Origin of the sequence: Streptococcus infantis, from assembly GCF_047463275.1 — a bacterium.
Classification (GTDB): domain Bacteria; phylum Bacillota; class Bacilli; order Lactobacillales; family Streptococcaceae; genus Streptococcus; species Streptococcus infantis_AF.
In genome coordinates, this window is the sequence record NZ_JASHEE010000006.1 from 1 (window position 1) to 57,671 (window position 57,671).

Below are 57,671 nucleotides of genomic sequence, written 5' to 3' on the forward strand. Positions count from 1 at the left end.
CTCAGAGTTAAGTGACGATAGCCTAGGAGATACACCTGTACCCATGCCGAACACAGAAGTTAAGCCCTAGAACGCCGGAAGTAGTTGGGGGTTGCCCCCTGTGAGATATGGAAGTCGCTTAGCTTTTATCCGCCATAGCTCAGTTGGTAGTAGCGCATGACTGTTAATCATGATGTCGTAGGTTCGAGTCCTACTGGCGGAGTATTTAAACGTTCCTAGGAACGTTTTTTTGTTTTCTTGGGTTTATTTACTAGGATATTTCAAAGCATTTTTTCATCTATTTTAACTTCTTTTCTTTGTTTTAAGTTTGTTCAGCTTAAAATTTTTACTTTATAGAAATATTTATCTATTTAGTTAGCCTTTCTGATAAACTTTTTTTATCAATAAGAAAGGTTTTTTTATATGCTTCAAAAATATTATGATCGATCTTTGGTTTTTCTAAAGCAAATCGAAAATGAATATTCAATTTTATTTCAAAGTACTGATGAATGGGAATTACTTCATCTTAAATTTTTACTTTATTATTTAATTCGTTTTAAGATTAAGAATGAGAAGGATTTTCTCCTCTGTCATTTTAGAGTAGCATACCGGATCTATCTTAATTATTTATTAGGACAAAATTTAAATTATTCATTTTAATAAAATTTCATTTCATTTATTACGAACAATATCAAGTGATTTATAAAAAAATATTTAGATTATGCTAATTTTTTGTATTTTTTTAAATCAAAAGTAAAAGAATTCCCTAATCTTTTCTAGTGTTAATTCTTGATAAAATAGGCTTTTTTTCTTATAATAAATTGTAAGATATTATTGTGGGTGAGAGTCCCACCATGTATATGAGAAAGGACGAGCCTTTTGGCTCAGACGAAAATTTATTATGACTTCAGTTGTTGTTGTAGGTACCCAATGGGGTGATGAAGGTAAAGGGAAAATTACAGATTTTCTTTCGGCTAATGCGGAAGTGATTGCTCGTTACCAAGGCGGAGATAATGCAGGTCACACAATTGTTATTGATGGAAAGAAATTTAAATTGCACTTGATTCCTTCAGGTATTTTCTTCCCAGAAAAAATCTCTGTTATTGGTAATGGGATGGTTGTCAACCCTAAATCTCTTGTGAAAGAATTGTCTTATCTTCATGAGGAAGGTGTTACAACAGATAATCTCCGAATTTCTGATCGTGCGCATGTTATTTTGCCTTACCACATCGAGTTAGACCGTCTTCAAGAAGAAGCTAAGGGTGATAATAAGATTGGGACTACAATTAAAGGAATTGGTCCAGCCTATATGGACAAAGCAGCCCGTGTGGGTATTCGTATTGCGGATCTTTTAGATAAAGAAATCTTCCGTGAACGTTTAGAACGTAATCTTGCTGAGAAAAATCGTCAATTTGTAAAATTGTATGATAGTGAACCTATTTCATTTGATGATATTTTTGAAGAATATTATGAATACGGGCAACAAATCAAACAATATGTGACAGATACTTCTGTTATTTTGAACGACGCGCTTGATAATGGTAAACGGGTTCTCTTTGAGGGTGCACAAGGTGTCATGTTGGATATTGACCAAGGCACTTATCCATTTGTTACTTCATCAAACCCGGTGGCTGGTGGTGTGACAATTGGTTCTGGAGTAGGTCCAAGCAAGATTAACAAAGTTGTCGGTGTATGTAAGGCTTATACAAGTCGTGTAGGTGATGGTCCTTTCCCAACTGAGCTATTTGATGAAGTTGGTGATCGTATTCGTGAAGTGGGGCATGAGTATGGGACAACTACTGGGCGTCCTCGTCGTGTAGGTTGGTTCGACTCAGTTGTTATGCGTCATAGCCGTCGTGTTTCTGGTATCACAAATCTCTCTTTGAACTCTATCGATGTTTTGAGTGGCTTGGATACAGTAAAAATCTGTGTGGCTTATGATCTTGATGGTCAACGTATTGATTACTACCCAGCTAGTCTCGAACAATTGAAACGTTGTAAACCAATCTACGAAGAATTGCCTGGTTGGTCTGAAGATATCACTGGAGTACGTAATTTGGAAGAGCTTCCTGAAAATGCACGCAACTATGTTCGCCGTGTTAGCGAATTGGTGGGTGTTCGTATTTCAACATTCTCAGTAGGTCCTGGTCGTGAACAGACAAATATTTTAGAAAGTGTTTGGTCATAGGAGATTTTTTAAGATTTGTTTAAGACAGGTTGGATATACTACAGACAGTTACAAGAAGACCTCCTAACTTGTTGTAACAAATTTCCTAAACTTTTCTTTTTCATAATAATCTCCCTATAAAGTCACCGCATTCGGTGGCTTTTTTTGTCAGCTTTTAAGTCATATTTAGGTGGCTTCTTTACTTTTAAGACAAAGAAAAAAATAGTGGGACAGAAATCTTTAGACCAACCCTCGATTTGGGACACCCAGATCTGTGAGGTTTCAACATTTGGGTAAATTGGTTAAAGTTGTGAATTGAGAAAAGAAGTTTTGGTAAAAGAAGCTTTTTGAATTCTCAAATACCAACAAGTCGTTCAATTTGCCATCACATCAAAGATGCATAACTAAGAAAAAATGAGGTTGGGATTTCTGATCCCAGCCTCTTCAGTGAACTATTTTCTTGAGAATTTGTAAGTTAGACAAACTTGAATTTTATATGAATCAACTTAGTTGATAACTTGATTATCTGATTTATCACTTTGAAATTGCTTCATTTCGTGCATAAAAGCATCTGCTTTTAGTTTGTCTGTGATGATATTGACACTGACTAGCTTATTTAGTTTTTTTTCATGTCCTTCTAAAAAAATAGGATTTCTAATTTTTATGCTTAACTTTACGCAATTAAAAGGACGCTTTTTAATGGTTATTTGTTCGATATCTTGAAGTCCAAATTGATAATGTAATAGGCTGTGGCCTCTACTGCTATAGGTATAATACTGAACAATATTGTTTTTATAAATTTCTAATTTTACTCCATTTATGAAGAGATAATACCCCATAAACCATATAAGGAGGGGAGCATAAATCAGCGCTACCGCCATAACAATCTTGTCTGCAAAATCAGTATTGTAAGTCATCAGACGCTTCAGAATCCAGAGAATCATAACAGATATAGATATCATGGATGGTCCCCCTACTCTATTAAATGTATCTTTATATGGAAACATCAAGGTAAGTTTTGGTTCATCCTGTAAAAATTCTAATTGCATTAGTTACCCTTTCATTTTGTTTATTATTTAAATCTCAGGATAATCATCTCTTGGAGACTTATGGTTAAAAATCTTCCGACAGATTTGGATATTTTGTATCAGTTGTCTCCATTACTCTCAGTTCATGATTTCTAATGTTTCTCTCAATTTTGCTACTATTATACTCTTTTTGTAACATTATTTCTACAAACCAGAGATTGAATACTATCTAAAGTTGGTTTCTGCAAGTATTATAGAGGTCTTTTTTTGTCTAGGAAAACATGCTATAATGATAGAATTGATAGGCGAGAAAAGAGAGATGTTATGGATTATACAGTTGAAGAAAAAGAAGTTTTTATGAGAGAGGCCTTAAAAGAGGCAGAGATTGCTTTAGATCATGATGAAATCCCGATTGGTTGTGTGATTGTAAAGGATGGAGAAATCATTGGTCGGGGGCACAATGCACGTGAGGAGTTGCAACGGGCGGTCATGCATGCGGAAATTATGGCCATTGAGAATGCTAATTTGAGCGAAGAGAGTTGGCGTTTGCTCGACTGTACGCTTTTTGTGACCATTGAGCCTTGTGTTATGTGTAGTGGGGCAATTGGTCTCGCACGGATTCCAAACGTGGTCTACGGGGCTAAAAACCAGAAATTTGGCGCCGCTGGGAGCTTGTACGATATTTTAACAGATGAGAGGCTCAATCACCGTGTGGACGTTGAAACAGGCGTTTTAGAGAATGAGTGCGCAGAGATTATGCAAGACTTTTTCCGAAATCGACGTAAAAAATAATTTCTCTTTAAAAATAAAGGGGAATGTGGTATAATAACTAGTGGAGCAACAGTTCTGCGTGAAGCGGGTCAGGGGAGGAATCCAGCAGCCCTAAGCGAGTGTGAATTGTGTGCTCTTTTTTCGTGCTTTTTTCGAATAAATAAGATAAAATAACCTAGAATAAAAGATTAAAAAGAGGAATAATATGAAAATTCGTGGTTTTGAATTGGTTTCGAGTTTTACAGATGAGAGTTTGCTACCGAAGCGTGAGACAGTGCATGCAGCTGGCTACGACTTAAAGGTTGCGGTGCGTACGGTTATCGCTCCAGGAGAGATTGTTCTCGTCCCAACGGGTGTTAAGGCTTATATGCAGCCGACTGAAGTGCTCTATCTTTATGACCGTTCATCAAATCCTCGTAAAAAAGGTTTGGTCTTGATTAACTCTGTGGGTGTCATTGACGGAGACTATTATGGTAATCCAGGGAATGAGGGACATATCTTTGCGCAGATGAAGAATATCACAGATCAAGAAGTTGTTCTTGAAGTTGGAGAACGTGTAGTTCAGGCTGTCTTTGCACCATTTTTAATCGCTGATGGAGATGAGGCAGACGGAGTTCGTACTGGTGGGTTTGGATCGACAGGGCATTAAGATGAAGATTATCTTTGTCCGTCATGGGGAGCCAGATTATAGTATGCTTGATAAACTTGAAAATCCGCAACTCTATAGTGGTTTTGGTCGTGATTTAGCACCATTGACAGGAAAAGGTCGCAGTCTGGCAAAAGAAGTTGCTAAAACTGCATGTTTTGGAAAGGCAGAGATTATTATTTCATCGTCTGTGACGAGGGCTTTAGAAACAGCACATTATATAGCAGTTGAAACAGGATTGGACTTGTTTGTGGAGCCGTTTTTTCATGAGTGGCGTCCAGACATAGATGGTACTAACTCTGATTTAACTAGTGTATTGGTAGCTCATGAATATTATCTAAAACATCAAGGAGCTTTATCTGAAGATTCTCCTTATCGCTATGAAACTGATCTAGAGATGCGTCATCGTTTTTTAAGAGCTTTGGAAAAATATAAAAATTATAAAACTATTATCATTGTAACTCACGGAATGCTCATGCGCCAGTTTGTACCAAATGAGAAGATTGATTTTTGCCAAGTGATTGAATGTGAGATAGAGATATAGAAAGAGGTACAATGAAATGAGCTATAAGGATTTTCAAGCTTTTACCGCCGAGAATTGTCGAGGGTATAAGAAGATTTTTGAGATTAGTATTGGAGGATTTCTTTACCTAGCATTTCTCCCTGATGCCTATCATAAAATTCTGTGTATTTCTTCAGACTACATGTCAATCATTGATAGCGAAAATGGGCAAGTAACACCGATAGACGGAGATTACGATGAGGTAGAGTTAGTAGCCATGTGTGAGGGATATGATTCACCTATCCCTATCGCTGGACAATATGGTGGAAGCCTTCCTTTGTATAATGACAAAGACATCAGAGTGACAATGGATAAAGACCAATTTGAAGATTATCCGATTTTAACTATTTATTGGGAAAAAGATAAGGAAGATAGAAGTCAAATCTATAAAGGTTATTTACCCTATATTTTTGGATTTAGCCCTGATGGTCAGTATTATGTCCATGCGGATGATGGCGGGCTCACTGTTTTGAAAAGAAATAGTCATTAATATAAAAATTAATAAGAGATTTTAAAATGAGAGGATTAGAATTATAGCGAAGAAAAAAGCGACATTTGTGTGTCAAAATTGTGAATATAATTCACCAAAGTATTTAGGACGCTGTCCAAACTGTGGGGCCTGGTCTTCTTTTGTAGAAGAAGTTGAGGTCGCAGAAGTCAAAAATGCGCGTGTGTCCTTGACAGGTGAGAAAACCAAGCCTATGAAATTGGCTGAGGTTACTTCTATCAATGTCAATCGAACTAAGACTGAGATGGAGGAATTTAACCGAGTGCTTGGTGGCGGTGTGGTGCCAGGAAGTCTTGTCCTCATTGGTGGAGATCCAGGGATTGGAAAATCAACCCTTCTCTTACAAGTATCAACCCAGTTATCTCAAGTAGGAACAGTTCTCTATGTTAGTGGGGAGGAGTCTGCTCAACAGATCAAACTCCGTGCAGAGCGCTTGGGTGATATTGATAGTGAGTTTTATCTTTATGCAGAGACCAATATGCAGAGTGTTCGCGCAGAGGTGGAGCGTATTCAGCCTGACTTCCTCATTATTGACTCTATCCAGACCATTATGTCTCCTGAGATTTCAGGAGTGCAGGGGTCAGTTTCTCAGGTGCGTGAGGTAACGGCTGAACTCATGCAGTTAGCTAAGACCAACAATATTGCGATTTTTATCGTAGGGCATGTGACAAAGGAAGGAACCTTGGCTGGGCCTCGTATGTTGGAGCATATGGTGGATACGGTGCTTTACTTTGAAGGGGAACGCCACCATACCTTCCGAATCCTGAGAGCGGTTAAAAACCGTTTTGGCTCCACTAATGAGATTGGGATTTTTGAGATGCAGTCGGGCGGATTGGTTGAGGTTCTCAATCCGAGTCAAGTTTTCCTAGAAGAGCGTTTGGATGGAGCGACTGGCTCGTCAATCGTTGTGACCATGGAAGGGACGCGTCCAATTCTTGCGGAGGTTCAGGCCTTGGTAACACCGACTATGTTTGGAAATGCCAAGCGTACGACGACAGGACTTGACTTTAATCGTGCTAGTCTGATTATGGCTGTTTTGGAAAAACGTGCAGGGCTTCTCTTGCAAAATCAGGACGCCTATCTCAAATCAGCTGGTGGTGTCAAATTGGATGAGCCGGCGATTGACCTGGCAGTTGCAGTTGCTATTGCTTCGAGTTATAAGGACAAGCCAACCAATCCTCAGGAATGTTTTGTGGGAGAGTTGGGCTTGACGGGAGAAATCAGACGTGTGAATCGTATCGAGCAACGGATCAATGAAGCTGCTAAACTAGGCTTTACAAAAATCTATGTACCAAAAAATTCTTTAACTGGAATCAAGCCACCTAAGGAAATTCAGGTGATTGGAGTGACGACTATTCAGGAAGTCTTGAAAAAAGTATTTTCTTAATCGTTCTACTCAGTTTTTGATTACAAATTATTTTATTGCTAACATTTATTAAAACAAGGAGGAATTTCTGATGAAATTTTCTATGGATAGTCATATGCAATTTCCTTTGGTAGAGTTGTCGCTCAATCAGGGAGAAACGGTCTTTATTCAGCGCGGTAGCATGGTTTACCACACGCCGAATATAAGCCTTAATACCCAACTTAATGCGAGTGGTTCTGGTTTGGGACGTTTTGTCAAAGCTGTAGGGCGTTCAATGGTTTCTGGTGAAAGCACCTTTATCACTCAAGCTGTTGCAGAGTCTGACAACGGAAACCTTGCTTTAGCACCAGATACTCCTGGTCAAGTGATTGCTCTTGAGCTAGGTGAAAAGCAGTATCGACTGAATGATGGAGCCTTTCTAGCTCTTGATGGTACAGCTTTCTATACAATGGAGCGCCAGTCTATTGGGAAAGCTCTGTTCGGAGGGCAAGGCGGTTTCTTTGTGATGACCACTCAAGGCCAGGGTACTCTTTTGGCCAATGCCTTTGGCTCTATCAAGAAAATTGAACTACAAAACCAAGAAATAACCATCGACAATGCCCATGTGGTAGCTTGGAGTCAATCTTTGGACTATAATATCCACTTAGAAAATGGTTTCTGGCAGTCTATTGGTACAGGCGAAGGAGTGGTGAACACCTTCCGAGGTACTGGTGAGGTCTACGTACAAAGTCTCAATCTTCAAAGCTTTGCAGGTTCTCTCAATAAGTATATCCAAAAAGGTTCATAATAATAAAAAAACTAGGACAGAAACTCAAGTTAGCTGTTGGATGTTTCTGTTCTAGTTTTTTATAGGAAAGTTGAAAACTGACAAGACAAAGAAAAGATGGTAAGATAGGAGATAAATAATTTGGTGTTCAAATTATCTGGCAAGTAAGAAAGTGAGTTGTCATGTCCTATTTTGAAAATTTTTTAAAGGCTAATCAAGCCTATGTAGAACTACATGGAGACCTCCATTTATCCATTAAACCCAAGACCAAGGTTGCAATCGTAACTTGTATGGATTCGCGTCTACACGTTGCACCTGCTCTGGGGTTAGCTCTGGGAGATGCCCATATTTTACGGAATGCGGGTGGTCGAGTGACAGAGGATATGATTCGTTCACTTGTAATTTCCCAACAACAAATGGGGACAAGAGAAATTGTGGTTCTTCATCATACAGACTGCGGGGCTCAAACCTTCAATAACGAGGATTTTCAAGAGCACCTAAAATGTGAATTGGGAGTTGATGTATCTGGGCAGGACTTTTTACCGTTTCAAGACATCGATGAGAGTGTTCGAGAGGATATGAAATTGCTGCGAGAATGCCCCTTAATTCCAGATGATGTTATTATTTCAGGAGCTGTTTATGATGTAGATACAGGTAGTATGAGGGAAATATACTAACTTTCTAATTAAAAGCTTCTGGAGTAGCATGAAGTAGGATGAGAAGGTTGACAAGTTTTAGCTTTGATATTACTAATATAAAATAGTATAAGATAAGAGTATAAAAGTCTACTCTTGTCTTATTTTTTATTGAAAAATCGAGAAAAAAGCGCTACAATGGTAGATGGAAAAATGTTGTGAAAAACACAAGTGATACATAAATACCGGAGGAAATCATGTCTTTTTCTGATTTAAAGCTGTTTGCCCTTTCTTCAAATAGAGAATTGGCAGAGCGTGTGGCGCAAGAGATTGGGATAGAGTTGGGAAAATCGACTGTTCGTCAATTTTCAGACGGAGAAATTCAAGTTAATATCGAAGAATCTATCCGTGGAAAACACGTCTTTATTCTACAATCAACTAGCTCACCAGTAAATGATAATCTACTTGAGATTTTGATTATGGTAGACGCTTTGAAGCGCGCCAGTGCAGAATCTGTCAACGTTGTTATGCCTTATTATGGTTACGCACGTCAGGATAGAAAGGCTAGAGCGCGTGAACCAATCACTGCAAAACTCGTTGCAAATATGCTTGAAGTGGCTGGAGTTGATCGTTTGTTGACGATTGATTTGCACGCTGCGCAGATTCAAGGTTTCTTTGATATTCCGGTGGATCACTTGATGGGCGCTCCATTGATTGCGGATTATTTTGAGCGTCGTGGCATGGTTGGTTCCGACTATGTCGTTGTCAGCCCAGACCACGGTGGGGTGACTCGTGCTCGTAAATTAGCAGAATTTTTGAAAACTCCAATTGCCATTATCGACAAGCGTCGTAGTGTAGACAAGATGAATACTAGTGAAGTTATGAATATCATTGGTAAGGTAGAAGGTAAGACTTGTATCTTGATTGACGATATGATTGATACAGCTGGAACCATTTGTCATGCGGCTGATGCTCTAGCAGAAGCAGGAGCTGTTGAAGTTTACGCAAGTTGTACGCACCCAGTTCTTTCTGGTCCAGCAATGGAGAATATCCAGAAATCAGCCATTAAAAAATTGGTTGTTTTGGACACTATCTATCTTCCAGAAGAACGTTTAATTGATAAGATTGAACAAATTTCTATCGCTCATCTCCTAGGTGATGCTATTGTACGTATCCATGAAAAACGTCCTCTTTCTCCATTATTTAGTATCGAGAAAAAAATCTAAACTTTCACTTGAATAAACGAATTTCCTAGCATACTTTTCTCTTGCTAGGAAATTTTTTTGTAGCCAATAACTGCAAGCCTTTTCAAAATGTGCTATACTGATGAAAAGGAGGATTTCTATGACTCAAGAATTTATCAATCCAAGTGATGGAGTGGTCCGTCAGTATCTAGCAACCAGTAAAACTCTAGCTGTAGTAGGCTTATCCGATCGTGAGGAAACAACTAGCAATCGAGTGACTAAAGAAATGCAGGCTCGTGGCTATAAAATTATTCCAGTAAACCCTAAAGCTGCAGGTGGAGAGATTTTGGGAGAAAAGGTTTATGCCAGTCTAGCTGAAATTCCTTTCCCTGTAGATATCGTCAATGTATATCGTCGCAGTGAATTTTTACCTGATGTAGCACGAGACTTTCTCAAGGCGGATGCCAAGATTTTCTGGGCACAACTAGGACTTGAAAGTTTGGAAGCAGAAGAAATCTTGCGTGCTGGGGGATGCGATGACATCGTGATGAACCGTTGTATTAAGAGAGAACATACACGTTTAATTCTTGAACAATAAAAAGGTAGCTGATGGGCTACCTTTTGTGTTGTACTCAATGAAAATCAAAGAGCAAACTAGGAAACTAGCCGCAGGCTGTACTTGAGTACGGCAAGACGACGTTGACGTGGTTTGAAGAGATTTTCGAAGTGTATTAGAAAATGCCGATGAGTGTTTGCATACCAAGACTAGTCAGGATGATAGCAATCCAGCAAAGGGCTCCAAGAAGAATGGATTTTCCACTGGATTTGATCATTGCGATGAGGTTTGTTTTGAGACCAATAGCACTCATAGCCATGATGATGAGAAATTTGGAGAGTTGTTTGAGAGGTGAAAAGAAGCTATTGCTGACACCGAATGATGTGAGAAGAGTAGTTAGCAGAGAAGCTAGGATAAAGTAGAGAATAAAAACGGGGAAGATTTTTTTAAGCTTCACTCCTTGGTTGTTACCTTGTTGACGGCTCTGCCAGTAGGAGAGGAAGAGAGTAATAGGGATAATAGCCAGGGTGCGTGTCAGTTTGACAATAGTAGCAGATTCGAGGGTATTGCTTTGGTAAAGACTATCCCAGGCGCTAGCTGTGGCTGTTACAGAGGATGTATCGTTGACTGCAGTACCCGCAAAGAGAGCAAAACCTTCGTTGGAGAGATGGAGCCAAGAACCTAGAGTTGGAAAGATAAGAGCTGCCAATACATTGAAGAAAAAGATAACAGAAATGGCTTGGGCCACTTCTTTTTCCTTGGCGTGAATAACAGGAGCAGTCGCTGCAATGGCAGAACCGCCACAGATAGAAGATCCAACTCCAATCAAGGTAGCTAGCTTTGTATCAAGGTCAAAAAAGCGCTGGAAGAGATAGGCAACAACCAAGGCGATAGAAATGGTTGAAAGGATGACAGGAAGGGAAGATTTTCCAACTGCGAAAACTTGAGAGATATTGAGTCCAAATCCAAGCAAGATAACAGCATACTGAAGCAATTTTTTGGAGCTATAAGTCAAGCCGGCATCCAGTTGTGTATAGGAAGTGATAAAAGGATGGAGAATCATTCCGATAAAAATGGCAAAAACTGGTGCTCCTACAACAGGCAAGAAGCTTCCTAACGCCCAAGAAATGATAGATATAATAAGACAGGCTAACAGTCCTGCCCAATTTTTTGATAGAAATGACATAAAAACCTCCGAAAATAAGCACTTCTTATTATAAGCTTGTCTATCAGAAAAGTAAAATAGAAAGTAGGAATAAGGTTGTAAATTAACGGAATTTTGCGGTCAGAGAGCTTTTGTAGTATAATAGATATATGTTCTTTGATCAAGGAGGATATATATGGACTTAACCAAACGCTTTAATAAACAATTAGATAAGATACAAGTTTCCTTGATTCGTCAATTTGACCAGGCTATTTCAGAGATTCCTGGAGTCCTGCGATTGACCTTGGGAGAACCAGATTTTACAACACCAGATCATGTCAAGGAAGCTGCAAAGCGAGCCATTGACCAAGATCAATCCTACTATACAGGGATGAGTGGTTTGTTGACCTTGCGTCAGGCGGCGAGTGATTTTGTAAAAGAGAAATATCAGCTAGACTACAATCCAGAGAATGAAATCTTGGTCACAATTGGTGCGACAGAGGCTCTATCAGCTACTCTGACAGCTATTTTGGAGGAAGGAGACAAGGTTCTCTTGCCAGCTCCTGCCTATCCTGGCTATGAGCCAATAGTTAATCTAGTTGGTGCAGAGATTGTCGAGATTGATACGACTGATAACGGTTTTGTCTTAACTCCAGAAATGCTAGAAAAAGCGATTTTAGAGCAAGGTGACAAGCTCAAGGCAGTTATCCTCAACTATCCAGCCAATCCGACAGGAATTACTTATAGTCGCGAGCAATTAGAAGCCTTGGCAGCTGTTTTACGTAAGTATGAGATTTTCGTAGTCTGTGATGAAGTCTACTCAGAATTGACCTATACAGGGGAAAATCATGTATCTTTGGGAACTATGTTGAGAGATCAGGCAATTATTATTAACGGTCTTTCTAAATCCCATGCCATGACAGGTTGGCGTTTAGGTTTTATCTTTGCACCAGCAAACTTCACAGCTCAACTCATCAAGAGTCATCAGTATTTGGTAACTGCTGCAAACACCATGGCGCAACATGCTGCGGTGGAAGCATTGACAGCTGGTAAGAACGATGCAGAACCCATGAAGAAGGAATATATCCAGCGTCGGGACTACATTATCGACAAGATGACTGACCTTGGCTTTGAAATCATCAAGCCGGACGGTGCTTTTTATATCTTTGCTAAGATTCCAGCAGGCTATAATCAAGATTCTTTTGCTTTTCTGAAGGATTTTGCCCAGAAGAAGGCTGTTGCCTTTATTCCTGGTGCTGCATTTGGACAGTATGGAGAAGGCTATGTTCGCCTATCTTATGCAGCTAGCATGGGAACCATCAGAGAAGCTATGAAACGACTTGAGGAGTACATGAGAGAGGCATGATTCAATCGATTACGAGTCAGGGTTTAGTACTTTACAATCGAAATTTTCGAGAGGATGATAAGCTTGTTAAAATCTTTACAGAACAGGCAGGCAAGCGCATGTTTTTTGTCAAACACGCCGGCCAATCCAAACTAGATCCTGTCATTCAACCTTTAGTCTTAGCCCATTTTCTCCTAAAAGTCAATGACGATGGACTTAGTTACATAGAAGATTATCATGAGGTGAAGACTTTTCCGAAAATCAATAGTGACCTCTTTGTTATGGCTTATGCGACTTACGTTGCAGCCTTGGCAGATGCGAGTTTGCAGGATAACCAAGAAGATGGTCCCTTATTTGCTTTTTTGCAAAAGACTTTAGAGCTGATGGAAGAGGGCTTAGATTATCAAGTTTTGACAAATATTTTTGAAATTCAAATATTGACACGTTTTGGAATTAGTCTCAACTTTAATGAGTGTACCTTTTGTCATCGTGTGGGGCAAGCCTTTGACTTCTCCTTCAAATACGGGGGTTGTCTTTGTCCCGATCATTACCATGAAGATGAGAAACGATGTCATTTAAATCCCAATATTCCTTATCTGCTCAATCAATTTCAAGCCATTGATTTTGAGACCTTGGAGACTATCTCACTTAAGGCCGAAATCAAGCAGGACTTGCGCAAGTTTATGGACCAAATCTACGAGGAATATGTCGGCATTCATCTGAAATCAAAGAAATTTATTGATTCCCTAGCCGACTGGGGACAACTACTGAAAGAGGAAGACAAATGAAAAAAATCGCAGTTGATGCAATGGGTGGCGATTACGCACCACAAGCTATTGTAGAGGGAGTTAATCAAGCCCTTGCTGACTTTTCAGATATTGAGATTCAACTTTACGGAGACGAAAGTAAAATCAACCAATATCTAACAGCTACGGAGCGCGTCAGCATTATCCATACAGATGAGAAAATAAATTCTGATGATGAGCCTACAAAAGCTATCCGCAAGAAGAAAAATGCCAGCATGGTATTGGCAGCTAAGGCTGTTAAGGATGGAGAGGCAGATGCAGTTCTTTCTGCAGGAAATACAGGTGCCTTGTTAGCAGCAGGATTTTTCATCGTTGGTCGTATCAAAAATATCGATCGACCAGGTCTTATGTCAACCTTGCCAACTATTGATGGAAAAGGTTTTGACATGCTTGACCTTGGTGCCAATGCAGAAAATACCGCCCATCACCTGCATCAATACGCTATCTTAGGTTCCTTCTATGCTAGAAATGTTCGTGGTATTGAAAACCCTCGTGTAGGTTTGCTTAATAACGGGACAGAGAGTAGCAAGGGAGATCCACTCCGCAAGGAAGCCTATGACCTATTAGTGGCTGACGAGAGTTTGAATTTCGTCGGGAACGTGGAAGCGCGTGATTTGATGGATGGTGTTGCTGATGTAGTCGTAACAGATGGTTTCACGGGAAACGCTGTGCTCAAAGCTATTGAAGGGACTGCTATGGGTATCATGGGCTTGCTTAAAAATGCTATTGTAGGTGGCGGTCTTAGAGCCAAGCTAGGGGCTTTCCTTCTTAAGGATAACCTCAGAGGTTTGAAAAAACAGCTCAACTATTCAGATGTTGGAGGCGCAGTTCTGTTTGGTGTTAAGGCACCAGTAGTTAAGACTCATGGCTCAAGTGATGCCAAGGCTGTCTATAGCACAATACGCCAAATTCGTACCATGCTTGAGACAGATGTAGTTGCCCAAACTGCGCGTGAATTTTCAGAGGAATAAGGAGAACAATATGACAGAACAACAAATTTTTGACCGTATCGTAACCATCATTCAAGAACGTCAAGGAGAGGACTTTGTAGTTACTGAAAACTTGAGTTTAAAGGATGATTTAGATGCTGATTCAGTAGATTTGATGGAATTTATTCTAACAGTTGAGGATGAATTTGGAATCGAAATTAGTGATGAAGAAATCGATCATCTCCAAAGCGTCGCAGATGTATTGGAAATTATCAAAAATAGAATGTAAGAAAAAGCGACATGCAGGGCATGTTGCTTTTTTTGTCGTATGGAATATTTATTTTAACGAATTTTAAAATCCATATGCTTGCTTAAACTTTTAAAAGTGCTATTTGGGTGTAGATACTGCTTTTTTAGAAAGAGTTATCAATTTCTTATTTTGTTTGGCTAAAATAATCTTACAGAGTTTTTAATTAGGTTGTTAAGAAAAGGATAAGAATATGAAATTTAGAAAAAAACACTATCGCTCACAGATGGATCAAAAGGACTGCGGAGTGGCTTCGTTGGCCATGGTGTTTAGCTGTTTTGGAAGCCATTATTCATTAGCACATCTGCGTGAATTAGCCAAAACGACTATAAATGGGACGACAGCTTTGGGTCTGGTGAAGGCTGCGGAAACATTAGGTTTTGAGCCACAAGCCATTCAAGCAGACATGACTTTGTTTGATTCTCCAAATTTAATCTTTCCTTTTGTGGTTCACGTGCTGAAGGACAAAGAATTATTTCATTATTATGTAGTGACAGGGATGGATAAGCAGAATATCCATATAGCTGATCCAGATCCAGAGGTTAGATTGACCAAACTATCGCGTGAAAGATTTGAAGAAGAATGGACAGGAACAACGATCTTTGTGGCTCCCTCCCCAAATTATCAGCCACATAAGGACAAGAATCAGAGTTTGACTTCTTTTCTACTTATTTTGATAAATCAGAAAGGTTTGATCACCAATATCATATTAGCGACCGTTCTAGTAACCTTGATTAACATCGTTGGTTCATACTATCTACAATCTATTATTGATACCTATGTACCGAATCAAACATCTTCGACCCTTAGTATTATTTCTATATGCCTTGTTATCGTTTATGCTCTCCAGCAGATTTTGTCTTTTGCTCAAGATTACCTTTTAATTGTCCTTGGACAACGTCTATCGATTGATGTTATTTTATCTTATATCAAACATATTTTTAATCTACCTATGTCCTTTTTTGCAACACGTCGGACGGGGGAAATCGTGTCACGATTTACAGATGCTAATAGTATCATAGATGCCTTGGCTTCAACCACTATTTCAATTTTTTTGGATATATCTATGATGTTGATTATTTCTATAATTTTGTTTTTGCAAAATAGTAATCTCTTTTTCATAAGCTTATTAGGTCTTCCCATTTATGCTCTAATTATTATTGCTTTTATGAAACCTTTTGAAAAGATGAACCGGGATACTATGGAAGCAAATGCAACCTTATCATCTTCCGTTATAGAGGATATTAATGGAATTGAAACGATTAAATCCCTGGTTAGCGAAAAAACATGCTACCAAAAGCTTGATAGGGAATTTGTGGACTATCTGAAAAGATCCTTTACTTATAGCAGAGCAGAAAGTCAGCAAAAAGCTCTTAAAAAATTTGCTCAACTGTTGCTAAATGTCTGCGTTTTATGGATGGGTGCTAATTTCGTTATGGATGGAAAGATGAGTTTAGGCCAGTTGATTACGTATAATACGCTTCTTTATTATTTCACCAATCCTCTAGAAAACATCATCAACCTTCAGACTAAGCTCCAAACAGCTCAAGTTGCGAATAGTCGTCTCAACGAGGTATATCGGGTCAAATCTGAGTTTGAAGGACAGAAAATGGTAGAGGATTTGAGTATGGTTCAAGGAGATATGACTTTTAAGGGAATTCACTACAAGTATGATTATGGTCAAGATATCTTATCGGATATAAATTTGATAATCAAACATGGCTCTAAAATAGCTCTTGTAGGGGTTTCAGGATCAGGGAAGTCGACCTTGGCTAAGATGATGGTTAATTTTTTTAACCCAAGTCAGGGAGAAATCAGACTGGGGGATATGAATTTAAATCAGATTGATAAAAAGTCTCTGCGCCAACATATCAACTATTTACCTCAGCAACCTTATGTATTCAATGGAACAATTTTAGAAAATCTTCTCCTTGGAGCCAAGGAGGGTACGACTCAGGAGGATATACTACGTGCAGTTGAGCTAGCAGAAATTCGTGAAGATATTGAGCGTATGCCCTTGAATTACCAGACAGAATTGACTTCTGATGGGACAGGGATTTCTGGTGGTCAACGCCAGAGGATTGCATTGGCGCGTGCTCTCTTGACAGATGCTCCTATCTTGATTTTGGATGAGGCGACGAGCAGTCTAGATATCTTAACAGAGAAACGGATAGTAGACAATCTCATGAATCTAGATAAGACCTTGATTTTCATTGCTCACCGCTTGACTATTGCTGAACGGGTGGAGAAAGTTATTGTTTTGGATCGGGGTAAGATTGTAGAAGAGGGGAATCATGATGACTTGCTTGCTCGAAATAGTTTTTATGCTCATTTAGTTAACTGTTAGAAAGGATAAAGAATGTACCTTGAATTTTTAGAAAGTACGGAATTTTATAATCGACGTTATCATAATTTTTCCAGTCGAGTGATTTTTCCTATGTCACTTTTGGTAGTGTTTATGTTTGGATTTGCAATGTTTGCAGAAAAGGAAATAAGTTTATCTTCGAAAGCTACAGTTGAACCTAGTCGTATCATTGCTAATATCCAGTTAACTAGTAATCGGCGTATGGTAGTTAATTATCTGGAAGGGAACAAACAGGTGCAACAAGGAGATTTACTTGTTCAGTATCAGGAATTAGGTGATGTACTTCAGGATGAAGTCAATGCTAGTCAGTTGGATAACTTTAGAGACCATCAAAGTAAAACAAGTAATCTTAAGAATAGTGCTACACGTCAAAATATAGGTCTCTCTTCTCAGAATTCTTCGATTGTACAAGAGCAGATAGATTTAGAAGCAGAAATAGGAGAAAAAAGCCAAACTAGCTTACTCGAAGGAGGAACAATAAGAGCCAAGGAGGACGGAGTTCTTTATCTCAATCCTGAAAGGAATCAATCTGCGGTAGTCACAGAAGGAAAATTACTGGCTAAATTATATCCACTATTGGATAGAGAAGGAACAGCAAAATTGACGGCTTATCTTAGTTCAAAAGATATTGTGGGAATCAAGATTGGAGATTTTGTGCGCTTTACCACGACTAATGCCACCAATGATCAAGTGAGACTTGTTTCTACTATCACTAGTATTGATACAATTGCAACCAAAACTGACCAAGGAAATTTCTTTAAAATAGAAGCGGAAACAAAAATAACTCAAGAACAAGCTGAAAAGCTTAGATATGGATTAGAAGGCCGCTTACAAATAATCACAGGCAAGAAAAGTTATTTACGCTATTATTTGGATGATTTTTTGAATAGGGAATAATGTTCACTTTTTAAAATAATATTTTAAAACTGTAATCCTAAAATGATTTACAGTTTTTATAAAACTCAAAGGGCGAATACGTTATTGTTCGCAAAATATTTGATTTCTGCCTGTTTTTGTGTTAGAATGAGGCCAAGTAATACGAAAGGCGAATAATAAAATGTCCAGTAAACTTATTTATACGGGAAAAGCTAAAGATATCTATACTACTGAAGACGAAAATGTGATTAAGTCCGTTTATAAGGACCAGGCTACCATGCTGAATGGTGCTCGCAAAGAGACTATCAAAGGCAAAGGTGTACTGAATAATCAGATTTCGTCTCTTATTTTTGAAAAATTGAATGCTGCGGGTGTGGCTACTCACTTTATCGAACGTATTTCTGATACAGAACAACTTAACAAGAAGGTTTCAATCATTCCTTTGGAGGTTGTGCTTCGTAACGTGACTGCGGGTTCTTTCTCCAAACGGTTTGGCGTTGAAGAAGGTTTGGATTTGGAAACTCCAATCGTTGAATTTTACTATAAGAACGATGATTTGGATGATCCATTCATCAATGATGAGCATGTGAAGTTCTTGGATATTGCCAATGATGAACAAATTGCTTATATCAAGGAAGAAACGCGTCGTATCAATGAATTGCTGAAAGATTGGTTTGCACAAATTGGTCTTCGTTTGATTGACTTTAAATTGGAATTTGGTTTTGATAAGGATGGCAAAATCATCTTGGCAGACGAATTTTCACCAGATAACTGTCGCCTTTGGGATGCTGAGGGGCACCATATGGACAAGGATGTTTTCCGTAGAGATTTGGGCAGTCTAACGGATGTTTATAAGGTCGTGTTAGAAAAATTGCAGGGATTGAAGTAAAGTTATACTTGGTCGTCATTACAATCTTTAAGTAGAAATAGATAAAGGAACTAAAATGGATAAACGTATTTTCGTTGAGAAAAAAGCTGATTTTCGTGTCAAATCTGACTCTTTAGTAAAAGAATTACAGCATAATCTTCAGTTGAAAACCTTGAAGGATCTTCGGATTGTTCAGGTTTATGATGTTTTTGGTTTGGCAGAGGATTTGTTTGCGCGTGCGGAAAAACACATCTTCTCTGAGCAAGTGACCGATACTGTTTTGGATGAAGCTGCGGTTCAGGCTGATCTTGAGAAGGTTGCTTTCTTTGCTATCGAAAGTTTGCCTGGTCAATTTGACCAACGTGCAGCATCTTCACAGGAAGCTTTGCTTTTGCTTGGTAGCTCAAGTGATGTAACGGTGAATACAGCACAACTCTACTTGGTCAATAAGGATATTGATGCGAATGAATTGGAAGCTGTCAAAAACTACCTCTTGAACCCAGTGGATTCTCGTTTCAAAGATATCACTGTTGGTATTGCGAAACAGGATTTCTCTGAGTCTGACAAGACCATTCCAAATTTGGATTTCTTTGAAACATATACAGCAGAAGATTTTGCACAGTATAAGGCAGAACAAGGATTGGCCATGGAAGTGGATGACCTTCTCTTCATTCAAGACTATTACAAGTCAATTGGACGTGTGCCAACTGAGACTGAGTTGAAGGTGTTGGATACTTACTGGTCTGACCACTGTCGTCACACCACTTTCGAGACTGAGTTGAAAAACATCGACTTCTCAGCTTCTAAATTCCAAAAACAATTGCAAGCGACTTATGACAAGTATATCGCCATGCGTGATGAGTTGGGACGTACGGAAAAACCTCAAACTTTGATGGATATGGCGACTATTTTTGGTCGTTATGAGCGTGCTAATGGTCGTTTGGACGACATGGAAGTGTCTGATGAAATCAATGCCTGCTCTGTTGAAATTGAAGTGGATGTTAATGGTGTCAAAGAACCATGGCTTCTCATGTTCAAGAACGAAACCCACAACCACCCAACGGAGATTGAACCATTTGGTGGAGCGGCTACTTGTATCGGTGGGGCCATTCGTGACCCATTGTCAGGTCGTTCATATGTTTACCAAGCCATGCGTATCTCAGGTGCTGGTGATATTACAACACCAATTGCTGAAACTCGTGTTGGTAAATTGCCACAACAAGTAATTTCTAAAACAGCGGCTCACGGTTATTCTTCATATGGTAACCAAATTGGTCTTGCAACAACTTATGTTCGTGAATACTTCCACCCTGGTTTCGTTGCGAAACGTATGGAGCTAGGTGCCGTTGTCGGTGCGGCTCCCAAGGGAAATGTTGTTCGTGAAAAACCTGAAGCAGGTGATGTGATTATCTTGCTCGGTGGTAAGACTGGACGTGATGGTGTCGGTGGTGCGACAGGTTCTTCTAAAGTTCAAACAGTTGAATCTGTTGAGACAGCTGGTGCTGAGGTTCAAAAAGGGAATGCTATCGAAGAACGTAAGATCCAACGTCTTTTCCGTAATGGGGAAGTGACACGTCTTATCAAGAAATCAAATGACTTTGGTGCTGGTGGTGTCTGTGTGGCTATCGGTGAATTGGCTGATGGTCTTGAAATTGATCTAGACAAAGTGCCATTGAAATACCAAGGTTTGAACGGTACAGAAATTGCCATCTCTGAATCTCAAGAACGGATGGCTGTAGTGGTTCGTCCAGATGATGTAGATGCCTTCATTGCAGCATGTAATAAAGAAAATATTGATGCTGTTGTCGTTGCGACAGTGACTGAAAAACCAAATCTTGTTATGCACTGGAATGGCGAAACCATCGTTGATTTGGAACGTCGTTTCCTTGATACAAACGGTGTACGTGTAGTTGTGGATGCTAAGGTGGTTGACAAGGATGTCAAGCTTCCAGAAGAACGCCAAACATCTACCGAAACCCTTGAAGCAGATACTCTTGAAGTCTTGGCAGATCTTAACCATGTTAGCCAAAAAGGGTTACAAACCATCTTTGATAGCTCAGTTGGTCGTTCAACAGTCAATCACCCACTTGGTGGTCGCTACCAAATCACACCAACGGAAGCTTCTGTACAGAAATTGCCAGTCCAACATGGTGTGACAACAACTGCTTCTGTTATGGCGCAAGGGTTCAACCCTTATGTAGCAGAATGGTCTCCATATCATGGTGCTGCTTATGCGGTCATCGAAGCAACCGCTCGTTTGGTTGCTGCCGGTGCAAACTGGTCTAAGGCTCGTTTCTCTTATCAAGAATACTTCGAGCGTATGGATAAACAAGCAGAGCGTTTTGGTCAACCAGTAGCTGCTCTTCTAGGCTCTATTGAAGCTCAGATTCAACTTGGTTTGCCATCTATCGGTGGGAAAGACTCTATGTCTGGTACCTTTGAAGAATTGACAGTACCACCAACCTTGGTTGCTTTTGGTGTCACAACTGCAGATAGCCGTAAGGTCCTTTCTCCAGAATTTAAAGCTACTGGTGAAAATATCTATTACATCCCAGGTCAAGCTTTGGGACAAGAAATTGACTTTGATCTTATCAAGTCTAACTTTGCTCAGTTTGAAGCTATACAAGCTGATCACAAAGTGACAGCAGCATCAGCTGTCAAATATGGTGGTGTCCTTGAAGCTCTTGTCCTTGCAACATTTGGTAACCATATTGGTGCCACTGTAACCCTTGAAAATCTTGAGACTGCCTTGACAGCTCAATTGGGTGGATTCGTCTTCACATCTCCGGAAGAGATTTCAGGTGTTGCCAAGATTGGACAAACAGCAGCTGACTTTACACTTACTGTCAATGGTGTAAGGCTTGATGGACACAAACTTGACAGTGCCTTCCAAGGTAAATTGGAAGAGGTTTACCCAACGGAATTTGTACAAGCAACTGAGTTGGAAGAAGTACCTGCTGTGGCATCAGATGCTGTGATCAAAGCCAAAGAAACAGTTGAGACACCAGTGGTTTACATCCCGGTGTTCCCAGGGACCAACTCGGAGTATGACTCCGCTAAGGCCTTTGAAAAAGAAGGGGCCAAAGTCAACTTGGTACCATTTGTCACACTGAATGAAGAAGCGATTGTCAAGTCTGTTGACACCATGGTTGACAACATTGAAAAAGCAAACATTATCTTCTTTGCCGGTGGCTTCTCAGCCGCCGATGAACCAGATGGATCAGCTAAATTCATCGTTAATATCTTGCTCAATGAAAAAGTACGTTCAGCCATTGATAGCTTCATCGAAGGCGGTGGTTTGATCATCGGTATCTGTAACGGATTCCAAGCTCTTGTCAAATCAGGTCTTCTTCCATACGGTAACTTTGAAGATGCAAGTAGCACGAGTCCAACCCTCTTCTACAATGATGCCAACCAACACGTGGCTAAGATGGTTGAAACACGTATTGCCAACACCAACTCACCATGGCTTGCTGGCGTGAAAGTTGGTGACATCCATGCCATCCCAGTATCACATGGTGAAGGTAAGTTTGTCGTGACAGCTGAGGAATTTGCAGAACTTCGTGACAATGGTCAAATCTTTAGCCAATATGTTGACTTCGAAGGCAAACCAAGCATGGATTCTAAATACAATCCTAACGGTTCTGTCAATGCGATTGAAGGTATCACAAGCAAGAACGGTCAAATCATTGGTAAGATGGGACACTCAGAACGTTTCGAAGACGGTCTCTTCCAAAATATTCCAGGAAATAAAGACCAACACCTCTTTGCATCAGCGGTTAAATACTTTACTGGGAAATAGGCTTTGCAGATTTTCTAATAGATAACCATCAGTAAATGTAAAATCAAGTAGATCTAACTTGCGATAATTGCAAATGATTTGTTGTTGCGAGTGAAACGAGCTTCTGCCGTATCATTCCGCTCTAGTATCGTTAAGAAATGATACACAAATAAAAATTAGGTATATAAAATGACATACGAAGTAAAATCTCTTAATGAAGAATGTGGTGTTTTTGGTATCTGGGGTCACCCAGACGCTGCCAAATTGACCTATTTTGGACTCCATAGTCTTCAGCACCGTGGTCAGGAGGGGGCAGGAATCCTCTCCAATGACCAAGGGAAATTGAAGCGTCATCGTGATATGGGGCTTTTATCAGAAGTCTTCAAAAATCCTGCGAATTTGGATAAATTGACAGGAACTGGAGCTATTGGACACGTGCGTTATGCGACTGCGGGAGAAGCTTCTGTAGACAATATCCAACCTTTCCTTTTCCGCTTTCATGATATGCAGTTTGGTTTGGCTCATAATGGGAATCTGACCAATGCAGAATCGCTCAAGCAAGAATTGGAACAAAGAGGAGCGATTTTCAGCTCAACCTCTGACTCTGAAATCTTGGCTCACCTTATTCGCCGTAGCCACAATCCAAACCTGATGGGTAAAATTAAGGAAGCACTCAGTCTTGTCAAAGGTGGTTTTGCTTATCTCTTGATGTTTGAAGATAAGTTAATTGCAGCGCTTGATCCAAATGGGTTCCGTCCTCTGTCAATCGGGAAAATGGCTAATGGAGCAGTAGTGGTTTCATCTGAAACCTGTGCCTTTGAAGTAATCGGTGCTGAGTGGATTCGCGACGTAAAACCAGGCGAGATTGTCATTATTGATGATAGTGGTATCCAGTATGACAACTATACAAACGATACTCAGTTGGCTATCTGTTCCATGGAGTATATCTACTTCGCACGTCCTGACTCCAATATCCACGGAGTCAATGTCCATACGGCCCGTAAGAGAATGGGAGCTCAACTGGCACGTGAGTTCAAGTATGAAGCCGATATCGTAGTCGGGGTGCCAAACTCCTCTCTTAGCGCAGCTATGGGATTTGCGGAAGAATCAGGTCTGCCAAATGAAATGGGGCTCATCAAGAACCAATATACCCAACGAACCTTCATCCAGCCGACCCAAGAATTGCGCGAGCAAGGGGTTCGGATGAAGTTATCTGCTGTTTCTGGTGTGGTTAAAGGAAAACGTGTGGTCATGATTGATGACTCGATTGTACGAGGCACGACATCTCGTCGTATCGTAAAATTGCTGAAAGAAGCAGGTGCTACAGAAGTTCATGTGGCGATTGCTAGCCCAGCTCTGGCTTATCCATGTTTCTATGGAATTGATATTCAGAGTCGTGAGGAATTGATTGCGGCCAATCATACCGTTGAGGAAACTTGCCAAATCATTGGTGCGGATAGTTTGACCTATCTTTCGATTGATGGCTTGATTGATTCTATCGGCATCGAAACAGATGCGCCAAATGGCGGCCTCTGTGTGGCTTACTTTGATGGGAAATATCCAACTCCTCTCTACGACTATGAAGAAGAATATCGTAGAAGTTTGGAAGAAAAAACGAGTTTTTACAAATAAAATTCCCCATTGAAGGAAAGGAAAAGGAAAAAACAAATGACAAATAAAAATGCATACGCGCAGTCTGGTGTAGATGTTGAAGCGGGTTATGAAGTTGTTGAACGAATTAAAAAACACGTGGCACGTACAGAGCGTGCAGGTGTGATGGGCGCTCTTGGTGGTTTTGGTGGTATGTTTGACCTTTCAAAAACAGGTGTCAAAGAGCCTGTTTTGATCTCAGGGACGGACGGTGTTGGAACCAAGCTCATGCTTGCTATCAAGTATGACAAGCACGATACCATAGGTCAAGACTGTGTAGCCATGTGCGTCAATGACATCATCGCTGCAGGTGCTGAGCCCCTTTACTTCCTTGACTACGTAGCAACTGGTAAAAATGAACCAGCTAAGCTAGAACAAGTGGTTGCTGGTGTGGCTGAAGGTTGTGTACAAGCAGGTGCGGCCCTCATCGGTGGGGAAACTGCTGAAATGCCTGGTATGTATGGCGAAGACGACTATGACTTGGCTGGATTTGCTGTTGGTGTTGCAGAAAAATCTCAAATCATCGACGGTTCAAAAGTAGCAGAGGGAGACGTCCTTCTCGGACTTGCTTCAAGCGGAATCCACTCAAATGGTTACTCGCTCGTCCGTCGTGTCTTTGCCGATTATACAGGTGAAGAAGTATTGCCTGAGTTGGAAGGTAAGAAACTGAAAGACGTTCTTTTGGAGCCAACTCGCATCTATGTCAAGGCTGTCTTGCCACTGATCAAAGAAGAATTGGTCAATGGAATTGCCCACATCACAGGTGGTGGTTTCATCGAAAATGTACCTCGTATGTTCGCGGATGATTTGGCGGCTGAAATTGACGAAAGCAAAGTCCCAGTTCTTCCAATTTTCAAAGCCCTTGAAAAATATGGACAAATTAAACACGAAGAAATGTTTGAAATCTTCAACATGGGTATTGGTCTCATGCTTGCGGTTAAACCAGAACATGTGGAACGTGTCAAGGAACTTCTTGACGAACCTGTTTATGAAATCGGTCGGATTGTCAAGAAGACAGATGCAAGTGTGGTGATTAAATAATGGCTAAAAAGATTGCTGTTTTTGCCTCTGGCAACGGCTCAAACTTTCAGGTGATTGCAGAACAATTTCCAGTAGAATTTGTCTTTTCAGATCACCGGGATGCCTATGTCTTAGAACGTGCCGAAAAGCTAGGGGTTTTATCTTATGCCTTTGAACTTAAAGAGTTTGAGAACAAGGCAGACTACGAAGGAGCCATCGTCGAACTTTTGGATGAACACAAGATTGACTTGGTTTGTCTCGCAGGCTATATGAAAATCGTCGGCCCAACCTTGCTAGCAGCTTATGAAGGCCGTATCATCAATATTCACCCAGCTTTTCTCCCTGAATTTCCAGGCGCTCATGGTATTGAGGATGCTTGGAATGCTGGCGTTACTGAGAGCGGCGTTACTATTCACTGGGTGGACTCTGGTGTTGATACCGGTAAGGTCATCAAACAAGTCCGTGTGCCACGGTTAGCTGATGATACCATCGACAGTTTTGAAGCTCGCATCCATGAAACAGAGTACAAACTCTATCCAGAAGTCTTGGATAGTTTGGGGGCTGCACGAAAATAAGGAAGCTCTCGAGCTGAAAGAAAATTTTCGACTGTAGCACTGTAGCAAAGAAAGAACTTTTTTAAAAAGGAAAAGAAAGAACATGACTAAACGCGCACTTATTTCAGTCTCAGATAAGGCGGGCATTGTTGAATTTGCCCAAGAACTCAAAAAACTTGGTTGGGATATCATCTCAACAGGTGGTACCAAAGTTTCCCTTGATAATGCTGGTGTTGATACCATTGCCATTGACGATGTGACTGGTTTCCCAGAAATGATGGACGGTCGTGTCAAGACCCTCCACCCAAATATCCATGGCGGTCTCCTCGCTCGTCGTGACCTTGATAGCCACCTTCAAGCAGCTAAGGACAATAATATCGAATTGATTGACCTTGTTGTGGTCAACCTTTACCCATTCAAGGAAACCATTCTTAAACCAGACGTGACGTACGCTGATGCGGTTGAGAATATCGATATCGGTGGTCCATCAATGCTTCGTTCAGCAGCGAAGAATCACGCCAGCGTGACGGTTGTGGTAGACCCTGCTGACTATGCTGTGGTTTTGGACGAATTGGCAGCAAATGGCGAAACCTCTTACGAAACTCGTCAACGTTTGGCGGCTAAAGTTTTCCGTCACACAGCGGCTTATGATGCCTTGATTGCAGAATACTTCACAGCTCAAGTGGGTGAAAGCAAACCTGAAAAACTCACTCTGACTTATGACCTCAAGCAACCAATGCGTTACGGTGAAAATCCTCAACAAGACGCAGACTTCTACCAAAAAGCCTTGCCAACGGATTACTCCATTGCATCAGCGAAACAGCTTAACGGTAAGGAATTATCCTTTAACAACATTCGCGATGCGGACGCAGCTATCCGTATTATTCGCGATTTCAAAGAACGCCCAACGGTTGTGGCTCTCAAACACATGAACCCATGTGGAATCGGTCAGGCTGATGACATCGAAACAGCCTGGGACTACGCTTATGAGTCTGACCCAGTGTCTATCTTTGGTGGTATCGTCGTTCTCAACCGTGAGGTAGATGCTACGACAGCTGAGAAGATGCACGGCGTTTTCCTTGAAATCATCATCGCACCAAGCTATACAGATGAAGCGCTAGCCATTTTGACCAACAAAAAGAAAAATTTGCGCATTCTTGCCTTGCCATTTGATGCCCAAGATGCTAGTGAAGTGGAAGCAGAATACACAGGTGTTGTCGGTGGACTCCTCGTTCAAAATCAAGACGTGGTCAAAGAAAGCCTAGCTGACTGGCAAGTGGTGACCAAACGCCAGCCAACTGAGACAGAAGCGACTGCCCTTGAGTTTGCATGGAAAGCAATCAAGTATGTCAAATCAAACGGAATCATCGTGACTAATGATCACATGACACTGGGTGTTGGCCCAGGTCAAACTAACCGTGTGGCTTCCGTCCGTATTGCTATTGACCAAGCTAAAGATCGCCTTGACGGCGCTGTCCTTGCTTCGGATGCCTTCTTCCCATTTGCGGATAACGTGGAAGAAATTGCTAAGGCAGGTATCAAGGCCATCATCCAGCCTGGTGGATCCGTCCGTGACCAAGAATCTATCGAAGCTGCTGACAAATATGGCTTGACCATGGTCTTCACGGGTGTGAGACATTTTAGACATTAAGAAAATAGAAGGGAAGAAAACAGTTTCTTTCCTTTTTTTGCTTTAAAAGCGAAACGAAACAAGATTAAAACGAACGTTTATGTTATAATATTAGTAAATAATTCGCAAAAGAGGTTGAAAGATGAAGCTGTTAGTTGTCGGCTCGGGTGGTCGTGAACATGCCATTGCTAAGAAGTTGCTTGAGTCAAAAGATGTTGAAAAAGTCTTTGTAGCTCCTGGGAATGACGGGATGACTCTGGATGGTCTGGAATTGGTAAATATCTTTATTTCCGAACATTCTAAATTGATTGAGTTTGCAAAAGCCAACGATATTGCTTGGTCCTTTATCGGGCCAGATGACGCTCTTGCTGCTGGAATCGTGGATGATTTTAATAAAGCTGGTCTCAAGGCTTTTGGTCCGACTAAAGCTGCGGCTGAGCTTGAGTGGTCTAAGGATTTCGCTAAGGAAATCATGGTCAAATACGACGTTCCGACAGCAACCTATGGGACCTTCTCAGATTTCGAGGAAGCCAAGGACTACATCGAAGAAAAAGGTGCTCCAATCGTCGTCAAGGCAGACGGTTTGGCCCTTGGGAAAGGTGTCGTCGTTGCGGAGACAGTTGAGCAAGCAGTTGAAGCTGCTCACGAGATGCTTTTGGACAATAAATTCGGCGACTCAGGTGCGCGTGTGGTTATCGAGGAGTTTCTTGCAGGAGAGGAATTTTCACTTTTTGCCTTTGTCAATGGCGACAAGTTCTACATTATGCCAACGGCTCAGGACCACAAACGTGCCTATGATGGCGATAAGGGTCCTAACACGGGTGGTATGGGTGCCTATGCGCCAGTTCCTCACTTGCCACAGAGCGTGGTTGACACAGCGGTTGACACCATTGTCAAGCCAGTCCTCGAAGGTATGATCAAAGAAGGTCGTCCATACACAGGTGTCCTTTATGCCGGTCTTATCTTGACGGCTGATGGACCCAAAGTCATCGAGTTCAACGCTCGCTTCGGCGATCCTGAAACGCAAATCATCTTGCCTCGCTTGACATCAGATTTTGCACAAAATATCACGGACATTTTGGATGGCCAAGAGCCGGCCATCACTTGGACGGACAAGGGTGTGACACTGGGCGTAGTTGTAGCATCAAAGGGCTACCCACTCGCTTATGAGAAAGGTGTCAAGCTTCCTACCAAGACAGAAGGCGACATCATCACTTACTATGCCGGAGCTAAATTTGCTGAAAATAGCAGAGCACTGCTATCAAACGGTGGACGTGTCTATATGCTAGTCACCACAGCAGACACCGTCAAAGAAGCACAGGCCAGCATCTACCAAGAACTCGCCCAACAACAAACAGAAGGCCTCTTCTACCGTACGGATATTGGTAGCAAGGCCATAAAAGATTAACAGATATTATAGTTGTCATGGCGAGCGAAAGCGAGCCAAAGTAAGATAAAGGTCGCCGTGGTGAAAAGACCAGAACAGTATCTGTTCTGGTCTAGGGAAAATTTGAGACCTTAGACTCAAATTTTAGGAATGAAACCGAAGGTTTGCTTCCGTCCCCACCACCTAAGACCATTATCAATAAAGAAGAAAAAGGAAAAATTATGACTAAACCAATTATTTCCATCATCATGGGCTCAAAATCCGACTGGGCAACCATGCAAAAAACAGCTGAAGTCCTCGACCGTTTCGGTGTAGCCTACGAAAAGAAAGTTGTCTCTGCCCACCGTACACCTGACCTCATGTTCAAACATGCCGAGGAAGCACGTAGCCGTGGCATCAAGGTCATCATCGCGGGTGCAGGTGGCGCAGCTCACTTGCCAGGGATGGTTGCTGCTAAAACAACCCTTCCAGTTATTGGTGTGCCCGTCAAATCACGTGCTCTTAGCGGTGTGGATTCGCTCTATTCCATCGTTCAGATGCCAGGTGGTGTGCCAGTCGCAACTATGGCGATTGGTGAAGCTGGTGCAACCAATGCAGCCCTCTTTGCCCTCCGTCTCCTCTCAGTAGAAGACAAGGCCATTGCGGATGCACTTGCTAACTTTGCTGAAGAACAAGGAAAAATCGCAGAGGTGTCTACAAATGAGCTCATCTAAAACAATCGGAATTATCGGTGGCGGTCAGCTTGGTCAGATGATGGCGATCTCAGCTATCTACATGGGGCACAAGGTTATCGCGTTGGATCCTGCAGTGGATTGTCCGGCCTCTCGCGTGGCGGAAATCATCGTGGCCCCTTACGACGATGTAGATGCTCTTCGTCAGTTGGCAGAACGCTGTGATGTTCTCACTTATGAATTTGAAAATGTTGATGCTGACGGTTTGGATGCTGTTATCAAAGATGGACAACTCCCACAAGGGACAGACCTGCTTCGCATTTCTCAAAACCGTATTTTTGAAAAGGACTTTCTCTCAAATAAGGCCCAAGTCACCGTGGCACCTTATAAGGTTGTGACCTCAAGCCAAGATTTGGCAGATATTGACCTATCGAAAAACTATGTCCTCAAGACAGCGACAGGTGGCTACGATGGCCATGGACAAAAGGTTATTCGCTCAGCGGAAGATTTAGAAGAAGCCTATGCACTAGCGGATTCAGCTGACTGTGTTTTGGAAGAATTTGTCAATTTCGACTTGGAGATTTCTGTCATTGTATCTGGGAATGGTAAGGATGTGACGGTTTTCCCCGTTCAGGAAAATATCCACCGCAACAATATCCTGTCTAAGACTATCGTGCCAGCTCGTATTCCAGCAAGTTTAGCAGAAAAAGCCAAAGCCATGGCAGTACGAATAGCTGAACAACTCAACTTGTCTGGAACTCTTTGCGTGGAAATGTTTGAGACTGCTGATGACATCATCGTCAACGAAATCGCGCCACGCCCACATAACTCTGGACACTACTCAATCGAAGCCTGTGATTTTTCACAATTTGACACACATATCTTGGGCGTTCTCGGAGCACCACTTCCAGCAATCTACCTCCATGCTCCAGCCGTCATGCTCAATGTCCTCGGCCAGCATGTCGAAGCTGCTGAAAAATATGTGACAGAAAATCCAAGCGCTCACCTCCACTTATATGGTAAACTAGAAGCAAAGCACAACCGCAAAATGGGACATGTGACTTTGTTTAGTGATGTGCCGGATAGTGTGGATGAGTTTGGGGAAGGGATTGATTTTTGAAATGGCAGAAGAATTTGATGAATTGCTAGATGATGAAATAACGACCGTAACACTGACCTATACGGATGATTTGATTGTTCCAGAGATTGCAGATAGAGAGGGGATTCATATTTTAGAGAGAGCTGGTAATCAGCTAGTCTTAGAATATTCTTGTTCCGAGAAGGAAGTTAAGGATTATCTGAGTAGTTACGGCCTGCCTAGACTTCCTGAGAGAATTTCATTTGAATTTTCTATACATGAAGACTTAGAAAATGATAATCTTTAAAGCTAAATGGAGACCAGTTTATGATTCAAATTATTGTCAACGCGTTTGTTAAACAAGAGAAGCCAGACAACTATTGATGGAAAGGGACTGATTTTTAAAATGGTAGAAGAATTCGATGATGTATTCGAAGATGATATTACTACTCTAACATTTACATATGCGGACGATGTAGAGATTCCAGAAATTCCTGATGCAGAAGGGATTCATGTTGTAGAGATAACAAATAACCAACTAGTTATAAAGCATATCCGCGATGATGATGAGGTCTATGATTATATAAAGAGTTTTGGATTAACGAGCCGTCCTATAAAACTTTCGATTGAATTTTTTGCTTACGAAGATCCTGAGGAAGAAGAAAATTTTTGAATTTAATTGAGAAAATCTATGATTCAACTCATCGTCAACGCATTTGTCGAAAAATAGAAGCCAGACAACTACTGCTGGAAAGGAATTGATTTTTAAGGGAAAATAGCGATTCTAGGACTTGGAGTGATCGGGACTACTTATGCCTATGCTTTTCAAAAAGCAGGTCATCAGGTGGAACACGTACTGAGAGATAGTAAGAAAAACAATGCTCCCAAGGAGTTGTTGGTTGATCTGCTAGATGGTCGCTATCATTCCAAGGGTGAAAATAAGCACGACACCTATGAGGTTCATGTGGCGGAAACTGATTCGGAATATGATTTTATTTTTCTCAGTGTGCGTCATGGGTTTGTCAAAGAAGCTGTGGAAACCTTGCGAAAAAATAATATCAAAGGCACACTTGTTTTCTTCTGTAATTTCTGGGATACTCGAAAAGAGGTACAGGAGTGGGCAGGAGATTACGACTATATTCTGTCTTTTCCGACAGCGGGTGGTCATATGCAGGAGGATCATTTAGATGGCGTCTTGTTTGACCATTTAATGCTAGAAGGTGAGCAAAAAGCACACATTTCTAACTATGGTGATTTGACGGATTTACTGACTTCTGCAGATTTGAAGTGGGAAGTGCCTCATGATATGGTCGAGTGGATTTGGATTCACATGGCGATTAATGCGGGTGTTACTTCGACAGCTGCTCGTTCAGGGAATCTGGAAAACCCAGAAGAACTGGCTCTGAACTTGATGAATAGTTCTTCGGAATTATCATTGGCCATCAAGGCCATTCGAGAGGCTCTGAAAGTCGTAGAAGCACGTGGTGTAAATTTGAAGCTTTATAAAGCTGAACTCTTACCTTACAAAATTCCCTCATGGATTGCAGGAAAAGCCATGAAAATCATGTTTGCGAAAAATGAGCTGACACGAAAAATTATGACCTTGCACAATGATAAACAGGATATTTTCTACTGTTGTCAAAGTGTCTATCAGACAGGTCAGGAGTTAGGTGTTGAGATGCCCATTCTTGAAGCAAATATGAAGGGGATTTCGCTTTAGGAGGTTTTTATGATTCAACTCATTGTCAACGCATTTATCGAAAAAGAGAAAACTGGAGCAGTCGTCGAAGTCTTGTATGCTAGTAGCAATCACGAAAAAGTGACAGATAAGTATGAAGAGCTGGTTACTCAATATCCTGAAAACTATTTAGCTATCTATGATGTCCCGCTGGATACGGATTTGAATACATTAGATCATTATCCATCTTTGTGGATTGGGAAAGAAGAATTTGAGTAAAGTGATGGCCGCTTGCTAACTGATGTGGAACATCAAAAGAAAGGAAAATTAAACATGATCGAACGTTACTCTCGCCCAGAAATGGCGAACATTTGGAGTGAAGAAAATAAATACCGTGCTTGGCTTGAGGTGGAAATCTTGGCTGATGAGGCATGGGCTGAGTTGGGAGAAATCCCTAAGGAAGATGTGGCTTTGATTCGCGAAAAAGCGGACTTTGATATCGACCGTATTTTGGAGATTGAGCAGGAGACTCGCCACGATGTGGTGGCTTTCACACGTGCGGTTTCTGAGACTCTTGGTGAAGAGCGCAAGTGGGTCCACTATGGTTTGACTTCTACTGACGTGGTAGATACTGCCTATGGTTACCTCTACAAGCAGGCTAACGACATCATTCGTAAGGATCTTGAAAACTTCACCAACATTATCGCTGACAAGGCTAAGGAGCACAAGTTCACCATCATGATGGGTCGTACCCACGGTGTGCACGCTGAGCCTACAACTTTTGGTCTTAAATTGGCGACTTGGTACAGCGAAATGAAGCGCAATATCGAGCGTTTCGAGCATGCGGCTGCTGGTGTGGAAGCTGGTAAAATCTCTGGTGCGGTTGGGAACTTTGCCAACATTCCACCATTTGTAGAGCAATACGTCTGCGACAAACTCGGTATCCGTGCCCAAGAAATCTCTACACAGGTGCTTCCTCGTGACCTTCACGCTGAGTACTTTGCGGTTCTTGCTAGTATCGCAACTTCTATCGAGCGCATGGCAACTGAGATCCGTGGTCTTCAAAAATCTGAGCAACGCGAAGTGGAAGAGTTCTTTGCTAAAGGTCAAAAAGGGTCTTCAGCAATGCCTCACAAACGCAACCCTATCGGTTCTGAAAACATGACAGGTCTTGCACGTGTGATCCGTGGTCACATGGTAACAGCTTATGAAAATGTGTCACTCTGGCATGAACGTGATATCTCTCACTCATCAGCTGAGCGTATCATCACACCAGATACAACTATCTTGATCGACTACATGCTCAACCGTTTTGGAAATATCGTCAAGAACTTGACAGTCTTCCCAGAAAATATGATCCGCAACATGAACTCTACTTTTGGTCTTATCTTTAGCCAACGTGCCATGTTGACCTTGATTGAGAAAGGCATGACCCGTGAGCAAGCTTACGACCTTGTTCAACCAAAGACGGCTCAATCATGGGATAACCAAGTTGACTTCAAACCACTTCTCGAAGCAGATCCAGAAGTAACATCACGCCTTACCCAAGAAGAAATCGATGAAATCTTCAACCCAACTTACTACACCAAACGAGTGGATGAAATTTTCGAACGCATTGGTTTGGGTGACTAATCATAAAATAAAAAAGCGAGATTGTATCTCGCTTTTTATTTATGCTTAATCTTTTTTCTTGCTAAGTCCATAAGCTGTGAGTGCAGCCATCAAACCTGTAGCAATCAACCATTCTGAACCTTGGCTTCCTGTCTCAGGAAGTTTATTTTCTTTTGCCACAGGAGCTGGGGCTTGAGGAAGAACTTTGTTTTCCTCGGCAGGAACAGTTGCTGGAGCTGGTTTACTTGGAATTTCTAATTTTGGTTTTTCTTCTGCAACAGGAGCTGGCACATTTGGAATCTCTAATGCTGGTTTTTCTTCTGCAATAGGAGCCGGTATATTTGGAATCTCTAGTGCTGGTTTTTCTTCCGCTACAGGAGCTAGTCCTTTTTCATCTCCCACATGTGTTACAGGAGTCCCAACTTCGATGATTTGAGTAACTGGTTCTTGAGCGACAACACTAGTAACCAATGTTTTCACTTCGCTTCCGTCAGCAGCAGTAGACACAGAATAGAAATGACTACGACGTCCCTTAACACCTTCAGTTACGACACGAGTTTCTCCCTTAGGTAAGGCATCCGTTTCACGAGTGATAGTTGTAAACGGAATTTCTTCGTCCTCGATCACAACACGTGGTTTGGCATCCGCAACAGGAGCTAGTCCTTTTTCATCTCCCACATGTGTTACAGGAGTTCCGACTTCGATGATTTGAGTAACTGGTTCTTGAGCGACAACACTAGTAACCAATGTTTTCACTTCGCTTCCGTCAGCAGCAGTAGACACAGAGTAGAAATGACTACGACGACCCTTGACACCTTCAGTCACGATACGAGATTGTCCTTTAGGCAGTTGGTTTGTTTCGCGAGTGATAGTAGTGAATGGAATTTCTTCGTCCTCGATGACAACACGTGGTTTGGCATCTGCAACAGGAGCAACTCCTTCTTCGTCTCCTACATGAGTGACTGGAGTCCCAACTTCTACGATTTGAGTGACAGGTTCTTGAGCAACAACAGTATTGATTAAAGTTTTCACTTCAGAACCATCAGCAGCAGTAGTCACAGAATAGAAATGTGTACGACGACCGTTCACACCTTCAGTCACGATACGAGATTGTCCTTTAGGCAGTTGGTTTGTTTCACGAGTGATTGTTGTAAATGGAATTTCTTCGTCCTCGATGACAACACGTGGTTTGGCATCTGCAACAGGAGCAACTCCTTCTTCGTCTCCTACATGAGTGACTGGAGTTCCGACCTCAACCACTTGATTGACAGCTTCTTTTGTGACTTTTTCTTCAAGAACTGTTTCAGTTTCCTTACCATTTTCAGTAGTAACTGAGACGTAGATTGTACGTTCGCCTTTGGCACCTTCAGTGACAACTTTTTCTTGTCCTGCTGGAAGGTTAGGATTTTCCTTCTTGACAGTCTCAAATGGGATTTCTTCCGTTCTTGTGAGAAGCTCTGGTCGGTTTTCAACTGCAGCAGAAGTTTCACTCTCATCAAGGCTTCCTGAGTGAGTTGCAGCTGGTTTGAGACCGAGTCTTGCTGCTTTGAGGTTAGCTACAAGTGTATTCAACTCAGCTTGTTTATTACGGTTGAGATTGTAGTTCAGTGCTTCTTTAGCAGCCTTGAGAGCATCGAGACTTTCTGTGCTATATCCTTCTAAGTTTTCAGGGATTTGAGCAAGTTCTTCGCGAAGAGCCTTGTAGTCAGCACGGAAGTAGTCTTTGTTGTGATCTGCAAATGCAGTCATGAGCTCAAAGATTTCTTCTTCTTTGTACTCAGCGCTTGGTCTATCTGCCCAGATAGCTACCATACTACCAACAGTAGGTAGATCAACCTCAGGATATTTAGTTGAAGCTAGCTGGTTGAATGGAGTTTTTTCAGTGTTTTCGATAGCTTTCTTGAGGAAACCACCACCATCTTCAGGTTTTTGACCGAGGATATAGTACCAATCTCCATTCGTGTTAAGGAACTTATAACCCTTGCTTGCTAGATATTGAGGAGATGCAAGGTTATAACCCCACCAACCTTTAGACCAGTAAGAGATGATAACATCTTTATCAAACTCTACATCGTCCTTATCTTCATAGTAGAAACCATCGTTAAAGGCCATTGGTTGAAGACCTTTTTCTTTAGCCATGGCAGCTAGACTATTAGCATAATCTGCAAACTTACCATAGAGTCCATACCACTTGAGGTAGTACCAACCTTGAGCATTAGTAGCATCATTGGCATACTCATCTGTACCATAGTTAAAGATTTTAGTCTTGCCTGCAAAGAAGTCCATGTATTTGCCGATAAGGGCTTTTGTAAAGTTCATTGCTTCTTCGTTTTCAAGGTCCATGGTTGTTTTTGAAACCTTGTCAAAGTTAGCTTGAGGGTTTGCAATGCCCAATTTTTCCATAGCGACAAGCATAGCATCCATGTGGCCAGGACTGTTGATAGCAGGGATGATTCCAATGCCTCTATCCTTAGCATATTGGATAAGCTCAGTGATTTCAGCCTGGTTCAAAGTTGTTCCATTTGGATCGTCGTAGTAAGATTTTGTTCCTTCAATGATGGCATTTTTTACATCGTCACTTGCATAGGTCTTGCCGTTTGCAGTGATCGTCATGTCATCCAAGAGGAAGCGAAGTCCATCATTTCCAAGGAGGAGATGAAGATCAGAGTAACCAAGTTCGCTGGCTTTATCTACGATACGTTTGAGTTGGTCTAGAGTGAAGTATTTACGTCCAGCATCGATTGAGATAACCTTATTTTTCTCAAGTTTTTCAACTTCACGTTTGGCATCTTCTTCTTTTTGAGCTTCTGGAGTGAAGGTCAAGTTGCTAACGGCCTCTTGGAGTTTTGCAATCGCTTGGTCAATGCTATCTTGTTCAGCGCGACTAAGGTTGCTATCAAGAGAGCGAATGGCTTTTTCAGCTTCTTTAACGGCAGCAATACTTTCTGCAGTATAGCGACTAAGGTCAGTTGGCACTTCTTTGAGAGCTTGTTCAGCAGACTCGTAGTCAGCGGCGAAGTATTCAGCGTTTGAGTTCGCGAATTGACGCATGAGTTTGAAGAGGCGAGATGGAGAGTAGCGGGCAGATGGAGTATCAGCCCAAGCAGCTACCATCCCACCAATGATAGGGATATCGGCACCTTCAGTTTTTGGAACAGAAGTAATCGGTGTGCTCTTAATACCATTCAAACCTTGATCAAGGTTGTACCAACCCTGTCCATCAGCATTACGGCCGAGAACATAGTACCAAGCATCATTAGTGTTGAGGATTTCGTGTCCTTTTTCAACAAGTAATTTAGAAGAAGCGACATCGTAACCGCCCCAACCACCAGTCCACATAGACACGATGATATCTTTGTCAAAGGTACCAAAAGTAGTATCGCTATTATAGTAGATACCGTCATTGAAGGCCATTGGTTTAAGACCGTGAGATTTGACGATACGAGCTAGGTCATTAGCATAGGCGATGAATTTATCATAACCCTTGTCTGGAAAACCATCTTCTGGATACCACTTATAGGCTTGAAGCACGCTCCATCCCTTAGCATCTGTAGCGTCGTTAGCATACTCATCCAAACCGATGTTAAAGATTTCAGACTTGCCAGCAAAGTAAGCAGCGTATTTATCAATCAAAGCTTTTGTAAAGGCAACGGCCTTTTCGTTGTCAAGGTCAACAGTACGTTCTGATTCTTTTCCAAAGTAGTTGAAGTTAGGTTTTTCAATGCCAAGTTCTTTCATGGCGTTAAGGATAGCATCCATATGACCTGGGCTATTGACTGTTGGGATAAGTCCAATTCCTTTATCCTTAGCATAACTAATTAAATCAGTCATTTCACTTTCGGATAAATGATTACCATTTGGATCGTTGTAATAGGCATTGGTTCCATTTTCAACAGCACGTTTGACATCATCGCTTGCGTAAGTTTTGTCACCTACAGTTAGAGACATATCATCAAGCATGAAGCGCAAGCCATCATTTCCGACTAAAAGGTGAAGATCAGTATAGCCATAGTGTTTGGCTTTGTCGATGATTTCTTTCAGTTGGTCTGGAGAGAAGTATTTACGTCCAGCATCGATAGAAACAATTTTCTTTTTAGCCAGTTTTTCATTTACTTGAGCTGCTCGTTCTGTAGCGACTGCGGGTGCTTCGACCTTAGCAACTTCTTTGTTTTCTTCTTTTTCTTTTTCAGATTCTACCTTCTTAGCTTCCTCAGTAATTTCTGCCTTAGCTAGAGTTTCTTCTGCTGTGACTGGTTCTGCTACGGCAGGTGCAGGAGCAACTTCAACTTTTGGAGCTTCAGTAGTTGCTACTGGAGCTGCTGGAGTAGCATTTTCTGTTGAAGGAGCAGTCTCGAGTTTTTCTTCACTCGTTGGTGGAGTGACTTCTCCAGTAGTTTGGACAGCAGGCTGATTTTCTGTTGGAGCAGGTACGACTCCGTCAGCAGCAACAGCCTGCGCCTGAAAGGCAAAGCCGATCAATACGGAAGCGGCTCCGATTGCATATTTACGAATAGAGAAGCGCTGTTTATTTTCTGGTTTCATTAAAAAACCTCCCTTTTGAACTTTTTGATAGCGTTTTCACATACTAATCCTATTTTATGTTCTAACTAAAATAAAGTCAAGTTTTTGAGGAAATTACTATAAAAAATAGAATAATTTATAAATTAAGATACATTTTTTAAGTTTTGACTATTTTTTAGTAAAAAGGTTACTAATTATAGAATTGCTTGAAATGCTATTTTCGGGGAAGGGAGCTGATGCTATAATGGGTATATAAAAACCCTGAGAGAGTTGCCTCAGGATTTTTATAAATTAGTGACCACGGTCACAAGAAATGAATTTAATTTTGTAGAAATCAGAACGTTTATAAGTTTCGATGTATTCCAAAACTTGACCAGTTGCTTCAAGCTGAGTTGTCTTAGTTTGGAAAACAGTTGGGAATTTAGTGTCGATTCCTAAAATAGAAGCGGCATGTTTTGGAGTCGGAAATACAATTTCGTTAATTTCTTCAAAATGCTCGTCATTCATGTGAATGTGGTAGTCCAATTTGAAACGAGTATAGATAGAACTATAGTATTCAAGATTTGGATAGTTGGCATTGATGTATTGTTCAGGAATGTATGAATTGTGATAGATATAGGTAACACCATTTGTTTCACGAACGCGTTCAATCTTATAATAGAATTGATCGCCGCGTAGGCCAAGTTTTTCTAAATATTTAAGATCGTTCCCACGTTCGATAGAAAGAACAGTTACTTTATCATCTTTGGTTTCGAAGATTTCCACATCAGAAAATTCAACGAGTTTGTGTTTGCGTGCACGAGCTACGAAAGTTCCTTTACCTTGTTGGCGGACGATATATCCGTCTTTGGCAAGGTCGTTCAAGGCGCGGACTACTGTGATTGAACTAACATCATACATGGAAATCAATTCTGCTTCAGTGTAGAATTTATCTCCACTAGCAAATTGACCAGAAATGATCTTATTTTTCAATTCATCTTTAATGTATTGATACTTTGGAATTGCCATATTTTCACCTCGTTTTTTCCTTCTCCACTTATCATTTTAACATAAAATAGAAAAAAATAGTAGAAAAGCACAGAAAAAAATTAAAATATCGGAATAAGAATTTAGGATAGATATCAATAATTTGTGTTTTCCTCCTTAATTTCATTAGTTTTTCAGAATGTTGATTTTATAGGATTTGAGCAGAGTTTTAGAAAAGATTCAGTAAAAAAATAGAAAAATTTTAAAGAAAATTTCAAAAAGTATTGACATTAATCCCCAATTAGTTTATAGTTGATATAACAATACATGAAAGCGCAAACTTTTCGCTTTTAGGGGAGGAAGAATGGCAAGATTTGAAATTAAAGATGATTTCTATCTGGATGGGAAACCATTCAAGATTTTGTCTGGCGCCATTCACTATTTTAGAGTTCCTGCGGAAGATTGGCATCATTCATTGTATAACCTCAAGGCACTAGGTTTCAATACGGTTGAGACTTATGTTGCTTGGAACATGCATGAACCTGCTGAAGGTAACTTTAACTTTGAAGGCAATCTTGATTTAGAGAGATTTCTTCAAACTGCACAAGATTTGGGCTTATATGCAATTGTACGTCCTTCTCCATTTATCTGTGCAGAATGGGAATTCGGTGGTTTACCAGCATGGCTCTTGACCAAGGATATGAGAATACGGTCATCTGACCCAGCTTTCATTGACACGGTTGGTCGCTACTATGATCAGTTGCTTCCACGTCTAGTTCCGAGATTATTGGAAAACGGTGGAAACATTCTCATGATGCAAGTCGAAAATGAGTACGGATCCTATGGCGAGGACAAGACCTACTTGAGGGAAATTCGACGTTTGATGGAAGAACGAGCAGTGACTTGTCCGCTTTTCACATCAGATGGACCATGGCGAGCAACTCTTAAGGCTGGAACCTTAATTGAGGATGATCTCTTTGTGACAGGGAACTTTGGTTCCAAGGCTGCTTATAATTTCTCACAGATGCAAGAATTCTTTGATGAGCACGGCAAGAAATGGCCGCTCATGTGTATGGAATTTTGGGATGGCTGGTTCAATCGATGGAAAGAACCAATCATTAAGCGTGAACCTGAGGAATTAGCAGAAGCTGTCCACGAGGTTTTAGAGCAAGGCTCTATTAACCTTTACATGTTCCACGGTGGAACCAACTTTGGTTTTATGAATGGTTGTTCAGCTCGAGGAACCATTGATTTACCACAAGTAACATCTTATGATTATGACGCTCTTCTTGATGAAGCTGGAAACCCAACTGCTAAATATTTCGCAGTGAAAGAAATGATGGCGACTTACTATCCTGAGTATCCGCAATCTGAACCGCTTTACAAAGAGAGTATGGAAGTTGAAAACATTCCACTGGTCGAGAAAGTTTCTCTTTTCGAAACCTTGGATAGCCTGACAAGTCCTATCGAAAGTCTCTACCCTAAGAAAATGGAAGAGCTAGGACAAGGTTACGGCTACCTACTCTATCGTACGGAAGCAAGTTGGGATGCGGATGAAGAACGCATTCGAATCATTGACGGACGCGATAGAGCTCAACTCTTTATCGATGGCAAACGAGTGGCAACACAGTACCAAACAGAAATCGGTGAAGATATCTTTTATCAAGGTAAAAAGAAAACGCTATCCAATATTGATATACTTATTGAAAATATGGGGCGTGTCAACTATGGGCACAAATTCTTAGCAGATACACAGCGAAAAGGAATTCGCACAGGTGTTTGTAAAGATTTGCATTTCTTGCTCAACTGGAAGCAATATCCACTTCCTCTTGATAACCCAGAGAATATTGATTTCTCTAAGGGATGGACAGAAGGGCAACCTACCTTTTACGCTTATGACTTTAAAGTTGAGGCGCCAAAGGATACCTACTTAGACTTATCTGAGTTTGGTAAAGGGATTGCTTATATCAACGGACATCATCTAGGTCGTTTCTGGAATGTCGGTCCAACCTTATCTCTTTATATTCCACATAGCTATCTCAAAGAAGGTGCCAACCGCATCATTATCTTTGAAACAGAAGGGGAGTATAAGGAACACATACATTTAACTTGTAAACCTACACTAAAACTTATAAAGGGGGAAAACTTATGACAATTGTAGGATGCCGTATCGATGGGCGCTTAATTCACGGACAAGTAGCAAACCTTTGGTCTGCTAAACTTAATGTTTCACGTATCATGGTCGTTGACAATGATGTTGTGAACAACGACGTTGAAAAAAGCGGCTTGAAACTTGCAACACCACCAGGTGTAAAACTTAGTATTTTGCCAGTTGATAAAGCAGCAGCGAATATCCTTGCTGGTAAATACGATAGCCAACGTCTGTTGATTGTAGCACGCAAACCTGACCGTTTCCTCGGTTTGGTAGAAGCAGGTGTGCCACTTGAAACTGTCAATGTCGGCAACATGTCTCAAACACCAGAAACACGTCCTATCACTCGTTCTATCAACGTAGTAGATAAAGATGTAGAAGATTTCCGTAAATTAGCGGAAAAAGGTGTTAAACTCACTGCTCAAATGGTTCCAAATGATCCAGTTTCAGACTTTTTGAGCTTATTAAAATAGGAAAAAATTTTTAGGAGGTCATTGTTATGATACAATGGTGGCAAATTTTACTTCTCACTTTGTACTCAGCTTATCAAATCTGTGATGAGTTGACGATCGTTTCTTCTGCAGGTTCCCCTGTATTTGCTGGTTTCATTACTGGTTTAGTCATGGGAGATTTGACAACTGGTTTGTTTATCGGTGGTAGCTTGCAGTTGTTCGTACTTGGGGTAGGTACCTTCGGTGGTGCTTCTCGTATCGACGCAACTTCTGGTGCGGTTCTTGCGACAGCTTTCTCAGTTGCACAAGGTATTGAAACAGACCTTGCGATCACTACAATCGCTGTACCAGTAGCGGCACTCTTGACTTACTTCGACGTACTTGGTCGTATGACTACAACATTCTTCGCTCACCGTATTGATGCTGCGATCGAACGCTTTGACTATAAAGGAATCGAACGCAACTACCTTCTTGGTGCGCTTCCATGGGCTCTATCTCGTGCCCTTCCAGTATTCTTCGCCCTTGCTTTCGGTGGAGAATTCGTTACAGGTGTTGTAAATCTTGTTAAAGAATACCAATGGGTTGCAGACGGTTTGACTCTTGCAGGTCGTATGCTTCCAGGTCTTGGATTCGCTATCTTGCTTCGTTACCTTCCAGTTAAACGTAACCTTCACTATCTTGCTATGGGATTTGGTTTGACAGCTATGTTGACTGTTCTTTACTCAAACGTAATAAGTCTTGGTGGAGCAGTTGCTGGTATCATTGGCACTCTTCCTGCTGAAGTTGCTCAAACTATCGGTTTTGCTAACAACTTCAAAGGATTGTCTATGATCGGTATCTCTATCATTGGTATCTTCCTTGCAGTTGTTCACTTCAAGAACAGCCAGAAAGTTGCTGTAGCAGCACCTTCTACACAGTCAGAAAGTGGGGAAATTGAAGATGACGAATTCTAATTACAAATTAACAAAAGAAGATTTTAATCAAATTAACAAACGTAGCTTGTTCACTTTCCAATTGGGATGGAACTACGAACGTATGCAAGCATCAGGTTACCTTTACATGATCTTGCCACAATTGCGTAAAATGTATGGAGATGGAACTCCTGAGTTGAAAGAAATGATGAAAGTTCATACTCAATTCTTCAACACTTCACCATTCTTCCACACAATCATCGCTGGTTTTGACCTTGCTATGGAAGAAAAAGATGGCGTTGACTCAAAAGATGCGGTTAACGGTATCAAGACAGGTTTGATGGGACCATTCGCTCCTCTTGGAGATACAATCTTTGGTTCACTTGTACCTGCTATCATGGGATCTATCGCTGCAACAATGGCTATTGCCGGCCAACCTTGGGGTATCTTCCTTTGGATCGCAGTTGCAGTAGCGTATGACATCTTCCGTTGGAAACAGTTGGAATTTGCATACAAAGAAGGGGTTAACCTTATCAACAACATGCAAAGTACTTTGACAGCTTTGATTGAAGCTGCATCTGTACTTGGTGTATTCATGATGGGTGCTCTTGTAGCAACAATGATCAACTTTGAAATTTCTTACAAATTGCCAATCGGTGAGAAAATGATTGACTTCCAAGACATCTTGAACTCAATCTTCCCACGTTTGCTTCCAGCAATCTTCACTGCCTTCATCTTCTGGTTGCTTGGTAAGAAAGGTATGAACTCTACAAAAGCAATCGGTATTATCATTGCTCTTGCAGTTGGACTTTCATTCATCGGAAAATTCTTGCTTGGAATGGGCGCATAATTTATGACTAAATCATTGATTTTAGTGAGTCACGGTCGTTTCTGTGAAGAACTTAAAGGTAGCACAGAAATGATTATGGGACCACAAGATAACATTCATGCGGTGGCTCTTCTTCCAGAAGATGGACCAGAAGAATTTACTGCTAAATTTGAAGCTGCTGTTGAAGGTTTAGATGATTTCCTAGTCTTTGCAGATCTTCTTGGTGGAACACCATGTAACGTGGTGAGCCGTCTGATTATGGAAGGTCGCGACATTGAACTGTATGCAGGGATGAATCTTCCGATGGTCATTGAATTTATCAATGCTAGCCTAACAGGCATGGATGCGGACTATAAGAGTCGTGCTTCAGAAAGCATTGTGAAAGTTAATGATTTATTGGCAAGCTTCGACGACGATGAAGATGAATAATACTCTTCAAAAATCAAATTCAAACCACGTCAGCTTCGCCTTGCCGTACTTGAGTACAGCCTTCGGCTAGCTTCCTAGTTTGCTCTTTGATTTTCATTGAGTATAAGATGTGATTGCGTTAAAATGTTAAATCATCTTATAGAAAATATACATGGGAATGGGAGCGACTCCCATTCCCATGTTTTCAATCATGAAACAATATTAGATTAGAGGTTTTCAATGCTAGATTATACAAAAGAAGATTTGCTTAAGTTGGGAGCAGAGATCACCACACGCGAGATTTACCAACAACCAGATGTTTGGAAGGAAGCTTTTGAATCCTATCAAGCACGCCGTGATGAAATTGCAGCCTTTTTGCAAGGAATTGCTGATAAACATGACTACATTAAGGTTATCCTGACTGGTGCTGGGACTTCAGCTTATGTGGGTGATACCTTGGTTCCATACTTCAAGGAAGTCTATGACGAACGTAAATGGAATTTCAATGCTATTGCGACAACAGATATCGTTGCAACCCCACAAACCTATTTGAAAAAAGATGTGGCAACTGTTTTGGTATCATTCGCACGCAGCGGAAACTCACCTGAGAGTGTAGCAACCGTTGACTTGGCAAAAGCCTTAGTTGACGAGCTTTATCAAGTAACAATCACATGTGCGGCTGAAGGGGAATTAGCACTTCAAGCCCACGGTGATGATCGCAACCTCTTGCTCTTGCAACCCGCAGCTTCTAACGATGCTGGGTTCGCTATGACATCAAGCTTTACTTCAATGATGTTGACAGCACTTTTGGTCTTCGATCCAACTGAATTTGCTGTTAAAGCTGAACGTTTTGAAGTGCTTTCTAGTCTTGGTCGTAAAGTTCTTGACAATGTGGTAGATGTGAAAGAGTTGGTTGACCTAGACTTTAACCGAGTGATTTACTTAGGTGCAGGTCCATTCTTCGGACTTGCTCATGAGGCACAACTGAAAATTTTGGAATTGACTGCTGGTCAGGTTGCGACAATGTATGAAAGTCCAGTCGGCTTCCGTCATGGTCCAAAATCTCTTATCAATGAAGATACTGTAGTTTTAGTCTTTGGTTCTACAACAGATTATACTCGTCAGTATGACTTAGACTTAGTTCGTGAAGTTGCAGGTGATAAAATTGCTCGTCGCGTTGTTCTCTTGAGTGACCAAACTTTTGGACTTGAAAATGTCAAAGAAGTAGCACTTGGTTGTGGCGGTGTCTTGAACGATATTTACCGTGTCTTCCCTTACATCGTTTATGCCCAACTCTTTGCCCTTTTGACTTCGCTTAAGGTTGGAAACAGACCGGATACACCATCACCTACAGGTACAGTAAACCGCGTCGTTCAAGGTGTTATTATTCACGAATTCAAATAATAAGGAGAAAAGGATGAAAACATACACAGAACGTGTATTTGGGAAAGTTGATGACAAGGATGTTGTCGCTTATCGCTTTGAAACAGAAGCAGGCTACCAACTAGAAATCATGACCTATGGTGCAACGATTCTACGCTATGTAACTCCTGATAAGGCTGGTAATTTTGCCAATGTTATCCTAGGCTTTGATGATTTTGACAGCTATGTAGGTAACAGTCCTAAACATGGAGCGAGTGTAGGTCCAGTTGCAGGTCGTATCGCAGGTGCGACATTCGAATTGAATGGGAAAACCTATGAACTCGAAGTCAATAACGCAAGCAACTGTAACCACAGCGGCTCAACAGGTTGGGATTCTAGTTTGTTTGAGCTAGTCGAGGTGAGCGACCATGGTTTGACTCTTTACACAGAAAGAACAGACGGTACAGGAGGCTTCCCAGGTAATCTTAAGATTTGGATTAGCTACCACTTGGAAGAAACTGGCGCCTACGAAGTTAGTTACAAGGTGACGACAGACCAGGATACGCTGGTAAATCCAACCAACCATAGCTACTTTAACTTGTCTGGTGATTTCACGCAGACGGTTGACCGCCATGTTTTCCAATTGAACACTGAGGGTATCTATCCAATTGCTCCTGATGGAGTACCAACTAAAACTCCAGATGCCGATCGTGATGTGGTCAAACATATCTACAATGGCGCCTTGTTGAAAGATATCTTTGCAGAAGAAGATGAGCAAATCCAACTCGTATCTGGTTTGGACCACCCATTTGCTCTGCCTGCAGGACATGATAATGCTGGTTTCCTCTATGACCAAAATTCAGGTCGCTTCTTACTCTTTAAGACAGAAGCACCTTGCTTTGTGGTTTATACAGCAAACTTTGTGGATGAGAGTGTCATCATCGCTGGTCAGCCGATGATTCAGCACAATGGGATTGCTCTTGAAGCACAGGCTTTACCAGATGCTATTCACAGTGACCTGAAAGATCAAGTGATTCTCAAAGCAGGTGAGACTTTTACCAGCAAAACTCGTTACGAAATTGTCGTTAAATAATAAAAAATTCTCTGAAGTCATAGGATTTCAGAGAATTTTTATTATTCTTCATCTGGTGTGAGAATCATCGGAATGATGATTGGTTCACGTTCAGTGTTTTCGTAAAGGAATGGTCGAATGGCGTTTACGATAGCACCATTGACAGATTGGACGCTGGCATCCTTGTTTTTCAAAGCGATACGAATAGCATTGAAAAGGATGCGCTGACTTTGACGGATCAAGTCGCCAGATTCGCGCATGTAGACGAAACCACGACTAAGGATATCTGGTCCAGAAATAATCATCTGAGACTCAAAGTCTACCGTTGCGACAGCAAGTACAACACCATCTTCGGATAGGTCTCGGCGGTCTTTTAGGACTGCTGCCCCGATTTCGCCGATACGATTTCCATCGACGTAGATATCCTGAGCATTGAAGTGACCTGCGATACGAGCAGAGTTTGCAGTAAGGGCAAGGACATCACCATTGCTCATGATAAAGATATTGTCTTTTTCAACTCCAGTATCTACGGCAAGTCCAGCGTGGACTTTTTGCATGCGGTATTCACCATGAACAGGCATGAAGTATTTTGGTTTGATGAGGCGGAGCATGAGTTTTTGTTCTTGCTGACCACCGTGTCCAGATGTATGGATGTTGTTAATCTTACCATGGATAACTTCAACACCAGCTTCAGAAATGATGTTAATCAGCTTGTTAACGCTAGTGGTGTTTCCTGGGATTGGACTAGATGAGAAGATAACCGTATCGCCAGGTTGGAGTTGCACTTGACGGTGGGTTCCGTTAGCGATTCGAGAGAGAGCCGCCATAGGTTCGCCCTGGCTACCTGTACAAAGGATAAGAATTTCACCTGCAGGGTAATCTTTAATTTCATTTGCTTCGATGAAGGTTCCCTTTGGCGCTTTGATGTAGCCAAGCTCGATTCCGTTGACAATAGCCTTTTCCATAGAACGTCCAAAGACAGCAATCTTACGCCCTGTTTTGACAGCGGCATTAGTTGCTTGTTGGAGACGGAAGATATTTGAGGCAAAGGATGCAAAGATGATACGTCCCTCAATACCTTGGATGATCTTCATAATAGACTGACCAACGACCTTTTCAGAGTTTGTAAAGGTTGGCACTTCAGCATTTGTCGAGTCAGAGAGTAAGCAAAGCACTCCGTCTTCACCTAGGGCTGCCATACGGTGCAAGTCTGCAGGTTCACCAACTGGTGTAAAGTCAAACTTGAAGTCACCGGTACAAACGATTTTTCCTTGAGGTGTGTGGATAACAATTCCCAAAGGCTCTGGGATCGAGTGAGTTGTTCTAAAGAAAGTTGCTTTAAGATTTTTAAAGGTCAACTCAGTGTTGTGGTTGATTTCGTGAAGTGTAGCATTGCGCAAAAGGCCATGCTCTTCGAGTTTCCCACGGATCAAAGCGAGGGCTAGTGGACCTGCATAGATAGGGATATTTGCTTGCTTGAGCAAGAAAGGAATCCCACCAATATGGTCCTCGTGTCCGTGTGTAATCAAGAGAGCCTTGACGCGGTCGATATTTTCGACAATGTAAGAGTAATCAGGGATAACGTAGTCGATACCAAGCAAGTCATCTTCAGGGAATTTTATCCCTGCATCAACGATGATGATTTCGTCTTGGTATTCGATTCCGTATGTATTTTTACCGATTTCTCCTAGACCTCCAATGGCAAAAACGCCCACTTCTTCTGGTTTAAGAGTATAGGCCATATTAGAACTCCGTAATTTCGAATGCGCCAGTTTCTTTTTCGTAGTCTAGCAATTTGTCTGACAAGAGCTCGATATATTCAACGTTGAATTCTGGACGGTTTTTTTCAACAAGTTCACGGGCAATGATACGTCCCTCAAGTTCTGAGCTGGCATCAATGTCTAAGTAAAGTGAGCGTGTTGTTTCACGACGTGGGCTACGGTCTTTTGTTTCTTGATAAAAAACTTTGTAAATCATGTGTTTCCTTTCTGTTTTCAGGTCAGCTGTATTCAAAAAATTACCAGCTTGAAGCTGTTTGTTTCTATTTCATTTTCTGCCTGTATTGACCTTGATTCGTTACAATTATCTCAATTATAACATAAAAAGGGGAATTAGTAAAAGCAGGAAACGAGAAAGTCGTGAGGGGAAGGAGGAGCTAAAAGATAGGTAGCAATTGGCCGGCGAGCGCTTAGGTGTTATAATTAAAGGGGAATCTAAAGCGATAGTAGATTTAAGGAAGAATATAGTTCTAGTTTCATTAATCGTTAGAGTAGATGGTTGGGGAAAATGATATCTTTGAAAAAAGAAAAAGCTCTTGAGAAATCTCAAGAGCAACCAAAAAGGCTGAGACAAAACTCGGGGATTTTCCTGGAGCAGTCCAGATGGCAGCACCTCTACCTGAAGCGAATGCATCGCAACCTTTGAATGACTTGTCACCAAATCAAACTCGATCTCAGCATTTACTTAATTCTATCATCTATGAGGCTAAGAAGTCAATCTATAAGTAAAATGATGTAGAAATAGCAAGATGGAGTGGATTGCTTACTAAAAGGTAAAGAAAAGCCCTTGACCGAAGTCAAGAGCCTACTAACAACACTGGGGGCGAACTATTTAATCGCAATTCCAGTTCTTTAGAAACCAAAGTTTCAGGGATAGCACTGCAACCCGAAGAGTCAACGACTCGACCTGATTTTCCTACCAATGTTGAATTACATTTTAACATTGATAGACCAACATTGTCAACAGTTTATATAAAAATAGCAATACCAAAAGGAGGATTAAGAATGTTTAGTTTGTTTGAATTTGCGATAGGAGCTCGCCTCTTGGTGTTTATAGTCTTTGTAGCTTGTGTCTATGGGGGGAATGCCTTGTTTGTGCATCTGGAACACCGCAAAACAAAATTCCTTTGGAAGCTTGCTTTTGTGACTCTCTATTCAATTTTTCTCCTCCTTGTAACCTATGTGGTCTGGTTCGTATTTTACTTTGGTTTGAATTCTTGAGTGCTTGTCCTGTCTGTTTGGCAGGGCATTCTTGATTCAAAACAAAGAAAATTCCCATGCGTCAGCTTTTGTAGTATAATAGTAAGCAGACAAAAAGATAGGAATGTGTTATGAAAGTATTAGCTTTTGATACGTCCAGCAAGGCTCTTTCTCTAGCCATTTTAGAGGATAAGCAAGTTCTTGCCGAGACGACAATTAATATCAAGAAAAATCACAGTATCACCCTCATGCCTGCCATCGATTTTTTGATGGCAAGTTTGGATTGGACACCCAAGGATTTGGATCGAATCGTCGTGGCAGAAGGGCCTGGTAGTTATACTGGCTTGCGAATCGCAGTAGCAACTGCCAAGACCTTGGCTCATACCCTAAACATTGAATTAGTAGGTATGTCTAGCCTTTTAGCTCTGGTACCGAATCAACAGGAAGGTCTGGTTGTTCCTGTGATGGATGCACGCCGTAACAATGTGTATGCAGGATTTTATGAACATGCTCAACCTGTCTTTCCAGAAGCGCATCTGTCCTTTGTGGAAGTCCTAGAGCAGGTCAAGGATGCTGACCAGGTAACCTTTGTCGGTGAAGTGGATGCCTTTGTCGAGCAGATTCAAGAGCGATTACCACAGGCTAACTATCAAGAAACCTTACCAAACGCAGCGAATCTTGCTCTTTGGGCCTGGGACAAGGAAGCAGACTCCCTGCACGATTTTGTGCCGAATTACCTCAAACGTGTCGAAGCTGAGGAAAATTGGCTCAAGAACCACGCCGAGTCTGGCGAGTCCTACATTAAACGCCTATGATAGAAATCAAACGAATCCAACAGCAGCCTGATGTGGCACAAGCTATCTACGAAGTGATGACGGATGTTTATCCCGTCAGTCCTTGGACGTTGGAACAAATCCAAGCAGACCTGTCCCAAGACCAGACTTGGTATGCTCTAGCTTATGATGGGGCAGAAGTGATAGGTTTTCTAGCCGTGCAGGAGAATCTTTTTGAAGCAGAAGTCCTGCAAATCGCTGTCAAGAAAGCTTATCAAGGTCAGGGGATAGCCTCAGCCTTGTTTGCAACATTGCCGACAGACAGGGAGATTTTCCTCGAAGTTAGAAAGTCCAACTACCGAGCGCAAGCATTTTACAAGAAAGAAAAAATGGCGGTCATCGCTGAGAGAAAGTCCTACTACCATGATCCAGTTGAGGACGCCATTATCATGAAGAGAGAAATAGATGAAGGATAGATATATTTTAGCATTTGAGACATCCTGTGATGAGACTAGTGTCGCCGTCCTGAAAAACGACGACCAGCTCTTGTCCAATGTCATTGCTAGTCAAATTGAGAGTCATAAACGTTTTGGGGGCGTAGTGCCAGAAGTGGCTAGCCGTCACCATGTCGAGGTCGTTACAGCCTGTATCGAGGAGGCGTTAGCAGAAGCAGGAATTACTGAAAACGATGTGACAGCTGTGGCGGTTACCTACGGACCAGGCTTGGTCGGAGCCTTGCTTGTTGGTTTGTCAGCTGCCAAGGCCTTTGCTTGGGCGCATGGACTTCCTTTGATTCCTGTGAATCATATGGCTGGTCATCTCATGGCGGCTCAAAGTGTGGAACCTTTGGAATTCCCCTTGTTAGCCCTTTTAGTCAGTGGTGGACACACAGAGTTGGTCTATGTGTCTGAGGCTGGTGATTATAAGATTGTTGGGGAAACACGTGATGATGCAGTTGGTGAGGCCTATGATAAGGTCGGCCGTGTCATGGGCTTGACCTATCCAGCAGGTCGTGAGATTGATGAGTTGGCTCATCAAGGTCAGGATGTATATGATTTCCCACGTGCCATGATCAAGGAGGACAATCTGGAGTTTTCATTCTCAGGTTTGAAGTCTGCTTTTATCAATCTTCACCACAATGCCGAGCAAAAGGGAGAAAACTTGTCTAAGGAAAATCTATCTGCTTCTTTCCAAGCAGCAGTTATGGATATTCTCATGGCAAAAACCAAGAAAGCCTTGGAGAAATATCCTGTGAAAACCCTAGTTGTGGCTGGTGGTGTGGCTGCTAATAAAGGTCTCAGAGAACGCTTAGCAGCTGAAATCACAGATGTCAAGGTCATCATCCCCCCTCTGCGACTTTGCGGAGACAATGCGGGTATGATTGCCTATGCTAGCGTCAGCGAGTGGAACAAAGAAAACTTTGCAGGTTTGGAGCTAAACGCCAAACCTAGCCTGGCTTTTGATACCATGGAATAAAGAGTTAGCCTAGGGTTAGCTCTTTTATCTTGGACAAATGCGCGAGTTTTTTAGTATAGTAGAAGTATGAAATTTAAAATAATCAGTAGTTTGCTTGCGCTAGTAGTGCTTGTCTTATTTATAAAATCTTACCAAAATTTTAAAAATATGGAATTCCCTAGTACGCAACTAGTCATGTTCAAATCGCTTTCGTTTTATATGTCTGTAGAATCTTTTGAAAATACATTTATAGCAGCTGACAAAGTCGTGGAAGAGGAGGAAATGGCCTATCGAGATACTTGGCGTGCAGAAGATCCGTATTTTTATAAAACAGGGCGTCTTTTCTACTACTACGAAAATATGAGATGGGAAGGCTATACTATCCGCGCAGATTTTACATTTTCAAAATGGCATACCTTGGAAGAAGCGAGGGCTTCTTTTCCTGTTGCTTCAAAAATGGAACAGAAAGAACTACTTGGCAAACTATCGCAGGCTATAAAAACAGAAATTGAATCTTTACCAGACTATCAGTCTATGACAGTTGAAATGGTAGGACTCGATCAAGATTCTTATCAATATAAAGTCAAATTACAAGGGCAAACGGAGGATCTCTGGGTCGAGGTTTATTCGACAGAACTTGGATATCATGAAAAGCCTGAAGATAAGGAGTATGGGGTTAGGATTATTCAATATCGGAGGCATACACCATAAGTCTCGCTTTTGATACCATAGAATAAAGAGTCAGCTTGAGGCTGGCTTTTTTGTTTGGACAAATGCGCGAATTTTTTAGTATAGTAGACATATGAAATTAAAAAAAACAATGAGTATGGTACTTGCCCTAGGGGTATTGTTGCTGTCTTTAACAGCATGCCTAAATGCTCCAGAGAGACAAATACAAAGAACTCAACTAGTCATGTTTAAATCCCTTTCATTTTATATGCCTGAGAAGTCTTTTGAAGAAGTATTTGGAAAGGCTGACGAAGTGGTAGAAGAAGAGGAAATGGCCTATCGTGATACTTGGCGTGCAGAAGACCCTTATTTTTATAAAACGGGACGGCATTTCTATTACTACGAAAATATTAGCTGGAACGATTATACCGTTCGAGCGAACTTTACCTTTTCACAAATTCATATTTTGGAAGAGGCGAAGGTTTATTTTTCTGTGAGTTCCAAAGCTCAACAGAAAGAACTGGTCGACAATTTATCCCAAATTGTAAAAACAGAACTTGAAGCTCTTCCAGATTACAAATCATTGACGGTTGAAATGGTAGGAATGGAACATGAGACCTATCAATATAAAGTTAAGTTGCAAGGGAAAACGGGGGAACTTAGGGTTGAAGTCTCTCCGACAGAACTTGGTTATCATAAAAAAACTGAGGACAAGGAATATGGGGTTAGTATAAGTCAATATCGGAGGTATACACCATAAGCCTCGCTTTTGATACTATGGAATAAAGAGTTAGCTCAGCGTTAACTCTTTTATCTTGGACAAATGCGCGAGTTTTTTAGTATAGTAGAAATATGAGATTTAAAAAAACAATCAGTATGGCGCTTGCCCTAGTGGTATTATTGCTGCCTCTGATGGTTTTTCAGATGTTTCAAAAGACGCAATTGGTCATGTTTGAATCTATTTCATTTAACATGCCCCTCGAATCCTTTGAAAAAGTGTTTGGAAAACCTAATGAAATAGTAGAAGAGACAGAAACAGGCTATCACAATCCTTGGCGTGTAAAAGACCCCTATTTCTATAAAACGGGACGTCTTTTCTACGACTACGAAAATTTTAAATGGAAAGGTTATAGTGGTCGCGTGACCTTTACTTTTTCAAAATCACATCGTTTACAAGGGGCGTCGGTTTATTTCCCTGTAGCTTCTAAAGCTCAACAGAAAGAAATCTTTTATCAGATGACCCAAGACATGAAAGCAGAAATTGAAGCTTTACCTAACTTTCAGTCTTTGAAAGTTGATGCCTTGGTCGGGGATGATGGTGGTTATCGGTTTAAGGTCAAACTGAAAGAGCAAAGGAGAGAACTCTGGATTGATGTCTATCCTACAAAATATGAGGATGAGGATAATCCTGAGAACAACCAATATAATATTTGCATCGATCAATCTCGATGGTAGTCCCCCTAGGGTTCTTGTTTTGAACGCTTTGTGACAATAGAATGATGTACTTGTAAGAATGAGGAGGTTTATGAAAGAAAAAGGATTTTGGGAGGGAGTACAGGCTGCGGTGCCAACGGCTTTAGGATATGTCAGTATCGGCCTTGCTTGTGGCATTATCGGTTCCCCTTATGTAACCCCTGTAGAGATGGGCCTGATGAGTCTCTTTGTCTATGCTGGAAGTGCCCAGTTTGCCATGATAGCCTTGATAGCAGTTCAAGCCCCTGTGGCAGCCATTGCCATGACGGTCTTTTTGATCAATCTGCGTCTCTTCTTGCTGAGTTTACATGCATCGACCTATTTCCGTCATACTAGTCTCTGGCATAATATAGGAATGTCTAGCCTCTTGACGGATGAGACATACGGGGTCTTGATGGGAGAGCTGGTTCATAGGGACAAGGTCAATCCTATGTGGATGCACGGAAACAACCTTAACAGCTATCTAGCTTGGTTTGTCGGAACTGTTTTCGGGACTGCTCTAGGTGGACTTTTACCAAATCCGGAAGTTATTGGTCTAGATTTTGCCCTAGTGGGGATGTTTATCGGGATTTTTACTTCCCAGTTTCAAATTATGCAAAAACGGATTCCTATCCACAATCTACTGATAATTCTAGCGGTTGTTGCTCTTTCCTTCTTTATGCTTTTGACAGTGGTGTCCCAGTCACTAGCTGTACTGTTTGCGACCTTGCTGGGTTGTACCATGGGGGTGATTTTGGATGGTCAGTAAGTATATTTTAATGGCAATTATCTTCTCTGGCTTGGTGACCTGGATTCCGAGAATGATTCCTTTCATCCTTGCTAAGTACAAAGGATTGCCAGCAATCGTAGAGCGTTTTTTGAAATTCCTCCCAGTCTCTATTATCTTTGCCTTGATTCTTTCAAGTGTAGTGACAGGAAAAGTTGGAAGTTTCCCACAGATAAAGTGGTTAGACTTTCTAGCAGTCTTTCCGACAGCCTTTGTCGCCTTTCGTTACCGCAATCTGGTGGGGACGGTTATCTTTGGAGTGGTCTTGATAGCAGTCCTACGCTTGGTTTTTTAATCAGCCATAAAGAAAACCTATGGCAAATATAGAAATCATATAATAGCGTAATTGCTTTTTTTCTGTTAAGATAAGACTATATTCTATTTTGGAGGAAATATTATGAAGAAAATTATCAAATATTCATCACTTGCTGCTTTAGGGCTTGTTGCCACAGGTGTACTGGCAGCTTGTTCAGGTGGTGAGAAGAAAGATGCGGCATCGGGTGAAGCAACAACTGCTAAGAAAGAAATCGTTGTAGCAACTAATGGATCACCAAAACCATTTATCTATGAAGAAAATGGTGAATTGACAGGTTACGAGATTGAGCTTATTCGTGCTATCTTTAAAGACTCAGACAAGTATACTGTCAAGTTTGAAAAGACAGAGTGGTCAGGGATTTTCCCAGGACTTGATAGCGATCGTTACCAAATGGCCGTTAACAACCTCAGTTATACCAAAGAACGTGCAGAGAAATACCTCTACGCAGCGCCAACTGCTAAAAACCCTAACGTTCTTGTTGTGAAGAAGGACGACACTAGCATCAAGTCTCTTGATGATATCGGTGGAAAATCTACTGAAGTCGTTCAAGGAACAACCTCAGCTAAACAATTGGAAGCATACAACACAGAACATGCGGACAATCCAACTATCCTTAATTATACTAAGGCAGATTTCCAACAAATCATGTCTCGTTTGAGCGATGGACAATTTGACTATAAGATTTTTGACAAGATCGGTGTAGAGACAGTTATCAAAAACCAAGGTTTGGATAACTTGAAAGTCATCGAACTCCCAAGTGACCAACAGCCTTATGTTTACCCACTTCTTGCCAAAGGTCAAGATGAGTTGAAAGCTTTTGTGGACAAACGCATCCAAGAACTCTATAAAGACGGAACTCTTGAAAAATTATCTCAACAGTTCTTTGGTGGTTCTTACCTCCCAGCAGAAGCTGACATTAAATAGTTAAAAATTACCTCTGTTAGTGACAGGGGTATTTTTTATGTAAGCACATTCAAAAAAAGCGACTGGATTACCTAATATTCTTTGACAGAGGCTGCTTGAATAGGTTATAATAGTATATAATACCTTTAAAGGAGTTTGTCATGAAATACAAAAAGTTTCTATCCTCATTTACATTAGCTGCGGCTTTGTTAGCAGCGACTGCGATAAATCAAGAGGTTCAGGCTAATGAAAAACCAGTAGATGGTAAGGAAAAAGCTGTTGCACAGTCATCATCTGAAAAACAGATTACAGATGCGCAAAAGGAAGTTAAGAAAGCCCAAGCCTCTGTAGATGAAAAAACTGCAAAAGATGCCGAAGCTAAGAAGGACGAAGCTAAGGCTGATAAAAAAGTAGCAGACACGAAAGTGGCTATTGAGGTTTCAAAAAATGCTGATGCTATCGCAGAAGAACAAGGTAAGGTAGTAGCTGAGAAGGGGGCTGAAAAGTCAGAAGCTGAAAAAGCATTATCAAGTGCTCAATCAACTGATGCAACAGCCAAAGAGGAAGCGAAAACAGCTAAAACAGCTAGCCAATCTGCCAATGAAAAGCGTGACGCTAAAGCAGCAGAGGTAAAAGAAAAACAAGCTGAACTAGCTGGACTCTCAGACGAAAGCCTTAAAGCTCAAATCACCAATACAGAAAATCAAATCCAAAAGGCGGATCAAGATCTTCAAGTGGTGACTAAACAAGCAAATGAAGCAGCAGCTAAAGTGGCTGCAAAGCAAAATGAACTTGACAATTATAAGCCAACAGTCTTGAAAAAGGTCTTGAACCCAGAAGAGCAAGGCCATAAAGCTCCAGCAACTGAGGATGACTATGAGTTTAACAAAACCAATCGTCCTAAAGACCCCACCTCAGGGAAACCTTTGATGGAAAATGTTGCCTTCCAAGGTGTTCGTGAAGTTGAAGAGGAAGCAACTGAAGAAATGAAACGCTTCACTAAGGCGCTGGCTGATTATAATGCAAACCCATATGATGAAGTCAACCATAAATATAAAGCTAGACCAACCTTTAAATTTGTTGTGGATAATCACAAATTATCAGAGGCCTTCATGGAAGTGCTAAATGAACTTCGTCACGCTAATGGTGTTACTAAAGACTTTGCTTTAGATGAAGCCTACCTCAAACATGCAGAGGAACGTTCAAATGAAATGGCTACCACAGGGGTTTTAAGCCATGATACCAATTTATCACATCCAGAAGGAGAAGATGTTCGTGTAGAAAATATTGGAATGGCATATTTAATCCCTGGGTCAGATGGTGCACCTAACTTTGTGGAAGTTAAAAATGGTCAGACTATTTATAATTACGATAGAATCATGAGTTATAAACAGTTTGCTTATGAATCCCTTTTAGGTTGGTATGCAGACTTTAATAATATAAAAGGAATCGACTATGGACACCGCAGAGTCCTTCTTGCATCTGTTGGAGGGAAAGGTGCATTAGCCCAAGGAACTATCGAGGGTAAAGATCCTAACAAGATTTATCATACATTTGCAGGGAATGCATTTGTGAAAGGTGGAGACTCGAGTGAATTCTGGTCTAACTATAACAACTTTAAAGAAGATGATCCTTTGCATCCGACATTCTATGGTAAGAGCATGAAGTTCTTGCCAGAACATCACTTTGTGTATGTAGAAAAAACAGTTATTGACAAATCTGCTGACATTAAGGCTGAACTTGCATCATTACAAGCAGATAAAGCTGCTAAAGATGCTAAAAAAGCAGATGCTGAAA

At 41.3% G+C, this 57,671-nt stretch carries 56 protein-coding genes, 1 tRNA gene, 1 rRNA gene and 1 other RNA gene (1 of these 59 running past the window's edge); 53 read left to right on the plus strand and 6 right to left on the minus strand.

Annotation, left to right across the window (positions count from 1 at the left end):
• Positions 1-7: 7 nt before the first annotated feature.
• The 4 genes from rrf to QM923_RS08665 all read left to right on the plus strand — a co-directional run bounded on the left by rrf (position 8) and on the right by QM923_RS08665 (position 2,167).
• Positions 8-123: ribosomal RNA gene (gene rrf / locus QM923_RS08650) — 5S ribosomal RNA — on the plus strand.
• Positions 124-128: 5 nt separating this feature from the next.
• Positions 129-202, plus strand: a tRNA-Asn gene (locus QM923_RS08655).
• 200 nt (positions 203-402) lie between these two features.
• Positions 403-639, plus strand: a complete 237-nt coding sequence (gene comW, locus QM923_RS08660; RefSeq protein ID WP_049496592.1) for a sigma(X)-activator ComW — start codon at positions 403-405, stop codon at positions 637-639.
• A gap of 241 nt (positions 640-880) precedes the next feature.
• On the plus strand, positions 881-2,167 hold the full coding sequence (locus QM923_RS08665; protein ID WP_414291554.1) for an adenylosuccinate synthase: 1,287 nt from the start codon (positions 881-883) through the stop codon (positions 2,165-2,167).
• A 485-nt stretch (positions 2,168-2,652) separates the two neighbouring features.
• Here the strand turns inward: QM923_RS08665 and QM923_RS08670 are convergent, their stop codons facing one another.
• Entirely contained in the window at positions 2,653-3,195 is a 543-nt protein-coding gene (locus QM923_RS08670; RefSeq protein WP_414291555.1) for a hypothetical protein, read from the minus strand.
• A gap of 303 nt (positions 3,196-3,498) precedes the next feature.
• On the opposite strand from QM923_RS08670, the gene tadA reads away from it, so the two are divergent.
• The 10 genes from tadA (at position 3,499) to QM923_RS08720 (ending at position 10,210) form a co-directional block, all read left to right on the plus strand.
• On the plus strand, positions 3,499-3,966 hold the full coding sequence (gene tadA / locus QM923_RS08675; protein ID WP_414291605.1) for a tRNA adenosine(34) deaminase TadA: 468 nt from the start codon (positions 3,499-3,501) through the stop codon (positions 3,964-3,966).
• 32 nt (positions 3,967-3,998) lie between these two features.
• An RNA gene (gene ffs, locus QM923_RS08680) (signal recognition particle sRNA small type) lies at positions 3,999-4,097 on the plus strand.
• 53 nt (positions 4,098-4,150) lie between these two features.
• Positions 4,151-4,594, plus strand: coding sequence for a dUTP diphosphatase (locus QM923_RS08685; protein ID WP_414291556.1), 444 nt, complete (start codon positions 4,151-4,153; stop codon positions 4,592-4,594).
• Position 4,595: 1 nt separating this feature from the next.
• Positions 4,596-5,135, plus strand: a complete 540-nt coding sequence (locus QM923_RS08690) for a histidine phosphatase family protein (RefSeq protein WP_414291557.1) — start codon at positions 4,596-4,598, stop codon at positions 5,133-5,135.
• A 16-nt stretch (positions 5,136-5,151) separates the two neighbouring features.
• Positions 5,152-5,643, plus strand: a complete 492-nt coding sequence (locus QM923_RS08695) for a hypothetical protein (protein WP_414291558.1) — start codon at positions 5,152-5,154, stop codon at positions 5,641-5,643.
• Between the two features lie 40 nt (positions 5,644-5,683).
• Positions 5,684-7,048 (plus strand): DNA repair protein RadA, encoded by a 1,365-nt coding sequence (gene radA, locus QM923_RS08700; protein ID WP_141561194.1) that lies wholly within the window; start codon positions 5,684-5,686, stop codon positions 7,046-7,048.
• Between the two features lie 70 nt (positions 7,049-7,118).
• Entirely contained in the window at positions 7,119-7,814 is a 696-nt protein-coding gene (locus tag QM923_RS08705; protein WP_414291559.1) for a TIGR00266 family protein, read from the plus strand.
• Positions 7,815-7,975: 161 nt separating this feature from the next.
• Positions 7,976-8,470 (plus strand): beta-class carbonic anhydrase, encoded by a 495-nt coding sequence (locus QM923_RS08710; protein WP_004250355.1) that lies wholly within the window; start codon positions 7,976-7,978, stop codon positions 8,468-8,470.
• 215 nt (positions 8,471-8,685) lie between these two features.
• On the plus strand, positions 8,686-9,654 hold the full coding sequence (locus tag QM923_RS08715) for a ribose-phosphate diphosphokinase (protein WP_373076121.1): 969 nt from the start codon (positions 8,686-8,688) through the stop codon (positions 9,652-9,654).
• Positions 9,655-9,772: 118 nt separating this feature from the next.
• A complete protein-coding gene (locus tag QM923_RS08720; RefSeq protein ID WP_414291560.1) occupies positions 9,773-10,210 on the plus strand; it encodes a CoA-binding protein in 438 nt (145 codons plus the stop codon).
• A gap of 133 nt (positions 10,211-10,343) precedes the next feature.
• On the opposite strand, the gene QM923_RS08725 is transcribed toward QM923_RS08720, so the two are convergent.
• Positions 10,344-11,354 (minus strand): YeiH family protein, encoded by a 1,011-nt coding sequence (locus tag QM923_RS08725; protein ID WP_414291561.1) that lies wholly within the window; start codon positions 11,352-11,354, stop codon positions 10,344-10,346.
• Between the two features lie 154 nt (positions 11,355-11,508).
• Between QM923_RS08725 and QM923_RS08730 the strand changes: the two genes are divergently transcribed.
• The 20 genes from QM923_RS08730 (at position 11,509) to purB (ending at position 33,889) form a co-directional block, all read left to right on the plus strand.
• Positions 11,509-12,678: a pyridoxal phosphate-dependent aminotransferase gene (locus QM923_RS08730; RefSeq protein ID WP_414277325.1), complete on the plus strand. Its 1,170-nt coding sequence runs from the start codon at positions 11,509-11,511 to the stop codon at positions 12,676-12,678.
• Positions 12,675-13,445, plus strand: coding sequence for a DNA repair protein RecO (gene recO / locus QM923_RS08735; protein WP_414291562.1), 771 nt, complete (start codon positions 12,675-12,677; stop codon positions 13,443-13,445). The genes QM923_RS08730 and recO overlap by 4 nt, the downstream gene beginning before the upstream one ends.
• On the plus strand, positions 13,442-14,434 hold the full coding sequence (plsX, locus tag QM923_RS08740) for a phosphate acyltransferase PlsX (RefSeq protein ID WP_414291563.1): 993 nt from the start codon (positions 13,442-13,444) through the stop codon (positions 14,432-14,434). Before recO ends, plsX begins: the two co-directional genes overlap by 4 nt.
• Before the next feature lie 10 nt (positions 14,435-14,444).
• Positions 14,445-14,681, plus strand: coding sequence for an acyl carrier protein (locus QM923_RS08745; protein WP_414291564.1), 237 nt, complete (start codon positions 14,445-14,447; stop codon positions 14,679-14,681).
• A 211-nt stretch (positions 14,682-14,892) separates the two neighbouring features.
• Positions 14,893-17,046: a peptide cleavage/export ABC transporter ComA gene (gene comA / locus QM923_RS08750; protein WP_414291565.1), complete on the plus strand. Its 2,154-nt coding sequence runs from the start codon at positions 14,893-14,895 to the stop codon at positions 17,044-17,046.
• Positions 17,047-17,058: 12 nt separating this feature from the next.
• Positions 17,059-17,961, plus strand: a complete 903-nt coding sequence (locus QM923_RS08755; RefSeq protein WP_414291566.1) for an HlyD family efflux transporter periplasmic adaptor subunit — start codon at positions 17,059-17,061, stop codon at positions 17,959-17,961.
• Positions 17,962-18,121: 160 nt separating this feature from the next.
• A complete protein-coding gene (purC, locus tag QM923_RS08760) occupies positions 18,122-18,829 on the plus strand; it encodes a phosphoribosylaminoimidazolesuccinocarboxamide synthase (protein WP_414291567.1) in 708 nt (235 codons plus the stop codon).
• Positions 18,830-18,884: 55 nt separating this feature from the next.
• On the plus strand, positions 18,885-22,610 hold the full coding sequence (locus QM923_RS08765; RefSeq protein WP_414291568.1) for a phosphoribosylformylglycinamidine synthase: 3,726 nt from the start codon (positions 18,885-18,887) through the stop codon (positions 22,608-22,610).
• A gap of 168 nt (positions 22,611-22,778) precedes the next feature.
• Positions 22,779-24,221 (plus strand): amidophosphoribosyltransferase, encoded by a 1,443-nt coding sequence (gene purF / locus QM923_RS08770; RefSeq protein WP_414291569.1) that lies wholly within the window; start codon positions 22,779-22,781, stop codon positions 24,219-24,221.
• Positions 24,222-24,257: 36 nt separating this feature from the next.
• Positions 24,258-25,280, plus strand: a complete 1,023-nt coding sequence (gene purM / locus QM923_RS08775) for a phosphoribosylformylglycinamidine cyclo-ligase (RefSeq protein WP_414291570.1) — start codon at positions 24,258-24,260, stop codon at positions 25,278-25,280.
• Positions 25,280-25,834, plus strand: a complete 555-nt coding sequence (purN, locus tag QM923_RS08780) for a phosphoribosylglycinamide formyltransferase (protein ID WP_414291571.1) — start codon at positions 25,280-25,282, stop codon at positions 25,832-25,834. The genes purM and purN overlap by 1 nt, the downstream gene beginning before the upstream one ends.
• A gap of 82 nt (positions 25,835-25,916) precedes the next feature.
• Positions 25,917-27,464 (plus strand): bifunctional phosphoribosylaminoimidazolecarboxamide formyltransferase/IMP cyclohydrolase, encoded by a 1,548-nt coding sequence (purH, locus tag QM923_RS08785; RefSeq protein ID WP_414291572.1) that lies wholly within the window; start codon positions 25,917-25,919, stop codon positions 27,462-27,464.
• A 121-nt stretch (positions 27,465-27,585) separates the two neighbouring features.
• Positions 27,586-28,851, plus strand: coding sequence for a phosphoribosylamine--glycine ligase (purD, locus tag QM923_RS08790; RefSeq protein ID WP_414291573.1), 1,266 nt, complete (start codon positions 27,586-27,588; stop codon positions 28,849-28,851).
• A gap of 200 nt (positions 28,852-29,051) precedes the next feature.
• Positions 29,052-29,543, plus strand: a complete 492-nt coding sequence (gene purE, locus QM923_RS08795) for a 5-(carboxyamino)imidazole ribonucleotide mutase (RefSeq protein WP_414291574.1) — start codon at positions 29,052-29,054, stop codon at positions 29,541-29,543.
• Positions 29,530-30,621 (plus strand): 5-(carboxyamino)imidazole ribonucleotide synthase, encoded by a 1,092-nt coding sequence (gene purK / locus QM923_RS08800; protein WP_414291575.1) that lies wholly within the window; start codon positions 29,530-29,532, stop codon positions 30,619-30,621. Before purE ends, purK begins: the two co-directional genes overlap by 14 nt.
• Before the next feature lies 1 nt (position 30,622).
• Entirely contained in the window at positions 30,623-30,886 is a 264-nt protein-coding gene (locus tag QM923_RS08805; protein WP_371495608.1) for a hypothetical protein, read from the plus strand.
• 99 nt (positions 30,887-30,985) lie between these two features.
• Complete coding sequence (locus QM923_RS08810) at positions 30,986-31,252, plus strand: hypothetical protein (RefSeq protein ID WP_414291576.1); 267 nt, start codon at positions 30,986-30,988, stop codon at positions 31,250-31,252.
• 102 nt (positions 31,253-31,354) lie between these two features.
• Positions 31,355-32,299, plus strand: a complete 945-nt coding sequence (locus QM923_RS08815) for a ketopantoate reductase family protein (RefSeq protein WP_414291606.1) — start codon at positions 31,355-31,357, stop codon at positions 32,297-32,299.
• Between the two features lie 9 nt (positions 32,300-32,308).
• Positions 32,309-32,536: a phosphoribosylaminoimidazole carboxylase gene (locus tag QM923_RS08820; protein WP_414291577.1), complete on the plus strand. Its 228-nt coding sequence runs from the start codon at positions 32,309-32,311 to the stop codon at positions 32,534-32,536.
• A 54-nt stretch (positions 32,537-32,590) separates the two neighbouring features.
• Positions 32,591-33,889, plus strand: a complete 1,299-nt coding sequence (purB, locus tag QM923_RS08825; RefSeq protein WP_414291578.1) for an adenylosuccinate lyase — start codon at positions 32,591-32,593, stop codon at positions 33,887-33,889.
• A 45-nt stretch (positions 33,890-33,934) separates the two neighbouring features.
• Here purB and QM923_RS08830 read toward each other — a convergent pair whose 3' ends face one another.
• Positions 33,935-38,410 (minus strand): G5 domain-containing protein, encoded by a 4,476-nt coding sequence (locus tag QM923_RS08830; protein ID WP_414291579.1) that lies wholly within the window; start codon positions 38,408-38,410, stop codon positions 33,935-33,937.
• Between the two features lie 270 nt (positions 38,411-38,680).
• Complete coding sequence (locus QM923_RS08835) at positions 38,681-39,397, minus strand: GntR family transcriptional regulator (protein WP_006153065.1); 717 nt, start codon at positions 39,395-39,397, stop codon at positions 38,681-38,683.
• 322 nt (positions 39,398-39,719) lie between these two features.
• Between QM923_RS08835 and QM923_RS08840 the strand changes: the two genes are divergently transcribed.
• The 7 genes from QM923_RS08840 (at position 39,720) to QM923_RS08870 (ending at position 46,562) form a co-directional block, all read left to right on the plus strand.
• Positions 39,720-41,507: a glycoside hydrolase family 35 protein gene (locus QM923_RS08840; RefSeq protein WP_414291580.1), complete on the plus strand. Its 1,788-nt coding sequence runs from the start codon at positions 39,720-39,722 to the stop codon at positions 41,505-41,507.
• Complete coding sequence (locus tag QM923_RS08845) at positions 41,504-41,980, plus strand: PTS sugar transporter subunit IIB (RefSeq protein WP_006155184.1); 477 nt, start codon at positions 41,504-41,506, stop codon at positions 41,978-41,980. The genes QM923_RS08840 and QM923_RS08845 overlap by 4 nt, the downstream gene beginning before the upstream one ends.
• Before the next feature lie 26 nt (positions 41,981-42,006).
• Positions 42,007-42,912: a PTS mannose/fructose/sorbose/N-acetylgalactosamine transporter subunit IIC gene (locus QM923_RS08850; RefSeq protein WP_414291581.1), complete on the plus strand. Its 906-nt coding sequence runs from the start codon at positions 42,007-42,009 to the stop codon at positions 42,910-42,912.
• Positions 42,899-43,720, plus strand: coding sequence for a PTS system mannose/fructose/sorbose family transporter subunit IID (locus QM923_RS08855; protein WP_373094633.1), 822 nt, complete (start codon positions 42,899-42,901; stop codon positions 43,718-43,720). The genes QM923_RS08850 and QM923_RS08855 overlap by 14 nt, the downstream gene beginning before the upstream one ends.
• A gap of 3 nt (positions 43,721-43,723) precedes the next feature.
• Positions 43,724-44,128 carry a PTS sugar transporter subunit IIA gene (locus QM923_RS08860; RefSeq protein WP_000167445.1) on the plus strand — a complete coding sequence of 135 codons (405 nt, stop codon included), beginning with the start codon at positions 43,724-43,726 and terminating at the stop codon, positions 44,126-44,128.
• A gap of 219 nt (positions 44,129-44,347) precedes the next feature.
• Complete coding sequence (locus QM923_RS08865) at positions 44,348-45,511, plus strand: SIS domain-containing protein (RefSeq protein ID WP_414291582.1); 1,164 nt, start codon at positions 44,348-44,350, stop codon at positions 45,509-45,511.
• A 13-nt stretch (positions 45,512-45,524) separates the two neighbouring features.
• Positions 45,525-46,562: an aldose epimerase family protein gene (locus tag QM923_RS08870; RefSeq protein ID WP_414291583.1), complete on the plus strand. Its 1,038-nt coding sequence runs from the start codon at positions 45,525-45,527 to the stop codon at positions 46,560-46,562.
• A 41-nt stretch (positions 46,563-46,603) separates the two neighbouring features.
• On the opposite strand, the gene rnjA is transcribed toward QM923_RS08870, so the two are convergent.
• Positions 46,604-48,283, minus strand: coding sequence for a ribonuclease J1 (rnjA, locus tag QM923_RS08875; protein ID WP_414291584.1), 1,680 nt, complete (start codon positions 48,281-48,283; stop codon positions 46,604-46,606).
• A 1-nt stretch (position 48,284) separates the two neighbouring features.
• The gene (locus QM923_RS08880; protein ID WP_006149161.1) at positions 48,285-48,518 is read right to left on the minus strand and encodes a DNA-dependent RNA polymerase subunit epsilon; all 234 of its coding nucleotides are present in this window, start codon (positions 48,516-48,518) and stop codon (positions 48,285-48,287) included.
• A gap of 404 nt (positions 48,519-48,922) precedes the next feature.
• Between QM923_RS08880 and QM923_RS08885 the strand changes: the two genes are divergently transcribed.
• The 12 genes from QM923_RS08885 to QM923_RS08940 all read left to right on the plus strand — a co-directional run.
• The gene (locus QM923_RS08885; protein WP_414291585.1) at positions 48,923-49,048 is read left to right on the plus strand and encodes a hypothetical protein; all 126 of its coding nucleotides are present in this window, start codon (positions 48,923-48,925) and stop codon (positions 49,046-49,048) included.
• A gap of 276 nt (positions 49,049-49,324) precedes the next feature.
• Positions 49,325-49,540: a hypothetical protein gene (locus tag QM923_RS08890; protein ID WP_414291586.1), complete on the plus strand. Its 216-nt coding sequence runs from the start codon at positions 49,325-49,327 to the stop codon at positions 49,538-49,540.
• Between the two features lie 110 nt (positions 49,541-49,650).
• Positions 49,651-50,334: a tRNA (adenosine(37)-N6)-threonylcarbamoyltransferase complex dimerization subunit type 1 TsaB gene (tsaB, locus tag QM923_RS08895; protein ID WP_414291587.1), complete on the plus strand. Its 684-nt coding sequence runs from the start codon at positions 49,651-49,653 to the stop codon at positions 50,332-50,334.
• A complete protein-coding gene (rimI, locus tag QM923_RS08900) occupies positions 50,331-50,768 on the plus strand; it encodes a ribosomal protein S18-alanine N-acetyltransferase (protein WP_414291588.1) in 438 nt (145 codons plus the stop codon). The genes tsaB and rimI overlap by 4 nt, the downstream gene beginning before the upstream one ends.
• The gene (tsaD, locus tag QM923_RS08905) at positions 50,758-51,768 is read left to right on the plus strand and encodes a tRNA (adenosine(37)-N6)-threonylcarbamoyltransferase complex transferase subunit TsaD (protein ID WP_414291589.1); all 1,011 of its coding nucleotides are present in this window, start codon (positions 50,758-50,760) and stop codon (positions 51,766-51,768) included. The genes rimI and tsaD overlap by 11 nt, the downstream gene beginning before the upstream one ends.
• Positions 51,769-51,834: 66 nt before the next feature.
• Positions 51,835-52,458 carry a hypothetical protein gene (locus QM923_RS08910; protein ID WP_414291590.1) on the plus strand — a complete coding sequence of 208 codons (624 nt, stop codon included), beginning with the start codon at positions 51,835-51,837 and terminating at the stop codon, positions 52,456-52,458.
• A 91-nt stretch (positions 52,459-52,549) separates the two neighbouring features.
• On the plus strand, positions 52,550-53,176 hold the full coding sequence (locus QM923_RS08915; RefSeq protein ID WP_414291591.1) for a hypothetical protein: 627 nt from the start codon (positions 52,550-52,552) through the stop codon (positions 53,174-53,176).
• Positions 53,177-53,268: 92 nt separating this feature from the next.
• On the plus strand, positions 53,269-53,871 hold the full coding sequence (locus tag QM923_RS08920) for a hypothetical protein (protein WP_414291592.1): 603 nt from the start codon (positions 53,269-53,271) through the stop codon (positions 53,869-53,871).
• Positions 53,872-53,941: 70 nt separating this feature from the next.
• Positions 53,942-54,637 (plus strand): AzlC family ABC transporter permease, encoded by a 696-nt coding sequence (locus QM923_RS08925; protein ID WP_414291593.1) that lies wholly within the window; start codon positions 53,942-53,944, stop codon positions 54,635-54,637.
• Positions 54,627-54,950, plus strand: coding sequence for an AzlD domain-containing protein (locus QM923_RS08930; RefSeq protein ID WP_414269280.1), 324 nt, complete (start codon positions 54,627-54,629; stop codon positions 54,948-54,950). Before QM923_RS08925 ends, QM923_RS08930 begins: the two co-directional genes overlap by 11 nt.
• Positions 54,951-55,052: 102 nt before the next feature.
• On the plus strand, positions 55,053-55,895 hold the full coding sequence (locus QM923_RS08935) for an amino acid ABC transporter substrate-binding protein (RefSeq protein WP_414291594.1): 843 nt from the start codon (positions 55,053-55,055) through the stop codon (positions 55,893-55,895).
• A 140-nt stretch (positions 55,896-56,035) separates the two neighbouring features.
• Positions 56,036-57,671: the 5' portion of a CAP domain-containing protein gene (locus QM923_RS08940; RefSeq protein WP_414291595.1), read on the plus strand. It continues 737 nt past the right edge of the window; 1,636 of the gene's 2,373 nt are visible here — the first part of the coding sequence; its start codon is at positions 56,036-56,038; its stop codon lies off the right edge, out of view.

Excerpts from the sequence above, each read along its gene's own strand:
- QM923_RS08835 (WP_006153065.1), bottom strand. The coding sequence starts at position 39,397 with ATGGCAATTCCAAAGTATCAATACATTAAAGATGAATTGAAAAATAAG.
- QM923_RS08810 (WP_414291576.1), top strand. The coding sequence starts at position 30,986 with ATGGTAGAAGAATTCGATGATGTATTCGAAGATGATATTACTACTCTA.
- QM923_RS08685 (WP_414291556.1), top strand. The coding sequence starts at position 4,151 with ATGAAAATTCGTGGTTTTGAATTGGTTTCGAGTTTTACAGATGAGAGT.
- tadA (WP_414291605.1), top strand. The coding sequence starts at position 3,499 with ATGGATTATACAGTTGAAGAAAAAGAAGTTTTTATGAGAGAGGCCTTA.
- rnjA (WP_414291584.1), bottom strand. The coding sequence starts at position 48,283 with ATGGCCTATACTCTTAAACCAGAAGAAGTGGGCGTTTTTGCCATTGGA.
- QM923_RS08745 (WP_414291564.1), top strand. The coding sequence starts at position 14,445 with ATGACAGAACAACAAATTTTTGACCGTATCGTAACCATCATTCAAGAA.
- purF (WP_414291569.1), top strand. The coding sequence starts at position 22,779 with ATGACATACGAAGTAAAATCTCTTAATGAAGAATGTGGTGTTTTTGGT.
- rimI (WP_414291588.1), top strand. The coding sequence starts at position 50,331 with ATGATAGAAATCAAACGAATCCAACAGCAGCCTGATGTGGCACAAGCT.
- recO (WP_414291562.1), top strand. The coding sequence starts at position 12,675 with ATGATTCAATCGATTACGAGTCAGGGTTTAGTACTTTACAATCGAAAT.
- tsaB (WP_414291587.1), top strand. The coding sequence starts at position 49,651 with ATGAAAGTATTAGCTTTTGATACGTCCAGCAAGGCTCTTTCTCTAGCC.
- QM923_RS08705 (WP_414291559.1), top strand. The coding sequence starts at position 7,119 with ATGAAATTTTCTATGGATAGTCATATGCAATTTCCTTTGGTAGAGTTG.
- purK (WP_414291575.1), top strand. The coding sequence starts at position 29,530 with ATGAGCTCATCTAAAACAATCGGAATTATCGGTGGCGGTCAGCTTGGT.
- purE (WP_414291574.1), top strand. The coding sequence starts at position 29,052 with ATGACTAAACCAATTATTTCCATCATCATGGGCTCAAAATCCGACTGG.
- purB (WP_414291578.1), top strand. The coding sequence starts at position 32,591 with ATGATCGAACGTTACTCTCGCCCAGAAATGGCGAACATTTGGAGTGAA.
- QM923_RS08690 (WP_414291557.1), top strand. The coding sequence starts at position 4,596 with ATGAAGATTATCTTTGTCCGTCATGGGGAGCCAGATTATAGTATGCTT.
- QM923_RS08805 (WP_371495608.1), top strand. The coding sequence starts at position 30,623 with ATGGCAGAAGAATTTGATGAATTGCTAGATGATGAAATAACGACCGTA.
- QM923_RS08910 (WP_414291590.1), top strand. The coding sequence starts at position 51,835 with ATGAAATTTAAAATAATCAGTAGTTTGCTTGCGCTAGTAGTGCTTGTC.
- QM923_RS08855 (WP_373094633.1), top strand. The coding sequence starts at position 42,899 with ATGACGAATTCTAATTACAAATTAACAAAAGAAGATTTTAATCAAATT.
- QM923_RS08935 (WP_414291594.1), top strand. The coding sequence starts at position 55,053 with ATGAAGAAAATTATCAAATATTCATCACTTGCTGCTTTAGGGCTTGTT.
- QM923_RS08885 (WP_414291585.1), top strand. The coding sequence starts at position 48,923 with ATGGCAGCACCTCTACCTGAAGCGAATGCATCGCAACCTTTGAATGAC.
- QM923_RS08670 (WP_414291555.1), bottom strand. The coding sequence starts at position 3,195 with ATGCAATTAGAATTTTTACAGGATGAACCAAAACTTACCTTGATGTTT.
- tsaD (WP_414291589.1), top strand. The coding sequence starts at position 50,758 with ATGAAGGATAGATATATTTTAGCATTTGAGACATCCTGTGATGAGACT.
- QM923_RS08880 (WP_006149161.1), bottom strand. The coding sequence starts at position 48,518 with ATGATTTACAAAGTTTTTTATCAAGAAACAAAAGACCGTAGCCCACGT.
- QM923_RS08920 (WP_414291592.1), top strand. The coding sequence starts at position 53,269 with ATGAGATTTAAAAAAACAATCAGTATGGCGCTTGCCCTAGTGGTATTA.
- QM923_RS08715 (WP_373076121.1), top strand. The coding sequence starts at position 8,686 with ATGTCTTTTTCTGATTTAAAGCTGTTTGCCCTTTCTTCAAATAGAGAA.
- QM923_RS08925 (WP_414291593.1), top strand. The coding sequence starts at position 53,942 with ATGAAAGAAAAAGGATTTTGGGAGGGAGTACAGGCTGCGGTGCCAACG.
- purM (WP_414291570.1), top strand. The coding sequence starts at position 24,258 with ATGACAAATAAAAATGCATACGCGCAGTCTGGTGTAGATGTTGAAGCG.
- QM923_RS08820 (WP_414291577.1), top strand. The coding sequence starts at position 32,309 with ATGATTCAACTCATTGTCAACGCATTTATCGAAAAAGAGAAAACTGGA.
- QM923_RS08755 (WP_414291566.1), top strand. The coding sequence starts at position 17,059 with ATGTACCTTGAATTTTTAGAAAGTACGGAATTTTATAATCGACGTTAT.
- comA (WP_414291565.1), top strand. The coding sequence starts at position 14,893 with ATGAAATTTAGAAAAAAACACTATCGCTCACAGATGGATCAAAAGGAC.
- plsX (WP_414291563.1), top strand. The coding sequence starts at position 13,442 with ATGAAAAAAATCGCAGTTGATGCAATGGGTGGCGATTACGCACCACAA.
- comW (WP_049496592.1), top strand. The coding sequence starts at position 403 with ATGCTTCAAAAATATTATGATCGATCTTTGGTTTTTCTAAAGCAAATC.
- QM923_RS08695 (WP_414291558.1), top strand. The coding sequence starts at position 5,152 with ATGAGCTATAAGGATTTTCAAGCTTTTACCGCCGAGAATTGTCGAGGG.
- QM923_RS08710 (WP_004250355.1), top strand. The coding sequence starts at position 7,976 with ATGTCCTATTTTGAAAATTTTTTAAAGGCTAATCAAGCCTATGTAGAA.
- purC (WP_414291567.1), top strand. The coding sequence starts at position 18,122 with ATGTCCAGTAAACTTATTTATACGGGAAAAGCTAAAGATATCTATACT.
- purD (WP_414291573.1), top strand. The coding sequence starts at position 27,586 with ATGAAGCTGTTAGTTGTCGGCTCGGGTGGTCGTGAACATGCCATTGCT.
- purH (WP_414291572.1), top strand. The coding sequence starts at position 25,917 with ATGACTAAACGCGCACTTATTTCAGTCTCAGATAAGGCGGGCATTGTT.
- QM923_RS08930 (WP_414269280.1), top strand. The coding sequence starts at position 54,627 with ATGGTCAGTAAGTATATTTTAATGGCAATTATCTTCTCTGGCTTGGTG.
- QM923_RS08830 (WP_414291579.1), bottom strand. The coding sequence starts at position 38,410 with ATGAAACCAGAAAATAAACAGCGCTTCTCTATTCGTAAATATGCAATC.
- QM923_RS08840 (WP_414291580.1), top strand. The coding sequence starts at position 39,720 with ATGGCAAGATTTGAAATTAAAGATGATTTCTATCTGGATGGGAAACCA.
- QM923_RS08915 (WP_414291591.1), top strand. The coding sequence starts at position 52,550 with ATGAAATTAAAAAAAACAATGAGTATGGTACTTGCCCTAGGGGTATTG.
- QM923_RS08720 (WP_414291560.1), top strand. The coding sequence starts at position 9,773 with ATGACTCAAGAATTTATCAATCCAAGTGATGGAGTGGTCCGTCAGTAT.
- QM923_RS08850 (WP_414291581.1), top strand. The coding sequence starts at position 42,007 with ATGATACAATGGTGGCAAATTTTACTTCTCACTTTGTACTCAGCTTAT.
- QM923_RS08870 (WP_414291583.1), top strand. The coding sequence starts at position 45,525 with ATGAAAACATACACAGAACGTGTATTTGGGAAAGTTGATGACAAGGAT.
- QM923_RS08725 (WP_414291561.1), bottom strand. The coding sequence starts at position 11,354 with ATGTCATTTCTATCAAAAAATTGGGCAGGACTGTTAGCCTGTCTTATT.
- purN (WP_414291571.1), top strand. The coding sequence starts at position 25,280 with ATGGCTAAAAAGATTGCTGTTTTTGCCTCTGGCAACGGCTCAAACTTT.
- QM923_RS08765 (WP_414291568.1), top strand. The coding sequence starts at position 18,885 with ATGGATAAACGTATTTTCGTTGAGAAAAAAGCTGATTTTCGTGTCAAA.
- QM923_RS08860 (WP_000167445.1), top strand. The coding sequence starts at position 43,724 with ATGACTAAATCATTGATTTTAGTGAGTCACGGTCGTTTCTGTGAAGAA.
- QM923_RS08865 (WP_414291582.1), top strand. The coding sequence starts at position 44,348 with ATGCTAGATTATACAAAAGAAGATTTGCTTAAGTTGGGAGCAGAGATC.
- QM923_RS08890 (WP_414291586.1), top strand. The coding sequence starts at position 49,325 with ATGTTTAGTTTGTTTGAATTTGCGATAGGAGCTCGCCTCTTGGTGTTT.
- QM923_RS08845 (WP_006155184.1), top strand. The coding sequence starts at position 41,504 with ATGACAATTGTAGGATGCCGTATCGATGGGCGCTTAATTCACGGACAA.
- QM923_RS08665 (WP_414291554.1), top strand. The coding sequence starts at position 881 with ATGACTTCAGTTGTTGTTGTAGGTACCCAATGGGGTGATGAAGGTAAA.
- QM923_RS08730 (WP_414277325.1), top strand. The coding sequence starts at position 11,509 with ATGGACTTAACCAAACGCTTTAATAAACAATTAGATAAGATACAAGTT.